Raw genomic sequence first — 57671 nt, 5'->3', positions numbered from 1 at the left:
CGTGACTGACGCAATCTCAGGATGCTTACTGATCTCTAGCTCGCCGCACTCCTTTATCAGCTTCCGGAGTCGGTCGGGCATGCGGGTGCACCGTACGCCATTGTAGAGGTGGGTCTCGCTCTTGCGGGGCTTGGGATGGCGGGATCGGGAGTCGTTTTTCGGGTGAGGATCCGGATCCTCGCCCGGATCCCTTTTCGCAGCATCATTATCTGGAGTGGAAGAGTCTGGTGTCGGCGCGGCATCTGCCGTGTCCCCCGAAGGTTTGGCTGTATCAATGTCTATTGCGGGAGTGACGTCGGCCTCTCCAACGGTTTCCGTCCACACCTTCTCAATTATCTCCTTGGCGACATCTCTGCTGTTGAGAGTGCGGGAGGAAATGACGAGAATGTCGGCAGCGCCGGGCGCTTTGGGATCCTTAGGTTGAGGTGTAAGCATCCCGGTGATGAGTTCATGGATGAACGGCTTGATCTTCTCGGTGTCGACGTTGACGTTGATCTGGCCGGGCTGGGTGAAGCTGGCGCCGAGGAGCTCTTTGACCTTCCAGGTGTAGACGCGGTCCATGAGGGTGTACTGCTCGCGTCGGGCCTGGTCGATGAGGTCGACCAGTGGGCGGTCGTGCTGGTAGGTCTCCTCCAGCCAGTACCAGAACTCCTTCCACTCCACAGGAGCGCTGCCGCTGTTGACCTGGTCGAGGTAGACCATCTCTGGGCCCCAAGCGGCGGTGCCTTCACCGCTGCCTGCGCCATGGTGCTTGAGGTGGATCCAGTAGCGGGCGTCGGCGCGGTGCTCGAACTCTACGCAGCTGGGGTTCAGATAGGAGCTAGTGGTGCGGACTCCTCGTTTGATGCGCTCGAAGGTTGCAACTGTCTGCGGGTCGGGGGCCTTGCTGGGGTTGTCGAGGAGACGGCAGGCGACGAGGCGTCGGTTGCCTTCGAGGACAACGTACTTGCCCTCTTCTTGGACGATTGCCCAAGACTCGGTGGGATTAAGACCGTGTTCGGCGATACTTTTCGCCAAGGCAACGATCTTTGGCCCGAATTCCCTCAGTAGCCGACTCGTGGCCTCTGCCTCGTTCTTTACTGCGGGACGGCCCAGGCGAGGATTTCGCAGGTCGAGATGGAGGCGTTTGATGGAGCGATTCTTGTGCCCTTTAGGAACCATGTCTCAAGCCCTCTCAAACTCAAACGTTATTAATCTTAGGGTTGCGGCCTTCGGCCGGATGGTGAGCGTCAAGGTCCGCATCCTGCTTGAGGAAGCCGCCACTGTAGCACTATAATGCATGGTTGTTCGTCGAGGCGCGACAAACTTCGCGTGGCTCATACTTCTGGCACACCGCTCATTTGTTCATTCTGAGGTGAACTTGCAGCGTGACAGCGTCCGCGTCACGGCGACGCTACCACCCACAAGAGGAGGGTGCCGACCGAGGCACTAGGCCTCTTCGTTCCCAGGACGTATGGCACTGCACATAGAATACTCGGACGCCACTACCATGAATCAGCAGCTGATGACCGACCGTGTGGATCGCTCACCCCAAATCAAAACCATTATTGGACCAATGCGCGCCTCATCGATACATCAGATCATCGGGCCGCAAAAAAGTCGGCTCTCCTGGCGCATCAGCGGCGAGGCAACCACCACCGCATCGATTCCTGCGCTCATTGGACTACTCACTGCGATAATCGCGAGAACACCCGATGATGCCCTATAGCAAGAGGCAGCAAGCTTAACTGGCATAACACAGTCTTTCCTTTCGTATAGGTCGTTGTCACCATCGACAGCCCCTGGCTGTCAAGCAGAGAGTAAGGCGGCCCATCTACATCTGCGTACGCGCGTCACACCAAATTCCTTGTACCCGCTGCTCAGCGACAAGGCAGCCGCGATCGGGGTGAGGACCTCCACCTCGACGCACATACGCGCAGACGTGTTGCGAATAGTTGCATGACGGTTACAGTGTATTCTTATTGTTTCGTGTCGGTTCTTGGCGTATGGTGGTGTGTAAGGGCGCGGTCCCGGTGGTGGGGGAGCGTTGGAGGAGACCTCAGTGTGGAGGGCACACGCCATGGAGATACCACCCCTGTCCGAGCGACCCGTGAGCCAGGAGGAGGAAGAGGCCTTCCTGCGCTCCATTCAACCCCGACGAGGCCTCTTCGGTCGGCGTTTCATCGGCCCGAGGAGATGGCGGCCGGACTGGGCCTGGGTCCCGCGTGTGCGCGGCGGTGGGCGCAGCAGCGGGACAAGCCAGTCCGGCGAGGGGGACGCCACCTTCGACAGCGGCAGTCAGAGTGGGGGTGCCGCCTTCGGCGGTGGGGGCCCGGGTGGGGGCGTGGCCTGGCTGCGTGCTGATCCGGTGGACTGGGGTATCCGCATCGCCGTCGTCTTGTTGATCGTCGCGGGCTGCTACGCCGTCTACATCAACGGTGTCGCCGAGGGCTGGTGGCGCGCCTGGGGCGAGAACCCCACCGCTATTCCCACGCGGTCCGCCATGTCGGGCCGGGCCCCCACGCCCACGCCGACGCCGAGCGCGTCGGGTGAGGCGGCGATGCCGGGCGGCTACCAGATCGGCCCCGACGGCGTCCTGGTACGCCCCGCCGAACACGCCGCCTCCACCTACACCCTGCCCGAACTCCCCCAGGCCGCCACAGAAAACACCGAACGAGGAGCAGAAGCCGCAGCCGAACACTACCTCGCCCTCCTGGTCTACGCATGGAACACAGGAAACACCACACCGTTCATGGATATGTCAGATAGCGGAGACGATTTCCACCAGAAGCTGGCTTCCAAGATACGAGACACATACTCAAGTGGATGGACATACGATAACCGTTCAACGATTGATCGTATTCTCCGCGTCGACCCTGTCGACGCCACTGATACTGACGTGCCGCCCAATACGATTTCTGTCACTTTCCTTACCACTTCATCTGACGGCACGACCTGCCGGGGGCAGAAGATCACGACCAGTGGTTCGGACTATCAAACGGTTGTCGCATTACTTATGACGTGGCGGGACAACAGGTGGATCGTAACTGAAGGAACCGCGGTGAAGCCCGATGCCTAGAATAAAGCCCTCAATCGCAGTTGTTTCGACGTTGCAGGTTGTTAGCCTTCTCGTGGGGCTTGCTACGCCAGGCGCCGTCGCCGATGATGGGATTCCTTTGGATTCTCCGCACTTTCAAGTCGACGGTGACGGCTCCACGGTTAAGTCGGTAGCCTCTGCGGCGGCACAGGAAGCAGCTAACCAGGAGTCCTCTAGCGGCTAGACGGCGTCAGACGATAGAAGTCGGACGACGGCGGATGCCAGCGCTTCGCCTGAGGCGCAGGTGTATGCGGCGGATGACAAGTGTGATGGGAAGACGATGCACACGGTCACGTTGCCCGATGGGACAGAGTCGGCGCCTTTCGCGTGCGCGCACATCACTCGGAGTGGGACGCCCGAGTCTGCAGGAGCAGTGCCTACGACACGGGAGATCCTCTACTATGCGGCTGCCACGATCCACGCTGATGGGGCGGGTTTGCGTAAGCGTCCCGATGGGGTGTCCTACACGAACCGGCGTATCCCCACCCTCGTCACCCTACCCAAACCCACACAGTCACCCTGCTGGGCCGCGATGTCACCGTGACCCTCACCGCTCAGGAGTACACGTGGGACTGGGGAGACGACACACCCAACACGGTGACGTCTTCGCCGGGGGCGGCGTGGGTGAGGGGCATGGACCCCAATACCGACCCGACCCTGATACGCCACTACTACACCGCACCGGGCGGGTGGAAGTCCTTCCTCGACGGCCCCTACCCTCGGGCCACACGCACCATCACCCTGACCACAACATGGAGCGGCACGGCCACCAACCCCTTCACCGGAGAAACCCAAACCATCAACGGCCTCGTCACCACCACCGAAACAACCGACCCCTTCCGCCTCGACCACCTCATCATCAACAACACCGACACCTCAGAAGAAAAACAAGGCCACTGAGAGAGGGATAGCCGATGACCACCCAACAAACACGCCTCACCAGCCTCACTCCGTGGATCGTTGGCACCGTCGCAACGGCCATCGTCGCGGTCGGCTCTGTCCTCGGATTCCGCCTGTTCACAGGACACACGCCAGCAAACGCCGAAGCCGCCGCATCCTCGCAGTCGGCCCAGTCCGATGCCTATACCCAATCCGACAACGCTCCCCAGTCCGCCACCCCCACACCCGTCAGCATCCCCAAGCCCACTCCCCCACCCAACCTCTACGCGGGCGGAAAGGAAGGCGTAGAAGCAACCGCGCAGCGATTCCTCGACCTGTGGGCATACGCATTCAACACCGGCGACACGGAAGAACTCATGCAGCTATGCCAAGACGGCGATTTCTGCGACCGTTTCGCGGAAGACATGCAAGTATTTCACGAACACGAAGTAGTCATCAAACCACTTGAATACACATACCTCGCGACCGATGAGGTATACCCCTGCTACAAACGCTCCGACAACACCGTCGGCATCTGCATCTTTCTGTCAATGTCAGAGAAGCATGCGATAAGCCTACCAGCACGTTCAGGTGAGAGCCCACACGAATACTCGACTGTACGTTCCAAAGAGAGTGACGGAACACAAGAGGAAGAAAACTTGACACTTGGCCTCTTCTTGTCGGAACAAGACGACCATTCCTTCATCATTGTGGGAATCGTGTTGAGAAAGCCAGACAACGCCTAAAGCCAACGAGCCACGCCACCCACAACCGCCAGCGGCCGCCAGGCTCTCCGAAAAGACGGACTACCCCGCGCAACAGCTATTCCCCAGCAAGCTCGTAGCGCACCCAGCGACGCTGACCCGTGGAGATTGCCAGGCCTCGCGACACGAGATCACGCAAATCTGAGCGCGCTTCCTCAGCAGTCACACCAAAGTGCTCCCTATATTCTCCATTGCTCCACGTGCGCCCGTGGCGCATCTCGACCAGCGCCTCCTTCTGGCGCCGATTCAGCTCAACCGCCACGTCCCGTCCAAGCCCGCCGAGCCACGCCAGGTCACCGTCAGGAATCAGCGCCGAATTCGGGAAACGGACCGTAAACGACACCCCATTATCGTAGAAACGTGGCTCCGCCATCCCAGCCTCGCGCAACGACCGGCGAACCTCCCTGATCCCGGTACCCATCGCCTCGATCACCCGCCCGCTGCGACCATGCACATTCCTGCAGATCCCGTAGAGTCGTTCATTCACCGCGGGGTGGTCACCACAACCCAGTCGGTCAACCGTGATTCCCCACAGGCCACCGGGATTCGTCAAACGAAACCCATCTCGGGTGATCCTCAGATCAATACCTTTTCCCCGCGACGCCTCGGAAAGATCACGGTGAACCAGCGCGTTCGCGCTGACCTCGCGGGCGGCCAGCAGCGGCACCGCATACTCCGTCAGACCATCTCCGTCACGAGTGACAAGCTGCCTCGACTCCACGTTCCCTCTGACCCACTCCAAGACATCGTCCAGTATGACCGGCAACGCGCCCGTAAAATCACGCCGATTCACCGCCCTCACATCCCCACTCCCCTCAACCGCTGCCGTGAGTGTCAGGTGCGGGAGAAGACGCTGCGGATACTCGCCCAGCGCATACAGACCGGCAACCGACAACTCTCCGCTCTGGCGATCCGCAACAACGCCCGTGTTGTAAAGAACCTCCTCGTCGCTATAGTCGGCGAGACGCGACGTAGTTTCACGAGCGGATGCCAAGTACTGGGACACCAGGGTCTGGTCGAGATCGCGGGGCGAACTGCCACGCACCGGGTCCGCGTCTGCAGTTGGTCGACGATGGCGCAGCAGGAGCATCTGCTCCTCCGATACCGCCATCTGATAGTCCCCGTCGTACTGGCGTAGATACGCTTTCTTATCCTTCAACCAGCGCACGGGCTTCTCGTTCACATTAGCGCCCTCAACGTTAACGACCCCGATCGCTTTGCCGTCCAGATCAAAGGCACGCACATCTACCCTGATCGGCGCGCTGAAACCATTCCTCGCCTGGTTAGCCGCTCTCTTCAACAGGCCATCAACGTCATCGACGCCGACGACGTTGATCCCATCCCGCTCCGACACGCCCAGCAGGATCACGCCTCCGCCCGGCTTGTTCGCGAACGAGCCCAACGTCGGCCCCAGCTGCTCCGGCGTGTATTCCGAAAAGGTCTTCGCTTCGATCGACGTGGTATCGCCACCGCGCAGCTCAAGCACAGCCAGGGCGCCCAGCAGGTCATCAAGATCGTTGATAATAGAACTCGGTTTCTATCTCATAGACCCCGGTTTCTATCTCATAGACCCCGGTTTCTATCTCATAGACCCCGGTTTCTATCTCATAGAACCCCACTTGTATCTCATAGAACTCTTCATCAACCCCATAGAAGCTCATAGAAGAGGCAGACAACATCATGGGAAGACGCCGGGAAGCGCAGGGCCGGAGCCGACGCGCACGCCACGGGACACCGCCACCCCCACGTCCACCGCACGAGTGTTTCACGTGAAACACTCGCCGACGATCGGCGATACCGGCAGGGAAACAGGGCTTCACGAGCCGCAAGCGCACACACGCTTACAAGCACGCACACGCGCCCGGACCCAGACACCCGGCGAGCGCAAGCGCAGTGGCCGGCCGGGGATCGCGTCGGGGTTCCCCGGAAGACACCCCCGCGAGCGAGACACCCCCGCGAGCGAGACACCCCCGCGAGCGAGACACCCCCACGGGCGAGACGCCTCCGCGAGCGCAAGCGCAGCCGGAAGCCCTCACAAGGGCGTCATCCCCGCCTCTCGCGAAGGGTCCGCGCGAGGAGGCCGTGCCTCGGCGCGAAGAGCCAGGCGAGCACGAAGCACGCCGTGAGCACCAGGACGATCGTGGCGCCCGTGGGCACGTCCAGCGCCCACGACAGGTACAGGCCCACCAGGCCCCCGCCGGCCCCCAAAACGGGCGACAGAACCATCATGGTGCCCAGCCGATCGCACAGCAGTCGCGCGGTGGCCGCGGGAGTGACGAGCAGCGCGAGGACCAGCACGTTTCCGATCGTCTGCACGGAGATCACGACGGCGAGCGCCACGGCGACGTACAGGGACAGGTCCGCGGCGAGCACGCGCACGCCCGCCGCCCGGGCGCTCTCGCGGTCCAGCGTCACCGCGACGATGGGCCGGTGAGCGAGGAACAGCATGAGCAATACGAGCGCAGCCCCAGCCAGCACGACGGGCACGTCGGAGGCGGGGATGCCCGTGATCGACCCGAAAAGGAAGTCCTGCAGGCTGCCCGCGTACCCCGGCGCGCGCGCGATGATCGCGATGCCGAGGGCGAACGCGCCGACGAAGAGCACGCCGATGACGGAGTCCTCCTTGAGCCTCCGGTTCTGCGCGAGCAGCGCCACGAGCACGGCGGTCACGACGCCCGCGAGAGCCCCGCCGAGCACCAGGGACCCGCCGCACACGAACGCGATCGCCAGGCCGGGGAACACGGAGTGCGCGACGGCGTCGCCGATGAAGGCCATGCCGCGCAGGACGACGTGCACGCCGACGCTGCCGCACACGAGGGCGGCGACGACGGCGATCAGCAGCGCGCGCGGCAGGAACGCGAGCGCCGGGTTCATCAGGTCGCGGAAGAAGTCCAGGGGGCTGAGGAAGTCGGTGGTCGCGACCAGGCCGTGGCCGGCGGCGTGGATGACGGTGTTCATGCGCGCACTCCCAGGGCGTCGAGGATGGGGTTGTCGGAGCGCACGTCGAAGGCGCGGATCCACGGGTCTGCGTCGGTGAGAGAGCCGGGCGTGCCCGAGGCGATGATTGTGCGCCGCAGCAGGTACAGGCGGTCGCATCCGGCGCGGGCGCCAATCAGGTCGTGGGTGGTCATGAGCAGGGCGCGGCCCCCGTTAGCGAGGGAGCGGAACAGGTCCATGAGCATCTCCTGGGTGGGCATGTCGAGGCCCGTAAAGGGTTCGTCGAGCAGCAGCACAGCGGGCCGGATGGCGAGCGCCCGGGCGACGAGCACACGCTGGCGTTGTCCGCCAGAGAGCTCCCCGATGGGCCGACCCGCGAGGTCGCGCATGCCGACGAGGCCCAGGGCCTCCTCGACGGCCCGAAAGTGCGGGGTGCGGGGCCTTCGCATCAGTCCCTGCCTGACCGTGACGGCCTGCAGGACGGCGCCACGCACGCTGATCGGGAAGTCCCACGCGAATTCGTGGCGCTGCGGCACGTACCCGATCGCACCGTCGGTTTCGACGCGCCCGGTCGACGGGATCAGGCCCAGGATCGCGCGGATCAGTGTGGTTTTCCCAGCGCCGTTGGGTCCGATGAGGCCGACGAGTTCCCCCGCCTCGACCTCCAGGTCGACGCCCTCAAGGACGCTGCGCCCGCCCAGGGATGCGCCCACAGAGGTGACGCGAAGCTGGCTCACCTCTCCCCTCCCCCGCTGGCCGGGCCGTCCGAAGCTGAGCCCTCGTCCGAGCCATCGCCCGCGGTCGAGGCAGCACTCTTGCCCGCGCCTGAGCTCTCATCCGCAGTCGAGGCAGCGCCCGGGTCGGCGGCCGACGAAGCGGAGTCGGCCTCGGCGATGGCGGCGGCCTGTTCGGCACGGCTGCTGCGTGCGCGAGCCACGACAAGGGCGGCGATGAACGCAACGGAGACGATCACCGCGCCGATAAGGGCGAGGAACGCCCAGTCGGGCAGGCCGCCTTCGGAGGCGGAGCCGTCGGCGGCAGCCTCGCCGGAGGAGCGCTGGGCTGAAGGCTTGCCGGAGGCGCCCCCCTTGGACGGGGACGCGGCGGCCTTATCGGTGGGCGGGGCCATCGCGAAGGCCTCGGAAGCGGAAGCGGAGTCGCCGACGGCGAAGCGCAGGGTGGTGGAGGCGCTCACGGCCTCGCCGGAGGTGGTGGTGCCCGAGAACGTGACGGTGGCCGTGTAGGTGCCGGGGGCGGAGAACGCCCAGTTGGCGTGCACGTGGGTGCCGGAGTCGATCCACACGTCGCCGGGAGCCGCGCCGGAGTCGGCCAGCAGCAGGGGCTTGCCGAAGGTGCCGGACTGCAGGAACAGCCAGGCGCGGCCGGGACCACTGACGGGGCCGACGCGCATGGTGAGGCCGCGGTCGATGGTGGCGGTGACGGCCGGGTCCTGGGTGTTCCAGCCGAGCCAGACCACGTTCGGGTTCTGCGTCTGGGGGATCACGTGCACGGGCTTGCCGGCCACGTCGGCCAGGAACGGGTAGTCGGCCGAGTCGGGCGCGGTCATGATGGCCGAGTCGGATACTCGCAGCACCGTCTGGTTCGGGTCGTGCCAGACGCCGCGTCCGGCGTCGTCGTGGCGCAGGCCGGCCCGCCATTGCCCGTCGATCAGGCGAGGCCCGAGGTCGAGGTGCCCGACGCCGATCTCGGCGGGCTCGGCCGACCATTCTTCGTGGGCGGCGACGCTCTGGGCCAGGTCGGGGTCGGTGGGGTCGGCGAGGGCCACGGGCGCGCCGATCACACAGGCAAGCGCGCACAGCAGGGCAGCGATGGGCCAGCGCACCACGCGCATGGCACGAACGCGGGGCCCCGACGCTGACGGCAGGACCCGGCTGAGCTCGGCAGCAAAGCCTGAGGCCAACGCGGCACGAGGCAGCCGCAGGGCCCGACCGGAGACAGCAATCGGACGCCGTTTAGCCCTGGGGGTGGCGGCAGGGCCCGGCCGGGCTTCGAGACGCGGCGCAGAGCGCAGCTCGGTCGCCGAGTCTCGCGGGCGGGCCGCCGCCCCCAGGGCACCGAGACGGCGGACGAAAGAGGAAACAATGTCAGCGTTCATGGCATCTCCTTGCCGCCCAGGCAGCGTGCCAGTGAGCGGGCGTTGTGTTGCATCATGTCGATGTAGGTGGGTGCTTGGTCGTCCAGGGTGTCACCGTAGAGCGGACAGATGTCGACCCCGGCATCGGTGGCGGCCGTGCGCAGGGTGGATCGGGTGCGCGCCAGGTTGGGTTCCAGGAACACGGCGGGGATGTTCGCATCTGCCAGGGTCGCCTGGAGTTTGATCCGGTCGGCGACGGATGGTTCGACGCTGGGATTGGGTGCGACGAAGCCTGCGACGGTGAGCCCGTAGGCGTTCGCCAGATACCCGTACGCGTCGTTTGTGGTGACGAGCTTGCGCGCTTCCTTGGGGATGGAGCTGATGGTGTCGCTGACGTAGGCATCGAGTGCGTCGAGGCGCGCGAGGTACGTGGCGGCGTTGGTACGGTAGGTGGCCTCACCGCCCGGGTCGACGCGGGTGAGGGTGTCGCGGATGACCCTCACGTAGGCCTGCGCGTTATGGACGTCGTGCCACAGGTGGGGGTCGATGTCGCCGTGCACGTGTTTGCCGAGGACCGCCTGGGGCAGCATGTAAACGTTGGCGCCTGCCCCTCCGATGAATCGGAACGTGGCCTGGCCGGGAATCGTGGTGAGCGCCCGGGTGGGTACTTCGATGACGGCGTGATCAAGGTCGGTGCATTCCATGGTGGAGGCCCCGGCGCCTGCCGCGTTCGCCTGCGGAGAGCAGGGGGCCGAGTGTTCTTGGTCCCCGGAGGAGCCAACGGAAAGCGCGCCGACGTCGGATGCGAGTTCGACGCGTTTGGTGGCGAGGTTGACGGTGATGTCGGCGTGTCCGCCGCGCAGGATGCGGCGTCCTTCGGCGGCGGCGATCTCTTCGGGTGGGGTGCCGACGGCGAAGACCGCTGTGCCTTCCCCGACGGGGGTGGGTGTGGCTCCGGGGGTGGTTCGTAGGCTTGCGCGGAAGTGGACGCGGTAGACGCCTGGGGCGGTGAACGCCCAGCTCATGTGCTGGTGCGCGTCGGCGGGCAGGTGCGCGGTGTCGGCGTCGTATCCGGTGGCGGCGTCGAAGCCGTCAGAGGATGCGAAGGCGATTTCGGGCTGGCCGAAGGACGTGGTGAGGTAGGCGGAGGCCTCGCCGGGTCCGTCAACGCCGGTGGCGGTGAGGTCGATCTGGGAGGCGCGGGTAGCGCCCAGGTCGGCTCCGTCTCCCCAGACGCGCATGCCCAGCCAGGGGGTGTCGAGGGCCCGGTCTTCGACGAGGGGCAGGATGGTCGCCCCGTTCTTTGCTGCTTCCTCGGCGACGGACACGGACTGGGAGCCGGTGGGCAGGTTGGAGTCCAGGGCCCGGATGAGGGCGTGTTCTTCGAGCATGAGGTAGTTGGAGAAGGCGACGTCCGCGTAGGCAACGTCACGGATGGTGCGCAGGGAGGGTTCCCACGAGTGTGGGTCGGCTCCGTCTGGCACCATCTGGGTGACGTGGGCGCGCTCGCCCGCGACGCTTCGCACGAGGTCGGCGAGGATGCCGGTCGTGGTGACGACGCGTAGCTCCCCATCGCTGGCGGGGTCGGGTGCGGGCGCGCACCCCGCCAGCGTCGCTGTCAGGGCTAACGTCGTAGCCGCGAGCGTACACCCACTCCCCCGCCACCCACGGGTGGGGCGGCGGGGGACGGTGGTGCGTGGGCCTCGTTGATTGGAGGTCACGACTTGGCACGCTCGAGGCGTCGGCGGCCGATGGCGCCCACCCACACGCAGGCCGCGCCTGTGAGGGCCCACGTGAGGGACACGACGGCCAGGGGGATGGTGTCGGCGCCGGTGGTGGCCAGGGACAGATCGCAGTCTTTACCGGATGCGGTGCGGCCGACGACCTGGGAGACCATGGGACGTCCGTTCGGACCCAGGGCACCGGTGGCGGTGAGCTCCCCGCCGCTGCCGAAGCCGCTGCCGGACAGGGCGGCGCCGTTGGGGGTGACGCGCATGGAGATGGTGAGCGTGTAGGTTCCAGGCGCGGTAAACACCCAGTTCTGGTGGGCGTGCGTGTTGGCGCCGAGCGTGTAGGTGGAGCCGGGGCCGTCGAAGACGTGCTCGCCGACGCCGGATCCCAGTGCTCCCGCGTTGAAGACGGCGACGCGTCCGGGTCCTTCGACGGCGTCGAGGCTGAATTGGACGCCCCCGGTGGTGCCGGTGACGATTTCTTCGCGCTGGGAGTTCAGGCCCAGCCACGGGACGCCCGCGATCTGGGTGGAGGGGATGAGCCAGACGTTGGATCCGGCGGAGGCGACGAAGCTAAGGTCTGCGGGCGCGCTGATGCGTGCGGCGTCTCCGAGGGCGAAGGTCAGGGACGAGGGATCGACCCACTGGGCGGGCTGCGAGCGGTCGTCCTTGATGCGGGCGACGAGGGTTCCGTTCTCGATCGCGGGCCCCAGGTCGAAGTGTCCGTCTGTCGCGTTTCCGGAGGCGCCCTCGCCGACGCTGAAGGTCAGCTTGGTGCGGGCGGTGTTCGCGGGTGCTTTCGACGAGGCCAGGGTGGCGGCCTCTGCTTCCGTGGCCTCGCGGGTGATGCGGGTGGCGACGCAGCGTTCGGCGCCGCCGCCGCTCGAGCCTCGGGGTGTCTGAGTGGTGGGGGTTTTGCCACCGGTCGTGGCACCGCCCGATGTGTTCGGGGGGTTGTCGGTGGCGCCGCCACCGCTTGCGCCGGAATCGGTGTTTTGAGCCTGTCCCTGGTCGGCGGTCGAGTTCGACCCGCCCTGGTTAGCGCCGGGGGTGGAGGGGTTGGTGCCGGGCCGGTTGGCGTTGGGCCCCTGGGCGGCGTCGGAGACGCACGAGGCCTCGTCGGCCACGTCGATCGTGTAGGTGTGCGCGACGCTCTGGGCGGTTGGTGCCCCGGTGGCCCCCTTGGCCCAGGCGCCCGCCTGGACGGTGAGAACGTAGCGGCCGGCACGCGTGAAGAGCCAGTTGACGTGCTTGTGCGCGGGGTAGGGCTGGTCGATGTCGTCGCCTTCCGGGGCCAGGTCGAAGCTGTGGTCGGCGGTGACCGCCTGCGCATTCCCGCTCAAGCCGGAGGTGAAGGCGTAGATGCGACCGTCGCGCGGGCCGGAGTAGGTGACGTGGAAGCGTGCCGCGTCGTAGCCGCCAGCTGTGATGCCCAGCGTGTCCCATCCGGGCCACAGGACCGTCGCCTGGTTGTCGCCCGACTGGCCGAGCAGGTAGGCGGAGCTGGGTGCTCCGGTGGCCTTGCTGATTTCGGTCGGGATCTGGGTGAGGGTTGATTTCGAGACTGCCAGCAGGGTCTGTTCAGGTTCGCGCAGAACGCCGCTGCCGGTCGCGTCCTCTTTGATGCGCAGTGTGAGCGCTCCGCTTGCGTCGGAGGTCAGGTCGAAGATGTCCGCGTGTCCACGGTCGAGGGTCGCGGTGGTGCCCTGGGGGGCGGCGCGCATAGCCTCGCAGGATGTGATGGCGGTCGGCTCGGCCGCGGGTGTTTCGGGGTTTGCCGCGGCGTTGTCTTCCGTCGTGTTGGCCGTCGCGGCATCTAAGGTGGTGCCCTCTGTTTGAGTGGCCGTATCGGGGCCTGCGGTTGCCTCGCCCTCAGCCTGGGCCACTCCGGGGACCAGGAAAGACGTGGCCGCGAGGGCCATCGCGGCAAAGGCCCGGGCGGCTTGGCGGCCCGGGCTCCGGTGCATCGTGGGGTTCATTGAACTCGTCCTCTAGGTGCGTCGCACGTGAGTATTGAATGAGAATCGTTATCATTCTATGCCTGCTCACCCCGGGCTGCAAAGTTCTAGCACCCGAAACCTTGCTCGAAGTGGAGATACCACGCGATCGACCCCTCACCACACGCCACATCCATGACCGACACCACCCGACCGCCCCGCATGATGAACTGTTACGTACAATAAAGAAACGGTGCGAAATAACTTATTTATCGCCCGAATACTCCGCACCGCAACGACGCAGCGTGGCCGCTCCCGCACGCACCGCTCACCTTAGTGTAGACGGCCACTTTTCTTTGCAATCACTTGGTTTTTCGTGCGATGCATCTTACTGTCCGCACGGTTGATTGTCCGGACTGAAAGGGATAGGCTATAACCATCAAGCGCCTGACACAGCTGCCAAGCTCGTCGGGCGCTTTTCTTGTTTGAAACACGCAGGGTCGCGCCGACGCAACCCGCGTTGGCACACTCCGCGTACGAGGCCCGCCGGTTGATCCCCGGCCTCGTCAAACAGGGATACAACCCACGATACAATCCCAGGAGGAGCAAAACATGTTCTCTACCATCGACATCATGGTCGCCCAGGCCCACATTGATCAGATCAACGAGCTCGCCGAGACGAAGCGTTTCCGTAAGACCGACCGTCACTGAGATTTTTCCGGCGCCGCCAACGTAGCACGCAAGTCCGCAGACCCCACGGGGCTGCGGACTTCTTGTATATAGATGCTGATCGCCACTTCTCCTTTCACACGCATCCCCGCCCAAGCAACTGGCACTCACCCCCAACGAGCGCCGGCCACACCCAAGCACGACAGCCAGCTCACCGCCCACGCCTCCGCGCCCACTCCCCAGCCCTGGCACGATCCGCAGTCAGCTATCTGCATCCTCGAGACAGAAAAGACGCTGTTGCCACCTGCTCCCATTCCTCCACAGCCTCGCGGTACAGGCACCACCCCCAACACGGCACCGCCGCCCCACGCATGACACCCACGCCACCCCCGCGAGCGCAAACCAGCAAACGTATGAAACTGGCACCACCCCAGCACGCCCCAAAGTCCCCAGTTTGAGTCTTCTCACCCGCGCAGGGGCGACGCCGGTTTCAACGCGCCATGCGCGCACCCGGACCAGCCCGAACACGGGTGGCGTATCGGCGAGATCGCTGCTCGTGAACTGGGAGTCGTCGTCATGGTCAGTTGGTGACTGGGCAGGAACCGTGCTCGTGGATACCAACCTATCCAGGAGCGCATGGTCCATTCACGAGGCGCGACCCACAAGCACACCTCCCCTACCCTGCTATCCCACCGTGGCACCGCAGGCGGAGCTTGTGGATAGAAGGAGTGTTCCGAGGAGATTTCGGTGAGTCATCCGGCGTTTTCCCCTTGTCGAGATGACGCAAACAATAGGCGAAGAGCTCGTCTGCTCGTTCTTCAGGGCTCTTGTCACCGAATAGATTCCGCGCACGAATGCGGTAGAAGCCACCATCAACAAGGATTGCCGTTCGTTCAGTAAAAATAGCCACGTTGCTACTCCTCGACATATAAAAAGCCAGTCATCGGCATCTCCATATCGGCGGAGGGTCAACGGCTGGCTTTGCTGCCTCTGATGGTAGCACGATCGAAGCACTCGTCACCTGTTTTCACCCACAACACAGCACGTCCCGATACAGGCTGCCACAGGCCTGGCCGGGCTTCGAAATCGATCCCTCCCAGCTCGGACACGGGTGGCGATCTCGCGGCCTGCCCGCCCGCGGGCACACAACGAAGCCATACCACAGCAACACAGGCCAGGCGACGGCCGGGCATCAGGCGGGGCGCGGGCGCGATTGTTTCACGTGAAACATCTGCCCATCCCCACCCCAACACCACGCGTGACCCAGAAAGTGGCACACTTGACCTATACGGATAACGCGACTTCACACAAAGGATGGCACGCCCTTGACTCAGCCCTCATCGCACGGAGCGACCCCGGCCTCATCCGGGAAGGCGCCCTCGCACGGTAACCGACTCGATCCCTGGTATGACGTCTACGCGGACCGCGCCCACAACCTGCGTGCCTCCGAGATCCGCGCGCTCTTTTCCGTGGTTTCTCGGCCCGAGGTCGTCTCACTGGCGGGAGGAATGCCGAACCTGAAGGACCTGCCGCTGGACAGCTTGGCCGCCTCCGCGGAGAAGCTCATCCGCAACCACGGGGCAAAGGCCATGCAATACGGCAGCGGGCAGGGCTGGGAGGTGCTGCGCGAACGCATCACCGAGGTCATGGGCTACGACGGCATCGTTGGCGCCGACCCTGACGATGTGGTCGTCACGACGGGCAGCCAGCAGGCCCTCGACATTGTCACCGAGCTATTCGTCAACCCCGGCGACGTCGTTCTCGCGGAGGCGCCCTCCTACGTGGGCGCCCTCGGCGTCTTCCGTGCGCGCCAGGCCGACGTCGTCCACGTGCCCATGGACGAGGACGGGATCATCCCCGAGGCCCTCGTCGATACCATTCGCGACGTGCGCGCCAGCGGCCGGACGATCAAGTTCATCTACATCATCCCGAACTACCACAATCCCGCCGGCGTCACCCTTTCCGCGCAGCGCCGCCCGATCATCGCGGACATCTGCCTGCGCGAACACATCCTCATCGTCGAGGACAACCCCTACGGCCTGCTGGGCTTTCACAGCGACCCGCTGCCGGCCATCGCCTCGTACAGCCCCGAGGGCGTTGTCTATCTGGGTTCCTTCTCCAAGATGTTTGCGCCGGGCTTCCGCATCGGCTGGGCGTACGCGCCGCACGCGATCCGCGCCAAGCTGGTCCTGGCGTTGGAGTCCGCGATCCTGTGCCCATCGATGGTCGGCCAGATGACGATCGCCGACTACTTGAGCAGCTACGACTGGTACGGCCAGGTGAAGTCCTTCCGCTCAATGTACGCCGAGCGCTGCCGTGCCATGCTCGCCTCGCTGGAAGAGTTCATGCCCTCGTGCACGTGGACGGTCCCCGACGGGGGCTTCTACACGTGGGTGACCCTGCCCGACGGCCTCAACGCAAAGGCCATGCTGCCGCGCGCCGTCCGTGCTCAGGTGGCCTACGTGTCGGGCACGGCCTTTTTCTACGACGGCCAAGGATCGAACCACATGCGCCTGTCGTTCTGCTACCCGACGCCCGAGGAGATCCGCGAGGGCGTGCGCCGCCTGTCAACTGTCGTCAATACCGAAAAGGACATCGTCGACATGTTTGGAACCGCCTCAATCGACGAGGCCGGGGCCGCCTCGACCCGCTAGGTAACGTTAGGAGAAACCACCCATGGCCACGAAAGTTCTCATCATCGCCGGCGGACTTACTCACGAGCGTGACGTGTCGGTCCGTTCGGGTCGCCGCGTCGCCAATATCCTTACTCAATTCGGCTACGAGGTCATGCGCTCCGACGTCAACGCCTCGCTGAGCGAGGCAATTAGATCTTTCGCACCCGACGTCGTGTGGCCCCTGGTGCACGGTTCGATCGGCGAGGACGGCTCCCTGCAGTCGTTCTTGGAGTCCGTCGGCATCCCCTTCGTGGGTTCTTCGTCCGTTCAGGCCATGCTTGCCTCGAACAAGCCCACCGCGAAGGCACTGCTGGGTTCTGCCGGCATGGCGACGCCGGGGTGGGTGACGCTTCCGCAGGCAATTTTCCGCCAGCTGGGGGCATCCAACGTGCTCAGCGCCCTGGAGGATTCCGTGTCCTTCCCCGTCGTCATTAAGCCCACGGATGGTGGCTCGGCGCTGGGCATTTCGACGGCGCACGACGCAAACCAGCTGCGTCGCTCGATGGTGGATGCCTTCGCTTATGGGCAGCGGCTCATGGTCGAGCAGCGCATCGACGGGCGCGATGTCGCCGTCTCCGTGATCGATCTGAGTGACGGGCCCATCGCCCTGCCCCCCGTCGAGATTTCTACGGACGGTGGCCGTTACGACTACGACGCCCGTTACACGACCGACGAAACCGAGTACTTTGTCCCCGCCCGTTTATCCGAGGAAACGCTCGCAGACCTGCAGGCCGCAGCGGTCGAGGCCCACACAACCCTGGGTCTGCGCGACCTGTCGCGCATGGACTTCGTGGTTGACCGTGAGGGAACCTGCTGGTTCATCGACGCGAACGTTGCCCCCGGCATGACGGACACCTCGCTCCTGCCTCAGGCAGCTAACGCGCTCAACGATTCCTCCTTCGCCCATCTGTGCGCCGACATCGTTGATTTCGTCGCCGCCGGCCGCGTGGTCTCCTCAGATCCCCAGGATGCCGACCGGGCCGTGGCTGACTCCCAGGAGGACGCACAGTAAGAACGGCGGAGAGGGTAGTTTGACGCCCGACAGACTTGGGGCCCGCCGGGGGATACATCCTCCCGGCGGGCTCATTGTTTCACGTGAAACAATGGGATTGATTAGAGTCCGAGGAACCCACCGGGCGCTGCCCGAGTCACGTGAAGCTGGGCTTTCGAGCAGCAGAGTCGCAGCGAGGCACAGAATGTGCGCCACGCGAGAGACAGTGCGGAGCGAAACGCTGGTGCGAATCCGATGCGTGATTGGGCCGACTGATGCACGGGACAAACGACGTCGCCCGACTGGATGCCATGAACGCTGATATATCCTCAAACGCGGCAAAACAGCTGTAGTGCCCGCGACGCGTGGCTGCAGCTGCCCTTCCGGGCGTTAGGCCAGGAATCCCAGCTGCTCCAAGCGCTCGCGTGCATGCTCCACGCCCTTCCAGACGATGCCCTGAACCCCCATCAGTTCGGCGGCGCGCACGTTTTCGCGCCGATCGTCGATGAACGCCACCTGTTCGTAAGGCGTGTTGATGCGATGCAGGACGTCCCGATAGATGCCGCGCGCGGGCTTGCAGATTCCGTAGTCGCAGGAGAAGGAGAAGAAATCGAAGAGCCTGCCCCACTCCGATCGCCGAATCGCCTTCGCAATCGGATAGGGCGCGTTCGACAAGATACCCACGCGAACGCCCTGCTGACGCAACTGACGAACCAGACCCAGGGTCTGTCCGTTTGCGGTCGCCATGCGCGACGCGTCCAGCGCCACCAGAGCGCTCAAAAGTTCCTTGGTCGGCTCCGGCTTTCCGCAGTCACCCGCAATCCGATCCCAAAACTCACGATCCGGCAAGCCCGCGTCATAGTCGCCTCGATGCGTCCATATCGCCTGATCGACCAGCGACGTCAAGGCACGCGAGCCGTCGCCAAGCATCTCGGCGATGATGTGCGGATCGGGGTGAGAGTCCACCAGGACCCCTCCGACATCGAAAAGCACGGTGCGCGAACTGCCTTGGGCGTTCATGCCTTTCGCTCCTTCTGGTACTGCGCGGGCCCACCGGCGGACCCTGTAGAAGTAGTCTAAGCGTTGAAAGAATCGCAGAATAGTGCGGAAAATGTATGATTGGAAACATACCCCGCCTGACCTGCGAAAAGACGTATAAAGTTCAGTCAGCGCAGAATGAGATCCGCAATCCGCTGGAGGTCATCTGCGCCGGCGAATTCGATGACGATTCGCCCCTTCTTGCGCCCCTCGGTGATGGACACGCGCGTATCGTAGGCGTCGGATAGGGCAGACACGACGCTCTCCCCCAGCGGCGACAGCGGGCGCTGCTGGCGGGGGCGCGGGCGCGAGGCAGCCTTCACCTTACCCAGGCGGGCGATCTCCTCGGTGGTACGCACCGAGAGCCCCTCCGCTACGATACGCTCCGCCAACCGTTCCATCTCCTGGGGGCTGGGCAGGGCCAGCAGGGCGCGGGCATGTCCCGCGGTGATCACCTGCGCGGCCACCTTCTTTTGGACGGACGGCGGCAGTTTCAGAAGGCGCAGAGTATTGGCAATCTGCGGGCGTGAGCGTGCGATCCTTTTTGCCAGCTCCTCCTGAGTCGCACCGAAATCCGCCATGAGCTGCTGATACGCGCTGGCCTCCTCCAACGGATTGAGCTGAGCCCGATGCAGGTTTTCCAGGAGCGCGTCACGGAGCAGATCCCCGTCCTCGGTCTCCCTGATGATCGCCGGAATCGTTGTTTCGCCCGCGAGCTCCGAGGCGCGCAGACGACGCTCACCCATGATCAGCTCGTAGCGCGCTTCGGGCTTGTCAGCGAGGAACTTCTTGAGTTTTGCGGAACGACCCGTGGCAGGGATGCTGCGGACGACGACGGGTTGAAGAACGCCGACCTCCCTGATTGAGGCCGCCAGTTCTTTCAGATCCTCCTCGTTGAACACCTCGCGAGGCTGCTTCGTGTTGGGAACGATCTGATTGATAGGAATCTCGGCGAAGGAGGCGCCGGGAACCGGCAGCAGCTGTCGTTCGTCAGATGTTTCACGTGAAACATCCTCGCGCTCGTGAACGCGGTCTGAGACGGAGCGTGACGGATCACCGGCGGACGTGGCGATGTCGCCGCGCCTCCGATGCGAGGTACCGTTTCCATCACTGAAACCCCCGTCCCCCTTGGCCTTTCGACCGGCCGCGCCAGCATCAACGGGTGGCATCGCCGGGCGTTTCTTCTGTGACGAGGCACCGGCACGCTTGGGCTGGAGAAGATCCTTCGCGGAGCCTCCCCTGCCGCGCGCGGACGATCCCTCAGGAAAGAAGACGTCGAGCGGGCGCGAAGGCGTCGAACGCGTTGATTGCGACGTCTGCTCGGGAGCCTGAGGGATCAGCGCTCCGAGACCGCGACCCAGTCCACTGTGCTTGCGAGCGGCCTTCCGACCCTCAGACTTCGATGATGCATCCGCCATTGCAATACTCCTTCAATTACGTCGATCCATTGTTTCACGTGAAACAATGCCGCGCGCTCAGCTCGGGAGCGCCGTTGATCACTATCTTGCAGCTATATCCACAGGTGTTGTCAGTAGGTGCCAGGCCGGATAGACGACGGTGACGGTCGCAATGTTTCACGTGAAACAATCACTCGCCACTATCCGCCAGCCGTCGACACAGCTCGAGCGCCGCCTTGCGGTAGGCTATCGCGCCATTATTCCGCGCGTCGTAGGTGATGACCGTCTGACCGTAACTGGGGGCCTCGGAGATGCGAACGGAACGGGGAATGACGGTCTGAAAAGTCTGATCTGGAAAGTGCGTGCGAACCTCATCCTCGACCTCCTCCGACAGGCGGGTGCGCTTATCGGCCATGGTCAGCAGCATTCCAGACACCCGCAAGCCGGGATTCAGATCAACGCCGATGCGTTCAACCGTGTTCCACAGCTGACTCAACCCTTCAAGCGCGTAGTACTCAGCCTGAATGGGAATCAGAACGTCGTTAGCGGCAACCATGACGTTGAGGGTCACCAGACCAAGTGACGGAGGACAGTCGATTAGCACGATGTCGACGTCGCGATGCGTCGCCACGTACTCACGCAGCGCCACGTTCAGCCGATACTCGCGATGAGGCACATCCACAAGCTCGATCTCGGCGCCGGACAGGTCGATGGTCGCGGGGCTAACGAGGATGCCGTCAATGTCGGGGCACTGCTGAACAACGTCTTCGACACGCGCGCCGCCGATGATCACATCGTAGGTCGATGGCGTGCCGGCCGAATGCGGAACCCCCAGCGCACTGGATGCGTTACCCTGCGCGTCCGCATCAACAACGAGGACCGTCAAACCACCCAGCGCCAAACCGGCGGCAAGGTTCACCGTTGAGGTCGTCTTGCCAACTCCGCCCTTTTGATTTGCCACCGCGATGATGCGCGTCGCCTCGGGCTTAGGAAACTCGGCACCCTCAAGGATCTCCAAATCGCGCAGATTACGTTCGATCTGAGTAGACAGAGGGGTGTTGTTATTGCTCATGACACCTTCCTAAGTTCTGCCTCTAGTCTACGGGGAGACGGACGCACTTCCATCATCGAAAGCCCGTGATGCATGAAGGTGCACATAATCGCGTGCCCGCACACCAAAATGCCAGAAAAAACGTTCTGTAGGATCAATTCTCCTGGCCGAACGAACAAAGGCTTCGAAGCAGTCGAGCAACGAAACGATCTGAGAGAACAGTATATTGTGTTTCAGATCACAACAAACGAAGGCTATCGCGCTCCGTGATACTTCTCCCTCGCGCGGAAGCTCCCTACTTGATGCGCGTGCACACCACCACGTAGGTGGACTCATCCTCCATGATGGATGGAACCTCGTGTATCTGAGCACGCAGGTGATGTCGGCGCAGCTCGCCGGATGCCTCCTCGACCTCGATCGGCGCACGCCTGCCCTTGAGGGCCACGAGCGATCCACCCGGAGCGATGAGCTTCGAGGTCATGCGAACGAGCTTGCTCATGTTGGCCACGGCCCGAGCAGTCACCACGTCCGCCTTACCTTTGCCGCGCAACTCCTCAGCGCGAGCCTGATGAATCGTGACGTTATCCAGGCCCAGATCCTCCACCACGTCCATCAGCCATTCGACGCGTCGCGCCATGGGCTCGGCCAGGTGCACGTCAAGGTCGGGACGGCACGCGGCAATCACGATGCCGGGTAGGCCCGACCCCGAACCGATGTCCAGCACCTGGCGCTCCTGCCTGCGCGGCATAAAATCCAGCACCGCCGCCGAATTAACGATGTGCCGGGACCAGATACGTTCCATGTCGCGCGGGCTAAGAAGGCCCCGGATCTCGCCTTCCTCCTCAAGCATCCGCGCGTACTCGCAAATATCAGAGAAAGCCGATCCGAAAAAGCCCCGGACGGCCCTGGTGGGTTCTTCTGGAACGAAGGGGTCGCCTGCTTGACGACCCCTGACCGTTCCCTTCGATTCCTCACTCACCGTCTAAATCCGGGGCCAGGATAACGACGCGCCGGTGTGGCTCAACACCCTCTGACTCGGAGGTGAGCCCATCGGCGGCGACCACGTCATGGCAGACTTTACGCTCAAAGGGGTTCATGGCCTCCAGCTTGACGGCCTCCCCGCTGGCGCGCACCTGGGCGATGGCCTCGCGCGTGATGTCCTGAAGCTCTTCCTTACGCTCGGCCCTAAATCCGGCGATGTCGAGCATCAGACGCGAACGCTCGCCGGTCTCGGTCTGAACGGCCAGGCGGGTCAGCTCCTGGAGCGCATCCAAGACCTCTCCGTCCTCACCGACCAGGCGGTCGAGCGCCTCGGGGTCGTCGGCGACGATCTCGACCGATGCACGACCGTTCTCGACGTCGATCTCGATGTCGCCGTCCAGGTCGGCGATGTCGAGCAGCTCTTCCAGGTAGTCGGCGGCGAGATCACCCTCTTCTTCGAGGCGGGTGAGCTTACCTGCGTTGTCGTCACTCATGACGTCTCCTCCGTGGTGGGGAATGGGGTCGTATTGGTCTCAAGGTTACCCTCGAGTGCCCGGACCGGAAAACTGTGGTGGTCAGCGCTTGTTTCCGGAGCGGCGGCGCGCCTTACGTCGCGCGACACGGCGGCGCTCGATCTCTTCGGCGCTGAGCGAGCCGTGTCCGCTATCCGTGGTGCCATCGGACGCATCGGCCGAGGCCTTGGCGGCGTCGCGCTCGAGGGAGCGGCGGTTGCGGACCTTCTTTTGCATTTCGGCACGCTGGGCGGACGCTTCCTGTTTTGCGATGCGCTTGTCGACGGCCGCACGCAGCCCGCGCATCCACTGTTCGTCGGGCAGGGTGGTCCACTTCTGGCTGGCCAGGTTGCGGTAGACCGTGATGATCTCGCCGACCGACATGGAGGCGGGGAAGTCGGATGCGACGTGTTGCTTCTTGGCCTTGGAGCGAACCTCGGCGAGCGTGCGCTCGTTGAGTTCGTCGACGCGCGGGTCGGTGGCGGGGTTACCGAGGCCCGCTCGCTCGCGGTCGTAGTCCTGGAAGAAGGGTTTGGCCCATTCCTGGTAGGCGGCCTCGCGCGAGGAAAGCAGGTCGACATAGGCGCGAGAACCCGGCGTGGGCATAACCTTGATGGTCCAGTAGGCCTGGGCGAGTGCCCAGAACGATGCGGTCACGGTGTAGATAACGACACCCATCTGGAAGAAGACACCGGAGAAGATAAACATCAACGGCATCACATACATCATGGACCGCTGTGACTGGGCCATAGGATTGTCGCCCATGTCGGGCATGTTGCGCGAGAAGGACAGGCGCATCGACACGAACTGAAGAACGACCATCAAGACGATCGCGACGACGAAGACGGCAATGCTCACGGGCTCGCCGGAGGAATCGCGAATGGTGTGCGACAGGGGCACGCCAAAGACGGTCGAGTTCACGATCTCTGAGGAGACGGCTAAGTTGAGGGGACCCAGGTGATCCGTGGGCTCTCCGCGGTAGGTGTACGTGCCGGAGGCGATCGAGGAAACCGCGATGATGGCGCGGTACATGCCGAAGAGGACGGGCATCTGCACCAGCATCGGCAGGCACGACGCGAAGGGTGAGACCTTGTGCTTGCGCTGCAGGGCCTGCGTCTCCTCCATCATCTTTTGGCGGCTGGCCTGATCCTTCTTGCCCTTGTACTTATCCTGAATCTTGCGCATTTCAGGCTGGATGGCCTGCATGGCGCGCGAGGACCGGATCTGCTTGAGGAACAGCGGAATGATGGCGATGCGCACCAGGATGGTGAGCAGCACAATGGACAGGACCCACGCCACGCCGGAGCCGGAGGAGAATCCCAGCATCACCAGGAGGTTATGGATCCACACCCACAGGTAGGAGATGGCCCACGCGAATGGGTGGAGAATTGCATCGAACATGAACTATTCGCTTTCGCCGTGGCGCTTTTGCGCCGCTGTTTCATTATTCCTCAGTGGTCCGAGGCCCTGGTCGGTTCCTCGGTCATCGTCTATGGGGTCGAGTCCCATCGGGGCTGGACGAACCCAGTTGTCGTGCCCGGCCCAGTCCTCGGGCGGGACCCAGGGGTCCGGCTTCCACCTCCCACGCCGGGGCACGTGGTCTACCCCTCCCAGGCTCCAGGGGTTGCACCGCAGGAGCCGCCAGGATGAAAGTATCAGTCCCTTGATCGGTCCGTGGGTGCGGATGGCCTGGAGCGCGTAGGTGGAGCAGCTGGGGGCGTAACGACACCTGGGGCCAAAAGCCGGTGAGATGAAGCGTTGGTAGACGAGGATAGGCGCTGAGACTATCGCGCCAAAGGCGCGGCTCACGGCGCTCATCGCGCATCCCATTTGCGCCACGCTCGCCTCATCACGCGGTCCAGGTGGGAACCGAGTTCCTTCGAGGGGACTCCCAGGGCCTGGGAGGAAGCCCTCACGACGACCCTGCATCCTTCGGGCAGGTCCTCGATCCGACCCCGCATGAGGTTCCGCAGCTGCCGCTTGACGCGGTTGCGTCCGCTGGCGCGCTTAATCTCCCGCTTAGGTACGACGAAACCGACGAGGCGGCTGTTGCGCTCCTCGTCGGCTCGGACGTGGACGACAACCAGCGGATCCCCTGCGCGCGCTCCGTGCCGGATCGCGGCGATAAAGTCCGCTGGGTCAACCATGCGGTGCGCGCGCGGCAGCACCGGGGTGTCTCAGGCGGACAGCTTGGCGCGGCCCTTGCGACGGCGGGCAGCCAGAATGGCGCGGCCGGCGCGGGTCGACATGCGCAGGCGGAAACCGTGCGTCTTGGAACGACGACGGTTGTTGGGCTGGTAGGTCCGCTTGGTGGTCACGGCGATTCTCCTCGGCTCAGTGGTCTCCCACTCGTTTTCGGTTCGGCTGCCCGCCCACGAGGGGCGGCAGCTGGGGACGCACGCCCAAAATGGGCGCAAACAAAAACCAAGATTAAGCGGATCCGGGCAGCTAGTCAACGCGGCAACGTTACGCACCGCGTCACACACAGCATCCACAGCTGTGCAAATCGCTGTGGATCACCATCGTCCACAGTTCGTGGATGAGGGGGTTTATCCACAGGCCATATTCACTTTTCGTTTCCGCACGCTGACGCGGACCCAAAGATGTAACTACAAAACTGTGATTCCATGAAGGTTCTCCACAGCTTCATCCCCAGTCTGTGCATAACACTGTACGCGGGCTACACTGCGGAGGTACGCATCGGTCACGTACGGAACAGAAACGTCGTGACCTAACTCACCGATTAGTTGTCCGGAGGTCGCCGTGGAGTCGGATTCCCTCACACGCGCGTGGGCTGCCGCCCTCGCCGCAGTCCCCACCGACGAGCTGGGTCCCGTCGCCGCTTCCATGCTGCGTTCCGCACGGCCCCTCGGTGACATCGAGGGCACCATCCTCCTGGCTGTTCCCAACGGATTCACGAAACAGTGGATCGAAGACAAGGCACAGTCCAAGCTCACGACCGCGCTCTCTGTAAACCTGGGCCGAACGGTACGAATCGCCATCACCGTCGACCCCTCGCTGGAGGTCGTCACCGACGAGGAGGAGCCGCCCCCAGCCAAGGCCTCGCCCAAGCCGCAAAGGGAAGCGATGCAACCGCCGACGCCAAAGCGGGAGGATCACTCCCCCGCCCTGGTCACCTCGCCCACGGACTCGGGACCAACCCACCTGAACCCAAAGTTCACCTTCGATACTTTCGTGATCGGCCCGTCCAACCGTTTCGCGCACGCCGCCGCCCTGGCAGCCTCGGAAACGCCCGGCATCGCGTTCAACCCCCTGTTCATCTACGGCGACTCGGGGCTGGGCAAGACTCACCTGCTGCAGGCCATCGGCCACAACGCGCTGTCGATGATGCCCCACCTGAAGGTCCGCTACGTCAACTCCGAAGAGTTCACGAACGAGTTCATCAACGCGATCCGCCTCAACAAGACCGACAACTCACAGGTTGAGGCCTTTCACCGACGCTATCGCGAGCTCGACATCCTGCTCATCGACGACATCCAATTCATCGGCGACAAGGAACAGACGGTCGAGGGTTTCTTTCACACATTCAACGCGCTGCACAGCGCCAACAAGCAGATCGTCCTGACCTCCGACCTGCCGCCCGCCCAGCTCAGGGGCTTCGAGGACCGCATGCGGTCACGGTTCTCCTCCGGTCTGCTCGTGGACGTGCAGCCGCCGGACCTGGAGACGCGCATCGCGATCCTGCACAAGAAGGCGGACGCGGAAGGCCTGGAGGTGACGCCCGAAGTCTTTGAATACGTGGCCTCGCGCATCTCCTCCAACATCCGCGAACTGGAGGGCGCACTCGTGCGCATCGGGGCGTGGGCTTCCCTGTATCAGGAGCGCATCGACCTGAACCTGGCGCAGATGATGCTCAAAGACTTCGTATCCAACCCCGACGACAACGAGATCACGGTCAGCCTCATCATGAGCCAGTGCGCCGTCTACTTCGGCGTAACGATCGATCAGATGGGTTCCTCGGAACGCAGCCACAACGTGGTCGAGGCCCGCCAAATCGCCATGTACCTGTGCCGCGAACTCACTGACCTGTCGCTGCCGAAAATCGGACAGGCCTTCGGCCGAGACCACACGACGGTCATGCACGCGAACAAGAAAATCTCGAAGCTGATGAAGGAGAAGCGCGAGACCTTCAACCATGTGTCGGAGCTTACAAACCGCATTAAGCAAAAGGCCCGGGAATCGTGAAATCCCAGGGGGCACACACGAAAGTCGACGCCCGCGCCACATTCACAGGAGCTGTGAAAATCTGGTGGACGAGGGCCGGGTGCCTGTGGAGAAGCGGACACTCGGTGTGGATCTCAAAAAATTGTCGTTTCGTCTATCCACATGAGTACGTGAGAGATCCACATCCGCATCCCGGGATTACAACACAGTAATTTCCGCGATTTTTCGCCGAAAAGGACAGTTTTCCACAGAACTAACAGCCCTTATGATGGAGGGCTAGTTCAAAGACATTGAATTTTCACAGGCCACCGTACAGTAGCCTCGGGCTCAGGTGTGGCCCGCCAGGCCGTGATCGCGCCCCGCATCGGTGCACATATGGGTAAAGTAGTCCTCGATCCGTTTTGTGTTTTGGAGGCAGCTATGAAGTTCACCGTCGCCCGCGATGTTCTGGCCGAAGCCGTTTCGTGGACCGCCCGCGCACTCCCCGTGCGCCCGGCGTCGCCGATCTTGGCAGGCGTGCGCATCAAGGCCGAAGGTGACGAGTTAACGCTGTCCTCGTTCGACTACGAGGTGTCCGCGAACTCCCACATTCCCGCGACTGTCGACCAGGCCGGCGAGGTGCTGGTGTCCGGTCGCCTCTTGGCCGACATCTCAAAGTCCCTGCCCGCTAAGCCTGTATCCGTCGAGTTGGACGGTCAGAAGGTCACCCTCGTGTGCGGGTCCTCCCACTTCACATTGGCCGTCATGCCCCTCGACGAATACCCGCTGCTTCCCGCACAGCCGCAGGTAATCGGCGCCATCGACTCCGCCACGCTCTCTCAGGCCGTTTCGCAGGTTTCGATCGCCGCCTCGCGCGACGATACGCTGCCTTTGCTGACGGGGGTTCGCATCGAGATCAACGGCCCCGCTATCACCCTGTTGGCCACCGATCGCTACCGTCTGGCCATGCGCGAGCTCGACTGGGAGCCCACCGACACCTCGATCGAGGAAGTCGCGCTGGTTAAAGCGCGCATCCTCCAGGACGTCGCCAAGTCCATGACCTCCGGCGCGAAGGTCGAGGTCGGCCTGTCTGGCGAAACCCAGCCCGGATCATCATCGCTGATCGGATTTGCCGCCGCGGGACGCCGCACCACCTCGACCCTGATGGACGGCGACTACCCCGCGGTGCGTCGCCTCTTTCCCGAATCGACGCCGATCCAGGCCGTCGTCGACCGCCACGCCCTGCTGGAGGCCGTCAAGCGCATGTCCCTGGTTGCCGAGCGCAAAACTTCTGTTCGGCTGGCCTTCACCGCCGGCCAGCTGGTTCTCGAGGCCGGACAGGGCGACAACGCCCAGGCCTCCGAGGCCATCGAGGCAACCCTGCACGGCGACGATATTTCGACCGCGTTCAACCCGCAGTTCCTCATCGACGGCCTGCAGGTCTTGGACACCGACTTCGTTCGCTTCGGCTTCACCCATTCCACGAAGCCGGCCGTCATCACCGGCCAGAGGAAAGCCGACGAGGGCGAGGTCACGCAGTTCCGCTATCTGCTGATGCCCATCCGCTTCGGCGTCTGACGTGCGCGTCTCCCACCTGGCTCTCGACGACTTCCGCTCGTGGAAGCACGGAGTTGTTGAGCTGCCCGCCGGAACCACGGTCCTGGTGGGCGCGAACGGGCAGGGTAAGACGAACGTCGTCGAGGCGCTGGCCTACCTGTCCACGTTCTCGTCGCACAGGGTGGGCGCGGAGACCGCGCTCGTGCGCGTCCCCACCGACGAGGCCGATGCAGTCCCGGGCGGGGCCGTCATCCGCGCGCGTGTCGTGGCCTCGGGCCGCGAGCAGGTGGTCGAGCTCGAAATCGTGCGCGGAAAAGCGAACAGGGCACGCATCAACAGGGCCCAGGTGAAACCCCGCGACATCCTGGGAATCGTGCGCACGGTCGTCTTTGCCCCTGAGGACCTGTCGCTCGTGCGCTCCGATCCCTCCGTGAGGCGCGCTTTCCTGGACGATCTGGCCACCCAGCTGCGCCCCATGCACGCCTCCGTGCGCTCGGATTTTGATCGCGTCGCCCGCCAACGGGCAGCTCTCATGAAGAGCGCGCAGGGAGCGGTGCGCAGGGGGAAAGTCCCCGACCTGTCGACTCTTCACGTGTGGGACTGCCAGTTTGCCGCGCTATCCGCCCGGATCACAGCGACCAGGGCCGCCATCGTGAGCGACCTTAAGGCGTTGGCCGCTCGCTCCTACGACGACGTGGCCGACTCTCCCCGACACCTGCAACTGGTCTTCGATGCCTCCGTCGACCGTGTGATCGGCACGGATCCGGGCAATCTTGCCAGCGCAGACCTGAGTGACGTGGATGCGCAGACCGATCGGATGCTCGCAGCCCTGGCCCACGTGCGCGAAAAGGAAACAGAACGCGGCGTCAACCTGGTGGGGGCGCACCGCGACGACCTCGTCCTCAGTCTGGGATCTATGCCCGTCAAGGGCTACGCCTCCCACGGCGAATCCTGGTCCGTCGCACTCGCCCTGCGTTTGGGCGCCTTCGAGTTGCTCACCGACGGCGAAGAAACCCCCATTCTCATCCTCGACGACGTTTTCGCCGAACTCGATTCTTCGCGGCGCGCCGGCCTGGCCGCCCTGGCCTCGAAAGCGGAGCAGATCATCGTCACCTGCGCCGTCGCTGCGGACCTGCCCCCCACGCTGGACCACCACACCCTGCATGTGCGTCTCGATCCTGATCGGGGAACGATCATCGAAGGGGCTGAACATGGCTGACAGCGCACATCTTTCCGACGCCTCGGCGCGCGCGAACGATCCCGGCATCGTGACACAGGCCGATGACGCCGACGAATTCGTCGTCCGCGCCCTCGAACGAGCTCAACGAGTCGCGCGAGGTCACGGCTATACGCGATCCACCCTGCCATCCTGGGGGCTTAACGAAACGCGGCCTCGCCGTACCCTCGACGGATCCAGCGAATACGCCGCCATCGAAACCGACGGACTGGGCCGTCTGGGCGACGAAGATGGAGCGGCGGCGCGCGCGACCGCCCGAGCCGCCGCGTACGGGCACGCGGGCCGCCTCGGATCAACGCCCCCATCCCCCGACGAGGATCCCGAAGGCGACCTTGATGCGCTGCGCCGAGCGCTGGCCACCACCGGCGCGTCGTGGAGCCGTTCACCCGGCCTGGCCGCCATGCGCCCGCGCTACAGGCGGGCGAACTCCCTGGGCGCCATCCTGGCCAAAACCATCAGCTCGCGTGCCTGGGATACCCCCACCAAAATGGGGTCCATCATGGCTCAGTGGAGGACCATCGTTGGACCCCAAGTTGCTGACCACGCCCGCATAGAAACTTTCGAAGGACACCGACTGATCGTGCGCACCGACTCCACCGCTTGGGCGAAGCAGCTCCAGCTTCTGCTGCCCACGATCGAGAGGCGCATCGTCGAGGAAGTCGGCCCCGGCGTGGTCGAACAGGTCATCATCCGCGGTCCCGTCGCCCCCTCCTGGAGGAAAGGCCCGTACGTGGTGCGCGGACGCGGACCACGGGCCGACTACGGATAGGACGCTCGGGTAAGAGTACCCCCGATGAGCCCCCTGCGGTGCGACGGAGTTTGCTACGCTGATGCCTGTTGGCCCGCTCTTTTTGGGGCCTGTTGAGGAGAAAAAATGAGCAATCCATACGCGCCGCAAGATGGTAAAGGCTGGGGTGGTTATCCGCAGGGGCAGCAAGGTTATGGGCCTGATCCCTACGGCGGGCAGGGCCAGCAGGCCGGATACGGAGGCTACCAGCCAGGTTACGGTCAGCCGGGTGGCTACGCCCCCGGGCAGTACCAGGGGGAGCCTCAGGCGGGTTATCCGCAGGGCCAGCAGGGTTATGGGCCTGATCCCTACGGCGGACAGGCGCCGGGCGGTTTTCCGCAGGGCTACGGTCAGCCAGGTGGTTTTCCCCAGGGCGCTCCCCCGCAGAAAGGTAAGTCGAAAGCCCCTTTGATCATCGGCATCGTTGCCGGTCTCGTCGTCTTTGCCATTGTCGTTGGCGGGGTCGTGTGGGCCATGTCGGGTTCCGGATCGTCGGATCCGAATGCCGGTTCCTCACCGAATGCCGGTTCCTCACCGAGTGCCGACTCCTCGCCGGGTGCCGATTCCTCCGCACCCGCGAACGGAAACGGAGGCTCCTCGGGGGCGCTCCACAGCCAGCAGGTTTATGGCTCAAACGTCACCTTTGACATCGTCAGCATCGAGAGTGGCCCGCAGGACGATAACAAAGATGAGACTATCCGGGTCGTCTATCGCGTGCACAATAACGAGAAAGAGACGATACCGACCCTTGAGTACGTGAAGCCCTACCAGAACGGGGAGAGCCTCGAGCATGCCAGCTACCTGTTCGTGTCCGCGCCCAAAGACTACGAGCTGGTTCCGGGCTTGGAGGATGTACAACCGGGGAAGTCCGGCGAACTCGTTGCCTATTACAAAGCCCCTAAGAAGAACACTCCGGTTGAGTTCCGTGACATGAGCTGGATGGTTCTCGAAGCGAAGGGACAGAAGATGGAGTATTGGACGTGGCAGCCGAAGTGATTCGGTGAAGGGTTCGCCGGGGCGTCCGCGCAGGCGATCCGCAAAATGGTGCCGATGGGCACGCGTGGCGCCTTTTGCCTGAGCACGATGGGTCGCCCTCCTCATGGAGGGCGACCCTGTTCGTTCCCACCGTCACAATTGAAATGTGACTGGTCACAGTGGGTTTTTCGTTGAAATCACACAGTTTGTAAAGTAACCCTCCGCGCCTGTCAATCCGGGGTAGAACCGCCATTTTTGATAGAATCTGCAAGGTTAAACATGATTTTCGCGCAATGCGAGGGGAGCCACGTGGCTGACAACGAGAAGAACGCCGAAGGCAAACAGACCTACGGCGCATCGGACATCACTGTCCTCGAGGGCCTGGAAGCCGTGCGTAAACGCCCGGGCATGTACATCGGATCCACCGGCGAGCGCGGCCTGCACCACCTGGTGTACGAGGTCGTCGACAACTCCGTTGACGAGGCCCTGGCAGGCTACGCGGACCATATCGAGGTCACGATCCAGGCCGACGGCGGCATCAAGGTCGTCGACAACGGCCGAGGCATCCCCGTCGATGAACACCCCACGGAACACAAACCCACGGTCGAAGTCGTCATGACGATCCTGCACGCCGGCGGCAAGTTCGGCGGCGGCGGATACGCCGTCTCCGGCGGCCTGCACGGCGTCGGCATCTCCGTCGTCAATGCGCTCTCCACCCGCGTGAACACGGAAATCCGCCGCCAGGGTTACGTGTGGCGCATGTCGTTCGCAAACGGCGGCACCCCTATCACCGAGCTCGTTCGCGGCGAAAAAACCGACGAGACGGGCACCACCCAGGTGTTCTACCCGGATCCCACGATCTTTGAAACCGTCGAATTCGACTTCGAGACCCTGCGCCAGCGTTTCCAGCAGATGGCCTTCCTCAACAAGGGCCTGCGCATCACCCTGACCGACGAACGCGAGTTCGCGACCGACGAGGGCGACGAGATCGCCGGCAAAGAGGCGGCCTCGGACAGGGAAACGAAGGGGCATCGCACGGTCTCCTACCGCTACGAACACGGCCTGCGCGACTACGTGGAATACCTGGATTCGGCCAAGAAGACCGACACGATCAATAAAGAGGTCATCGACTTTGAGGCCGAGAACGACGAGGACACCATGAGCGTCGAGATCGCCATGCAGTGGACCAGCGCCTACTCCTCCTCGGTCCACACCTTCGCCAACACGATCAACACGACCGAGGGCGGCATGCACGAGGAGGGCTTCCGCACGGCGCTGACCTCCCTGGTCAACCGCTACGGCCGCGACAAGGGGATCATCCGCGACAAGGACGATAACCTCACGGGCGACGACGTGCGCGAAGGCCTGACCGCCGTCATCTCGATCAAGCTCACCGAACCCCAGTTCGAAGGACAAACCAAGACCAAGCTCGGCAACACTGAGGCGCGCACCTTCGTGGCACAGCAGGTCTACTCCAAGCTCACCGATTGGTTTGACGCGCACCCCGCCGACGCGAAGGCCATCATCGCCAAGGGACAGGCTGCCCAGGCCGCGCGCGTCGCCGCACGCAAGGCACGTGAGGCCACGAGGCGTAAGGGTGTCCTCGAATCCGCCTCCATGCCCGGCAAGCTGCGCGATTGCTCGTCCCGCACCCCCTCTGAGTGCGAGATCTTCATCGTCGAGGGTGACTCCGCGGGCGGCTCCGCGGTCGGTGGCCGCGACCCCGAACACCAGGCGATCCTGCCGATCCGAGGCAAGATCCTCAACGTTGAAAAGGCGCGCCTGGATCGAGCCCTGTCCTCCGACACGATCCGCTCCCTCATCACTGCCTTCGGCACGGGCATCGGTGAGGATTTCGACATCTCCAAACTGCGCTACGGCAAGATTGTCATCATGGCGGACGCCGATGTCGACGGCCAGCACATCGCGACCCTGTTGCTGACCCTGCTGTTCCGCTACATGCGGCCCCTCATCGAAGGCGGCCACACCTTCATCGCGATGCCCCCGCTGTACCGCATCAAGTGGACCAACGCCGAGCACCAGTTCGCTTACTCCGATCGGGAACGCGACGAATTGCTCGCGGCAGGCGCGGCGGCAAACCACCGCCTGCCCAAGGAGGGCGCCATCCAGCGCTACAAAGGCCTCGGCGAAATGAACGATCATGAACTATGGGAAACCACCATGGATCCCGACCATCGGATCCTCAAGCAGGTCACCCTGGACGAGGCCGCGGACGCCGACGAAACCTTCACCATCCTCATGGGCGACGACGTTGACAGGCGCCGCACGTTTATCCAGCGCAACGCCACCGACGTGCGCTTCCTCGACATCTGAGAGAACCACCACCGGCCCGCGGCTGCAAGCCCCCGCCGCGGGCCGTGATCAAGCAGGAACAACGTAAGGAAAAAAGTGAGCGACGAGCAGATTACGGACGCGCGACACATCTCGGAGACCGAGCGCATCCGACAGGTCGACCTGCAAAAAGAAATGCAGCGCTCCTATCTCGACTACGCCATGAGCGTCATCGTCGGACGCGCCCTGCCGGACGTGCGCGATGGCCTCAAGCCCGTCCACCGCCGCGTCCTGTACGCCATGTATGACGGCGGATACCGGCCCACCTCCTCCTTCTCCAAGTCCTCCCGCGTCGTCGGTGAGGTCATGGGCAACTACCATCCGCACGGCGACGCGGCGATCTACGACGCCCTGGCGCGCCTGGTGCAGCCCTGGTCGATGCGCTACCCGCTGGTGGCCGGGCAGGGTAACTTCGGAACCCCGGGCAACCTGGGTCCCGCCGCCCCCCGTTACACGGAATGCAAGATGGCGCCCCTGGCCATGGAAATGGTTCGCGATATCGACGAAGAATGCGTCGACTTCCAGGACAACTACGACGGACGTAACAAGGAACCCACCATCCTGCCCGCCCGCTTCCCGAACCTTTTGGCCAACGGCTCCGAAGGTATCGCCGTCGGCATGGCCACGCGCATCCCGCCGCACAACCTGCGCGAGGTCGCGCGCGGCGTCGAATGGGCGCTCGCCCATCCCGAGGCCACCCGCGAAGAGCTGCTCGAAGCGCTTTTGACCATCATCCCCGGACCCGACTTCCCCACCGGCGCCACCATCCTGGGCCGTAAGGGCATCGAGGACGCCTACCGCACGGGCCGCGGCTCCATCACGCAGCGCGCGGTCGTGAACGTAGAGGAGATCCAGGGACGCCAGTGCCTGGTCGTCACCGAACTGCCCTACCAGGTCAACCCCGACAACCTGGCCGACAAGATCGCCCAGCTGGTGCGCGACGGACAGATCAGCGGCATCGCCGACATCCGCGACGAAACCTCGGGCCGCACCGGCCAGCGCCTGGTCATCGTCCTCAAGCGTGACGCCGTCGCAAAGGTCGTTCTCAACAACCTGTACAAGCGCACTCCCCTGCAGGAAAATTTCTCCGCGAACATGCTGGCCCTGGTCGACGGCGTGCCCCGCACCCTCTCGATCGACGGATTCATCCGCCACTGGATCACCCACCAGATCGACGTCATCGTGCGCCGCACGCGATTCCGCCTGCGCAAGGCCCTTGAGCGCCTGCACATCCTGGAGGGCTACCTGAAAGCACTCGACGCCCTGGACGATGTCATCGCCCTCATCCGTCGCTCCCCCACCGTCGACGAGGCCCGCGCCGGGCTGATCGACCTGCTCGACGTCGACACTGTCCAGGCCGACGCGATCCTGGCCCTCCAGCTGCGCCGCCTGGCCGCCCTGGAGCGCCAAAAGATCATGGACGAGCACGCCGAGCTCAAAGCCCGCGTGGACGACCTCAATGACATCCTGGGCACCCCCGAGCGCCAGCGGGCGATCATCTCGGAGGAGCTCACCGAGATCGTCGACAAGTTCGGCGACGAGCGCCGTACCCGCATCCTGCCCTTCGATGGGGACATGTCGATGGAGGACCTGATTCCCGAAGAGGACGTCGTGGTCACCATCACACGCGACGGGTTTGCCAAGCGGACACGCACGGACAACTACCGCTCGCAAAAGCGCGGCGGCAAGGGCGTGCGCGGCACCCAGCTGCGGGGCGACGACGTGGTGGAACATTTCTTCGTCACCACCACGCATCACTGGCTGCTGTTCTTTACCAACCTGGGGCGCGTCTACCGCGCGAAGGCCTACGAGATACCCGAGGGCGGCCGCGACGCCAAGGGGCAGCACGTCGCGAACCTGCTGGCCTTCCAGCCCGACGAACACATCGCACAGGTCCTGGCAATCCGCACCTATGAGGACGCCGACTACCTGGTCCTGGCCACCAAGCGGGGCCTCGTGAAGAAGACCCCCCTCAGCCTGTACAACTCGCCCCGATCCGGCGGTATCATCGCCATCAACCTGCGCGAAGACGAGGAAGGAAAATCCGACGAGCTGGTGTCCGCGCAGGTCGTCATGGCCGACGAGGACCTGATCCTGGTGTCGCGCGACGGCCAGGCTGTGCGCTTCACGGCCACCGATGACCAACTCCGCGCGATGGGACGGTCCACCTCCGGCGTGCGCGGCATGAAGTTCCGCGGCGACGACGAGCTGCTGTCCATGGAGGTGCCCCACGAGGACACGGATCTGTTGATCGTCACGGAAACCGGCTACGCCAAGCGCACCCCCGTCGAGGAATACCCGACCAAGTCGCGCGGCACGCTCGGCGTGCGAGTCGGCAAGCTCGTCGACGAGCGCGGCGGGCTGGTCGGAGCCCTCGTCGTGCGGCCCGACGAGGACGTCATGGTCATCACGGAGTCCGGCAAGCTCGTCCAGGTCAACGCCTCCGACGTGAGGCCCACCGCCCGTAACACCATGGGCGTCATCTTCGCCCGACCGGACGACGGGGACCGCATCATCGCGATCACCCGCAGCTCCGATTCTGCGGGTGATGAAGATGACGAGGACGCGACCGCCGAGGAGGCCGGTCTGGCCGACGCCGCTAAAGACGAGGCGGCGGATGCCGACGGCGGCAACGCCCCCGAAGAGTCCCGCGAGTGACGCGAAATCGCGGGGCAAGGGGCCGCCTCATCCCGTGATCAAGCTACCAAAGCGGCGCGGATCCAGCACCGGGGCCGGGCGATGCGGTAGCCTGGCAAGTAGAAAGTGTGACCTGGAAGGAAACCCATGAGCGACCACGTCTCGAGTGCCCGCAGCGACGCTCCCCGTCGAGTTGACCTGGCGATCGCGCGTATTGACGCGTGGACCGTCATGAAAGTGTCGTTCCTGCTGTCCGTCGCCCTGGGCATCGCCACGGTCGTCGCCACGGTCGTCCTGTGGCTCATGGTGGACGCCATGCACGTGTTCAGTCAGCTCGAGGAGTTCTTACAGACCGTGGGCGCCGGCCGCTACGTGGAGCTGCTGGACTACGCGCGCCTGCCGCGCGTCACCTCCTATGCGACGATCGTCGCGGTCATCAATGTCGTGCTGCTGACCGCCCTGTCGACGCTGGGAGCCATGTTGTACAACGTCGTCGCCTCACTGGTGGGTGGCATCAAGGTGTCCCTCATGGACGAATGAGGAAACGCGCCTGGGGGTCGGCTTGCAGCCGGCCCCTTTTGCTGTGCCCGGAATCGCGCCGGTCGCACCGGTTGTGCGGGACGTCAGCGTGGCTCGTTGATGCGCGTTGGACGCACCCTGAGCGCCAGGTGGAGAACCCGGGCGAGCAACGCGCCCGAGCGCGACCGGTCACGGGAGTCGCGCCGCAGCTGCGGGCCCTGCGTCAGCCACGCATAGGGGTTGTGGCTGAGCGGACCGGGCCAGGAGGAATCCACGACCGTCGTGGGCACCGGCAGGGGCAGGAGCGGACTGACCCAGGAGCCCGCGGTGACGTAGGCGCTCGTTAACGCCGCGATCCCCGAGAACAATCCGGAGTCGACGACCTGCGCGGGAAATCCCACCGGGTCACAGGCGTACACGTGCTCAAGAGAGCCGGGGGTGGCGGCAGCGGCAGCATAGAGCGCCAAGTTACCGCCCTTTGAGTGTCCCAACACCGAGACCGGTCCGCTGGCGTGCTCGGCCGCAAATCTCAGGTATCGCGCCGCCCACCGCTGAGAATCCGTCGGGAAGTCCAGGCCGAAACGCGCGTCCTCCGCGAATCCGACCGAGCTCGCGTCCGTCCCGCGGAAGACCACGTAGGCGGCGCCGGAACCGTCGACGAAGGTCGCGGCACCGAACTGAGCGAGCGGGCGGGAAACCAGGCGGGTGACCGCGTGGCGCACCAGCAGGTCGCGAAAGCGCGGGCTGGCACCGACGGCCTCCAGGAGGGGGCGGTCGCGGTGCGTGACCATGGCGTGGCGGTACAGGGCCCGTATGGACGAGGCCCGGGCAACCTCGCGCAGTGCGCACCCTCGGGCAGACCGGGGGCCTGGCAGCGCGTGGAAATCCACGTTGACCAGCGCGCAGAGCGCCAGGGCGTCGGCAGGCGTCAGGTCGGCGCGAAGCGGCGCCACCGCGCCTTGAACGTAGTCGATGATTGTGGTCACGACGCTTCCTTCTCTCACCGCGCCATCGCGACATCGTCGTGTTGGACGTCACCAACGCTCAGTTTTGCTGGATGCCTCTGTGCTGTGTACTATATCCGAGTGTCCGAAAGGGCGCCGGTTGGGCCTATAGCTCAGTAGGTTAGAGCGCAGTCCTGATAAGACTGAGGTCGGTGGTTCGAGCCCACCTAGGCCCACCATCCGCAGGAGAGTGAAAGCGGAGGATCACCGTGAAAAAGTGGGTCACATGCTGTGTGGTAGTCGGATCTGCCGTGGCCGTTGGCGTCGTCGTCCGACAGATTCTGGTCGATCTATCCGATAACGCCAACCTGTGGAAGTCCGTAACGGACACCGTGGAGGAATGAAATCCCCGATGGGGCTATGGCGCAATTGGTAGCGCACCTGCTTTGCAAGCAGGGGGTTACGGGTTCGAGTCCCGTTAGCTCCACCCGCGACCCGCAACCGACAGGTTGCGGGTCTTTTGTGCACCCGCTTTTCTGTTAGGTGGTTGCTGAACCCGCGGTCTTAACCCGCGGGGGTGCGCGTAAGCGGGTTGACGGGCGTGACATTTATGGACCCCGCTGACCTGCCGGATGAGGCCGGCCCCGGGCGTCCCGGACTCGATAGGACGCGCCCCCCAACACTCACCACATAATCCCGCCCGAAGGAACCAGGCAACCACTGCACCGCAACCCCTGGGACCAAACCCCAGCCGCACATCCTGCCCGATAACCCAATCCCGGGCGGTAACGCCGAGGCCATCGCCCGATGTGCCAAACCGGGCGTCGTCAACCGGGCGGTCATTCCCGTGGGGTCAGTGCCCACATTGAGCGCATGTGTAAGACCGGGAACACTGCCGAGTTTCCCCCACTATTCGTTCACAACGTTGTCCACAGTTGTGGATAAACCGTGTGGAGCAAGTCTGACACAACTGGTCAGTGATGCAAAATCTGACCCGATATCGAAGGTCTGTCAGGCATTGACCGCGATAGACACTTCTCGGTGATGCCTGGCAGAGGCGGTAATCGCCTATACACAGGCGCCCGGGGCAAAGAGCCCCGGGCGCCCCAGTAAGCAATGTCCGCGGCCCTAGCGGGCCTTTTTCAGCGCGGAGGATCCCAGCATGAAGGGGGACAGAATCATCGACGAACCCAGGCCCACGCCGAAGCCTCCGAGAACGTCCGTCACCCAGTGCACGCCCAGATACAGGCGCGTCACGCAGATGAATGCGATGAACACCAGGGCCGCAACCCACAGCAGATGGCGGATGCGGCGGCCGAGGCGCGTCATCGTCAGGACCAGAACGAGCGAAATCACCAGCGCCGTCACCGAGGTCGCGTGTCCCGAGGGGAAGGAATAGGAGTCCTCGGTGATCACACGGAAGGCCTCGTCAGGCCGGGGACGCGCGTCGATGTGCTTAATGAGGTAGCCATTGACCCCGGATAGGGCGACGGAGCACAGGATGTACAGGGCGTGCATGACCTTCTTGATCAGCCACCACACCGCCGCCGCCACTGCGAACGCCAGGGCGACCGCGCGCTTTGGGTCGAACAGCCAGGATGCCCCCGCCATGAACGAGTTCATCGCGGGGGTGCGAGAGGCGATGAAATCGGACCATACCGCGGTGTCGACGGGCAGCGGATTCTTTATGAATCCGCCGACGACGGCGACTGCCAGGACAATGATGGCCCCGGCGATGACAGGGGGCGACAGAAGGCGACGAACAATCATAGGGAAAATCCTACCGTAGTGTCAGTCGTTTGCGCCGCAGTCGTACACCCACCTGCCCGCGCGACGGCTAAACCGCGATCGCTCCCGCATGCTCCCGGTTTCGCCCGTACGCTGGTCCCTCCAGGAGGCCACGAACGTGACGGTTCCCTCCTCGTCGTCGATCCCTCCGGCCTCGGCCCCGAGGATGCGCAATCCCGTCCACCGCGTGCCCTCCACCCAGTACGGCGGGGCAGGGCGAGTGCGCGGATGCCACGTGCGAAACAGGTAGTCCTCGTCCCGCAGGGCATAGGCCGTGTAGCGCGACCGCATGAGGGCCTCGGCTGTGGGGGTCGCGTCGCCGTCCAGATAGCGCCCGCAGCACTGCGACAGGCGCAGCCCGGACCCGCACGGGCAGGTGCCAGGCCGTGAGGCGTTCGCGCCCAGACTCCCCGCGGGAACGGTGGGGGAGCGGCTCACGCCTGGTCGCCCAGGGACGCGAGCCAGCGCTCCGCGTCCAGCGCCGCGCGGCAACCGGAACCGGCAGCCGTGATGGCCTGACGGTACGTGCGATCCACGGCGTCACCGCACGCGAACACGCCCTCGACCGACGTGCGAGTCGACGGCTCTTCGACCGTGATATACCCGGCCGCGTCCAGGGCGACCTGGCCGCCCAGGAATCCCGTGCGGGGCAGGTGGCCGATCGCCACGAATACGCCGTCCACGTCGATGTCTCGGATCGATCCATCGACGGTGGAGGCCAGGCGCAACCCGGTGACGGCCTGGTCGCCCAGGACCTCGCTGACGGTCGCGTTCCACTCGAAGGAGATCTTTGGGTTGTTCAGCGCGCGCTCGGCCATCGTGCGGGATGCGCGCAGTGCGTCGCGACGGTGTACCACGACGACCTCGGAAGCAAAGTTCGTCAGGAACGTGGCCTCCTCCATGGCGGAGTCGCCGCCACCGATGACGGCCAGGCGGCGATCCTTGAAGAAAAAGCCGTCGCAGGTGGCGCAGTAAGACACGCCGCGTCCGGAGAACTCCTGTTCGCCCGGAACGTCCATGTGGCGATACTCCGAGCCGGTAGCCAAGATGACGGCGCGCGCGTAAAAGACCTGGTCCTCGGTCGCGACCGCCTTGACGGGGCCCTCCAGGTTGACGGCGAGAACGTCCTCGTAACGCACGTGAGCGCCGAACTTTTCGGCCTGCGCACGCATATTGTCCATCAGCTCGGGACCCAAAATGCCCTCGGGGAATCCCGGGAAGTTCTCGACCTCGGTGGTGTTCATGAGAGCGCCGCCCGCCGCCAGCTGACCCGCCAGGACGAGCGGAGAAAGGCCCGCGCGCGCGGTGTAGACGGCCGCCGTGTAGCCGGCGGGACCCGACCCGACGATGATCACATCGTGGACGGTCGCCCCGTCGGGAACGTCGGTGGACGGGATCGACACCTGGGCGGCATCGGGGGTGGACTCAGTGGTTTCGGCCGACACCAGGCCGGGAATCGTCACGAAAGACATGCGTACCCTCCTTCAGGGTTATTGAACTGAAAGCTCGGAGATCCAGGCCCAGTTACGTCCGTCCTGACTTTTCGGCATCGATCGGAACTGCAGCGCAATCGAATCGGTCTCGACGGGCGTGGGCAACTGAATCTTCGTCGTCGGAGACAACGTCGAGGTGGCCAGTTCTGTTCCGCCTCGGGGGTTGCCGGGGTCCGTGACGTTGCGCACCACGATCTTGCCACCAGACGTGGCCGCGTCCATGTTGAGAGTCACCGAAGACACGGTAGCCTTCTGCTGCAGCTTGACGACGATCGTGACCGCAGTCTCATCGCGGAACTGATTCGTGTCGAACCAGCGCGAGCTCCACGACGTTGACGGGTTCGAGTCGATCATGTTGATCGCGCGGTCCGGGTGATCGCCGTCATCGTTGTTCCACGACAGGACCTGCACGGAGGAGATCACGGGGGTCACGGAATCCTCCGGCGGTGGCGTTGTCGTCAGGTTGGGCGCCGGCTCGTCCGATTGCCGCGTGGACGTACCCGCGCGCAGCGACTGTCCCAGATCCAGATCGGTGACCGGGCGCGTCGCCATCCACGGACCCCAGATGGCTCCGATGAGGAACAAGACGACGCCGAAAGTCAGCGCGGGACGCGTCGGGTCAATCAGTTTGCCGGAGCGTTCGGGGCTGCTCGCCTCAGCCTCCGACTCGGCCGTGATCGGCTCCGCGGGAACGGCGGGGATGGCTTCCATGACCTCGGTCGGATCCTCGACGGGCGGCGTGGGCACGGGAGCGGGTTCCACCGCCCGCACGCGGGGAATCTGGTGGGTCGACGGAGCGTTTTCCAAGGGTGCCGGGTGCGGGTAGTCCTCGGGTTTGACCTCGCCGGTACGCGCGTAACCGCCGCTGGCGCGCACGGCTGACGGGGGTGCCAACGGGAACGCGGTCGCCGGAACCTGGGCTGCATCTACCGGCGGAACACCAGCGGCATCTGCCGTCGAATCCACGGCTTCGACGCCGTATTCGGCCAGCGATTCGGGAATCTGTTGGGCGTAGCCGCCATCGTCCGGGGCAGCGCCGAGGGCCGCCTCGTCGGGCGCCGGGATCGGGGGGATGCCGGCCGCCTCAACGCCGGATGACGGGGGTGCGGGGACCGGCGGGGCTGGGCGCACCTGGTCGAACGACGGCAGGTTCGTTTCGTTACCGGTTCCTTCGGGCGCGGGAGCCATTGGTTCCTCCGTCTCGTCGGGTGCGCTTTCCGTCATTATCGCAGCTGGATCAAGGGTCGGCGATGAAGACGCCGCCAGGATGCTCACAACGGATGCAGGCACGCGCAGGCGCGTGAGCAGCGGCCGCATCATCGTGGCGGACTCGCGGGGGGCGGCGAAACGCAGGACCAGCAGGTATACCAGGGCGGTGATGGTCGAGATCACGGTGAGCTTGACGCCGGCCAGCAGCATGCGGGCCAGGGTCGATTCCACGTTCGTGTGAATCCCCATCAGCCACAGGGCGCCAAACCCGACGATTCCCGAGGCCACGGCGGCCGCCAGGTAGGAGACGTAGGAGCGCAGCAGGCCCGCGCGGTCGACGAAGCGGTTTTCGCGCGACACCCACACGACCGCGATGACGCCCTGCGTGAGGCGGCAAGCGGTTTCGCCCAGCGCGGCGGCGACGACCCACCAGCGCTCCCCGGTGAGGGCGTAGAGAGACCAGCCGACGATGACCTGGATGACGGTCGGGCCGATGCCCATGAGGAACACGGGCTTGACGTTTTCGTAGGCGAAAAAGACTCGCTGACTCATGAGGACCATGCCGGTCGAGGCGACGCCCGGCATGAGGGATGCGAGGACCAGGGCATAGGCGGTGACGGCCTGCGGGTCGCCGGCCTTTGCGGCCATCGCGATCTCCATCATGGGCACGGCACCGGCCATGAGGATCGCCGCGGCGATCAGGGTCAGCGACGTGATCGTGCGGACGCCCAGGTGGTAGCTGTCGGCCACGGCCCGGTCGTCCCCGTCGGCGACGGCACCGGCCATGCGGGTAAAGATCGCGGTCGTCAGCGACACGGTGATGAGGGACTGGGGGACCATGAAGATCATGAAGGCCGTCGAGTAGGCGAGGATGCCGACGACGCCGCTCTGGGCACCGTTGCGGCCGATAAAACCGTCCGCCATGGCCGCCAGGTTGTTCGTGGACAAGACGCCGACCTGGGAGACGCCCAGCGTCGCGAAGGTCCACCCCGCCACGCGCGGCATCGACCCAAAGGAGGTGCCCCGGAAATGGAAGTCCGGTTTGAAGGAGATTCCTGCGCGCCTCATGGGCCACAGGAGGCACACGGCCTGGCAGATGACGCCCAGCGTGGCCGAGCCCGCCAGGACCCAGAACTGTGCGCTCGTCACGTCGCCCGCGGGGATCCCGCCGAGGGGGGCACCGCCCCAGATCGCCAGGAAAACGCCGAGGCCGCCGATGCCCACGACGTTATTGATCACGGGAGCCCACATGTAGGGGCCAAAGATCTCGCGTGCGTTGAGCAGCTCGCCCAGCAGGTTATACAGCCCGTAAAAGAACAGCTGCGGCAAGCACAGGAGGGCGAAGAGGATTGCCAGGTTGCGGATGTCTTCGGTGTATCCCGCCGCCGTAATCATGACCAGCAGGGGTGCGAGCACCATCGTCACGAAGGTCACCAGGAACAGGACCGTTCCCGCCAGCGTCAGCAGGCGGTTGACGTAGGTGTCGCCGTCGCTGCGGCGTTTGATGGCGCCGACGATCTGCGGGACCAGCACAGCGTCGAAGATGCCCGAGGCCAGGAGGTTAAAGACGGTGTTGGGCAGCGTGTTGGCCGTCTGGAAGGCCGCGCCCACGCCGCCCGCGGTCGCGCCGACGGCGGCGATCAGCATTGCGTTGCGCACGAAGCCGAGGATGCGCGACACCATGGTTCCCGATGCCATGAGCGCCGACGCCCTCAGGATCGATCGGCGAGGCGATTGCGAGCTCATGGGGACTCCTTGTCGGTGGCGGTCTCTGATTCGGTGGGTTTGTTCTTGGCGGCGGGCGTTTCCTGCCTCGCCCGTACTCGTCGGGAGGCCCGATTGCGCAGCGAGCGCGTGATGCCGACCAGGAAGAGGAGCCCGAAGAGGGAGGCGATGACGGCGGTGATCGTGTCTTCCCACCCCGCTCGCATGCGCACGGTGACGGTCCGGGAGTCGTCGAGGACGACATGGTCGGGGGTGGTGACCTTGTAGGTGACCTTGATGTTGCCGCTGCCGATCGCCCCGACGGGAACCTCGACGGTGGTGGCGGCTTTCGCCGCGAGCACCTGGGACAGCGCCGGGGTCGCGCGCAGGCGCGGGTCGTCGGGCACGAGGGTGACGTCGACTCGGATCGGCCACGCGAGGTTGTTGCGCACCAGGACGGGGAAATTCGCGGACTTGTTGATGAGGTTGACGGCCGAGGAGGGTTCGACGCTCACGGAGGACAGGAGCTTCGTGACCTGGGATGTGAAACGCGTTGCCGCATCCAGTTGCCCACTGGGCGAGAGCTGGGCGGACAGGGAGGGCAGGATCTGGGGCGTGACGGACGCGTAGACGGCCTCGGGGTCGTTCGTTGCGTTGGCGAGCGGCGCGAGCTGGGTGAGGGAGGAGGCCATGGACGTGATGGCGGTTGACGTGTCGGTCTCGAGAGTTCCCCCTCCGACCGTCTGGCGTTCGACGTCCGTAGGTTCGCTGGCAGTGATGTCGGTGAAGGACACGGGGCTCACCCAGCGAGGCGATAAGAGCGCGTTCATGCGGCTGGTGAGCGGTTCGTTGATGGCGGTTCCGCGGCCGGCGGCGGCGAAGAGGGTGCGCGACGAGGACGGCCGCTCGCGCGCGATGATCGCCGTGATCGCGGTGAGGGCCTGCTCGGCGTCCAGCTGGTCGCCGCCGCTGGCGTTCCAGGACAGGATCGCCGCGATGTCGGCCTGCTGAGCGAGCGCGTGTGCCCCGGAGCCATCCGTCGTCGTTTCCCCGGTCTCGGTGTTGACGTTGACGCGCGCGAAGGACGTGAAAGGAACCTCGTCTGCGGGGGCGAGGGCCGATGCCGGGGCAATCGTGATCTGGTCTAAGGACGCGAAGTTCGTCAGTAAGGACGTGCCGAAGGTCGCGTCAGCCGACCATGCGACGTTGCGCAGGACCGTCGGACCCGAATCGGGCTTGCTCGTCACGGTGGCGCTCTGCCCGGCCCCGCTGGTCGTCGTGCCCGCTGCCGCGCTGGGCGAGGCGGAACTGGACGGTGAGGGGCTGGGCGTGGGAACTGGGGCCACCCAACCGGCTTCGCGCAAGGTGGATGGGAAGCGGTCAATGGAGCGCAATGCGCGGTCCCAGAAGTCGGAGTTGCTCGACAGGGCTATCGCGCCGAAGTCGGCGTCGCCCTCGGGGAGTGCGATGACCTCCGTCGCGGTGGACATGAAGGACGACACGAAGGCCTCGGCCTGCAAGTCGCGGGAGCGCTGGGCGGGGTCGGTCGACGTGGGCGCGGGCGTCGGGGTGGAGGACGGGCTGGGCGAGGCTGTGGGTGGGCCCGATTGCCCGGACTGGCCCTCAGATTGCCCGGACTGGCCCGACTGTTTCGCATCGGGGGAGGGGGACGGGCTGGGCGATGCCGTGGGCTGGGGACCGTGGGGGATCATCAGGGGATCGACAGCCAGCGTCACGCCGGACGTGCCGGCCAGATTCAGGACGGCGGAGCGTTCGGCCTGGTCCTGCTTGGCGCCCGTCGAGGTCCAGGGGACCACGGTGCTCACGCGGGAAGCGGACACCTGCGCGCCCGAGTCCCACACGATGATCGAGCGATCCTTACCGGAGTACTCGCCGGAAGAGGCAGTGACGGTGGCAACGCGCGGCCCCCACTCGTGCGCGTCGGACAGCGGCAGCGACGACGTAGGGATGCGGATCTCGAAGGAAACGGTGGCGCCCCTGGCGACGTTGGACAGCGAGGCCGACGCGACGTGCGTGGCATCCGGCTCGTCCTCGGTGAGCGCGTTTGTGAGCGCCGCGACCGAGATGGGCGTCTCGTTGGCCACGAAAGTTTCGAGAGACACGGACGCGAGCGTCGTCGGCGAAGTGTTTCGTACCGTGCCGGATATGACTACTTCACTCTCGTTTGTAATGATCCGTGGGGACAGGGAGTTAATCGAGACCGACAGCCCCGACTCGGTTGGAGCTGTTCCCATGACCGCCGGCCGGGAATCACCGGATTTCGGCTCTTGCGCGGGCAGCGGATCAGCCCCGGTCTGGTGGAATCCGAGACCGAAGGGAAGCATAATCGCCGCTAACAGGGCGGCCACCCAAGCCGCGCGCCTATTCACGGCCATCCCGATACAGCAGGTCCAGGGCGATGCGGACGATGCGGCGCTCGTTGGGGTAGGCCAGCTGCCGGGACACGTCCCGCAGGGGAACCCAGGCTGCCTCCTCGGCCTCGTGATCCGGGTCCCCGTCGACGCTGATGGTTCCGCACTCGTAGCCCATCAGGTAGTGGTGCACGACCTTATGAACACGGCGGTCGCTGCCCGAAAACCAGTAGTCGATCGAGGCCAGGTGACGAATAATGCGGCCGTGAATGCCGGTTTCCTCCGCGACCTCGCGCAGCGCGGCCTGCTGGGGGGTTTCGGACCCTTCCAGGTGACCCTTCGGCAGGCACCACTCGACCCGGCCAGCCCGATTGCGCCTGGCGATCAACGCGGCATAGGGAATTCCGTCACGTACATCAACGACGATGCCGCCCGCGCTGGTTTCCGCACAAATCGGCAGGTGAGAGCGGCCCACGCGCACAGAAGCGGACCGACGCGGGGGTCTGGGCACCCCGGATCGGCGGTTAACTGAACGTGCAGGCATGACTCCACTTTAACCGTTGGGCGGCCCCCGGTAGTCGACCAGGGCGCTTTCCTGGCATGCTTAGGGGCGATGAGTACTCAGTCAGCCTCCCCCCGCGTTGTTCCCGTGAGCGCACAAAACGGCGAAACGACGGACATTCCCGCCCTCATGGCAAACGCCACGAGGACATTCGCCGCGCTGCCGCCCGCAATTATGGAACTCGGCACGATTTTTGACCGGGCAGGGGAGGAGCTGGCGCTCGTCGGCGGACCGGTGCGCGACGCGTTCCTGGGAGTGACGCCAAACGACTTCGATATGGCGACCTCCGCGCGCCCGGAGCGCACCGAGGAGCTGCTGGCGAAGTGGGGCAACTCCACCTGGGACATCGGCAAGGAGTTCGGCACGATCGGCGGCCGCCGCGGGGACCTGGTCGTCGAGGTGACGACCTACCGCACCGACGAATACGAGATCGGTTCGCGCAAGCCCGAGGTCACTTTCGGCGACACGCTTGAGGGCGACCTGACGCGTCGTGACTTCACGGTCAATGCGATGGCGATGCGATTGCCGCAGATGGCGCTCGTTGACCCCTGCGGCGGCCTGGCCGACCTGGCCGCAGGCAACCTGCGCACCCCCGTCTCCGCCGAACAGTCCTTCGACGATGACCCGCTGCGCATCATGCGCGCCGCGCGTTTCTCTGCGCAGCTGGGCCTCGACGTTGACGAAGGCGTCATGAAGGCCATGGAAACCATGGCCTCGCGCCTCAAGATCGTCTCCGCCGAACGCATCCGCGCGGAACTTGAACGGCTCATCGTCTCGCCCCACCCGCGCCGCGGCATTGAGCTGATGGTCCACACGGGCGTCGCCGACATCGTCCTGCCCGAGGTCACGGCGCTGGTGTCCACGGTCGATGAGCACAAGCGCCACAAGGACGTCTACGAGCACACCCTCACCGTCGTCGAGCAGGCCATGGACCTGGAGACCAGCCCGGACGGGCCCGTCCCCGCCCCCGATTTCATCCTGCGCTTCGCGGCCCTCATGCACGACGTGGGCAAACCGGCAACGCGCCGCTTCGAGCCGAATGGTTCCGTGTCCTTCCACCACCACGAGATCGTCGGCGCGAAGATGACGCGCAAGCGCATGAAGGCCCTCCACTTCGACAAGGCCACGATCGAGGCCGTCACGAGGCTGGTCGCCCTGCACCTGCGCTTCCACGGCTACGGGGAGACCGCCTGGTCCGACTCCGCGGTGCGCCGCTACGTCGCAGACGCGGGCGACCTGCTGGAGCGGCTGCATCGCCTCACGCGCGCCGACTGCACGACCCGTAACCGCCGCAAGGCCAACTACCTGTCGGCTGCCTACGACGATCTTGAGGCGCGGATCGCCGCCCTGCGCGAGCAGGAGGAGCTGGACGCGATCCGTCCCGACCTCGACGGCGACCAGATCATGGAGATCTTGGGCCTGCGCCCGTCCCGTGCCGTCAAGATCGCCCGCGACTACCTGCTGGAGCTGCGCATGGAGCGCGGCCCCCTCGGCGAGGATGCGGCTCGCGAGGCGCTCCTGGACTGGTGGGCTTCGGATGAGGTGCGCGCCCTGGCTGAGGAGTACCAGGCTCAGCAGGCCCGCTGGGAGGCGAAGGTCGCGGAAAAAAAGGCGCGCAAGGCCGCCGCGAAGGCCGCGCGAAACGAGCAGTAGCACGACCGCGGTCGCGCCGCGACCATCGTCACGCCCGCGCGCGGTGCACCCCCGGTGGCACCGCCGTACGCTGGTGACAATCGAACGATTCCTAAGGAGAGTCACCCAATGAGCACGTTTACCCCCGAGAAGGCGTCGGCCGACATCGGCGTGTACGGACTGGGTGTGATGGGCGCGAACCTGGCCCGCAACCTGGCCCGCAACGGCTACGCGACCGCCGTTTTTAACCGCACGCAGGCGCGCACCGACAGGCTCATCAGGGAGCACGGCGACCAGGGAACCTTCGTTCCCTCCTCCACCCTGGAGGGTTTCGTCGCCTCCCTGCGCGCCCCGCGCGTGGCCATCATCATGGTCCAGGCGGGCCCGGCAACGGACGCCGTCATGGAGCAGTTGGCCGCCCTCATGGAGGACGGCGATATCATAGTCGACTGCGGAAACTCGCTGTTCACCGACACGATTCGCCGCGAGAAATGGGTGGCCGAGCGCGGCCTGCACTTCGTGGGCGCGGGCGTTTCCGGCGGCGAGGAGGGGGCCCTGTGGGGGCCGTCCATTATGCCGGGAGGAACACCGGCCTCGTACGACCGCCTGGGCCCCATGTTCGAGACGATCTCCGCCACCTACGACGGCGTGCCCTGCTGCACGTACATCGGCGCGAACGGTGCGGGCCACTTCGTGAAGATGGTTCACAACGGCATCGAGTACGCCGACATGCAGGTCATCGCCGAGGCATACGCCCTGCTGCGCGAGGGCCTGGGCGCCGAGCCCGGTGAGATCGCGGACATCTTCGCGACCTGGAACCGGGGCGAGCTCAACTCTTACCTGATCGAGATCACCGCCGAGGTGCTGCGCCAGGTGGACGCATCCACGGGCGCGCCGCTCGTTGACCTCATCGTCGATGCTGCCTCGCAAAAGGGCACCGGCAAGTGGACGGTGCAGACCGCCCTGGACCTGGCCGTCCCCGTGACCGCCATCGGCGAAGCGACGTTCGCGCGCGGGGCCTCCTCGGGCTCGGCTCAGCGCTCGGCCGGACAGGGGATGGCCGGAAACGCCTCCCCCCTCGTCATCGACACGGACGAGGCCCGGGCCGCCTTCGTGGAGGATGTGCGGCGCGCCCTCTTTGCCTCCAAGATCGTCGCCTATTCGCAGGGTTTCGACGAAATCGAGGCCGGAGCCGCCGAATACGGCTGGGACATCGACAAGGGGGCGCTGGCCCGCATCTGGCGCGACGGCTGCATCATCCGCGCGGCGTTCCTCGATGACATCACGCGCGCCTACGAGGCCGACCCCTCCCTGCCGCTCCTGCTGGCCGCGCAGCCCTTCGCGACCCGATTCGAAGAGTGCACGCCCGCGCTGCGTCGCATCGTCTCTCAGGCGGCCCTGGCCGGGGTCCCGATCCCCGTGTTCGCGTCCTCGCTGGCCTACTTCGACCAGATCCGCGCGACCCGCCTGCCCGCCGCCCTCATCCAGGCTCAGCGCGACTTCTTCGGCTCCCACACCTACCGTCGCACGGATAAGGAAGGCGTCTTTCACACCCTGTGGGCGGCCCCGGGCAGGCCCGAGGAACAGTGGTCGTGAACTGACCCGGCATTGTGGCCTCGAACAGGCGATCGCGCGACTGCGCATCCTCTGTGTCGCACCCCATACTTTGGGGATCTTCGGGGAAACACGGTTACGCTAGAGATACAACAATCCGCGAAAGGGCGAACACGTGGCGACTCACAACGGACAAATGGACTGGAACGACATCATCGGGTCGGGCGGAACGAACGCGGCCGGGCCCGATCAGGCGCCCTCGCGGCGTTCGGTGACCTCAGCGCCCGCCACGCGCTCATCCAGGAAGGCCGCCACGGCCTCGTCGGAGGGACGAAAGGGCCCCGCGAAGAAAAAGAGGCGCTGGGCCAAGCGCATCGGCTTTGGGTTCCTGACCCTCATCCTCGGTGCCTTTATCGCCGGCATGGGCGTGTTCCTGTACCTCTATAACACGCTGGCCGTGCCCGCCCCGGACGATCTGGCGCTCGCACAGAAAACAGCGGTCTACTACGCGGATGGCACCACCGAGATCGGGACGCTCGGCGACATCAACCGGCAGATCATCGACACGACGACGCTGCCCGATTACGTCTCCAAGGCGATCGTCGCCTCCGAGGACCGCACGTTCTACACGAACTCCGGCGTCGACCTGAAGGGCATCGCCCGAGCCCTGGTGAACAACCTGCTTGGCGGCGCGCGCCAGGGCGGCTCAACGCTCACCCAGCAATACGTCGAACGCTACTACGTCGGTGAAACCACGTCGTATGGCGGCAAGCTCAAGGAAGCTGTGCTGGCGATCAAGATCAACCGGGAAAAGTCCAAGGACGAGGTGATCGGCGCCTACATGAACACCATCTACTTCGGCCGCGGCGCGTATGGCATCGACGCGGCCGCGCAGGCGTACTTTGGCCACGGAGCGAGCGAGTTGACCCTCTCCGAGGCCTCGCTGCTGGCATCGGTCATCCCCGCGCCCTCCGCGTGGGATCCCGCCGTCAACCCCGAGAAGGCAAAGGAGCGCTGGAACCGCGATCTGAACCTGATGGTCGTGGACGGCTGGATCACGCAGGATCAGGCGGACGCCGCGGTCTTCCCCCAGACCATCGACCCGGAAACGCTCAACAGGGAGTCCATGACCGGCACGAACGGTTACCTCATGGCGCAGGTGAAGTCAGAGCTGATCAAGTCCGGCCAGTTCGACGAGGACAAGATCAGCCAGGGCGGCCTGCGCATCACCTCCACGATCGTCAAGGAACACCAGGATCAGGCGATCGCCGCCGCCGAGGGGATGAACAAGGTGAGCGGCTGGGATCCCACGCACCAGCACGTCGCGCTGTCGTCCATGGATCCCGAGACCGGCGAGATCCTCGCGGAGTATGCGGGCGCCGACTATCTGACGCGCCAGCAAAACGCGGTCACCCAGGACATCGCGATGGCGGGCTCCTCCTTTAAACCCTTTGCGCTCCTGGCCAACGCGCGCCAGGAAGGCTCTGTCTACGACACGTATTCGGGCAAGTCCCCGCAGTACTTTCCGGGCATGAATGTGCCCGTCTCGAACGACGGCGGATACTCTTTCGGCAACGTCACCCTGGTGCGCGCCACCGAATACTCGATGAACACGGCGTACGTCGCTTTGAACCAGGACGTGGGCCCCGAGAACACCCTCAAGGCGGCCGTTGACGCCGGGATCCCAGAAGACACGCTGGGTCTTAATGGCCAGCTCTTGAATGTTCTGGGCTTTGCGTCCCCGCACAACATTGACCTGACGACCGCGTATTCGACGATTGCGAACGGCGGCCAGCGCGTGAATGCGCACATCGTCAAGAAGGTGGAGGATTCCAGGAGCAAGCTCCTCTACAGCGGTGACGTCACCCCGAAGCGCGTGTTCCAGGCCGAGGAGATCTCGTCGATCATGCCCGCCCTCGAGGCCGTGACCGGTGGGGATGGAACAGCCAGTAACGTCGACCGTTCCATCCCGCGCCTGACGACAGCGGGCAAGACCGGGACCGCGTCGGATCAGCTCTCCGCACAGTTCGTCGGATTCGTTCCCGGAATGGTGACGGCCGTGTCGATGTACCAGTCCGATGACGAAGGAAACTCCGTGCCGCTGGATAACATTGGCAGGGTCAACCAGTTCCACGGCGGCGACTGGCCCGTCGACGTGTGGATCGACTACATGAAGCCTGCGACGGCGAACATGACGACAACAGACTTCACGTGGAAGGTCAGTTCCAAGCGCCGGGCGCGCAAGAACACGCCGACGCCCGCCCCGAGCGCCACCTCGGAATCCCCGCAGTCCCCCAGCGAACCCACGGACGAGCCGACGCCCTCCGCGCCGCCCACCACCGTGCCCTCGGACGGAAACAAGGGGGGCAACAAGGGTAATGGAGAAGGAGACGGCAATGGAAACGGCGGCGGTAACGGCAACCCGCCGGGCAACGGTAACCCGCCGGGCAATGGGAATCCGCCGGGCAACGGCAACCCACCCGGAAACGGCGGGGGTCAGAACAACAATAACCGAGGAGGCTAGCGCCGCCGCGTAGCCGTGGGCGCGGCCCCGGCGTGGCGCGCGGTGCATCCTCGTGGGGTTTTTCGCCCGCCCGCCCGTGCCCGCTCGTGAGCGCGTCGGCGCCCACTTTGTTGGCCCTCACACAAAAACAGGGGTGGCCACCGCCAGAGCGGTGGCCACCCCTGTTCGGTGGTTCCGGAGCTAAGCCGTCACTTCGCGGCGGACACGCGAACCTTCAGGTTCGCGGACACCTCGGGGTGCAGCCCGACGGTCACGGTGTGGTCGCCAACAGCTTTGATGGGCGAGGCGATGATGACGCGGCGACGGTCGATGGTCTGTCCCAGCTGCTCCTTGACCGCCTCGGCGATCTGGGCGGCGGAAACGGCGCCGAAGAGGCGCCCGGCGTTGCCGACCTTACCGGTGATCTCGACGATGGCGCCACCCTGCAGGGCGTCGCGCACCGCGCGCGCGTCGTCGATCGTGGCGATCTCGTGGCGGCGACGGGCCGCGGCGATCTGGTCGATCTGCTTCTGCGCGCCAGCCGTCCACTTGGTGGCGAAACCGCGGGGGACCAGGTAGTTGCGGGCGTAGCCAGCCTTGACTTCGACGACCTCGCCTGCATGGCCGAGGCGCGGGACGTCGTGGGTGAGGATCAGTTTCGTGGTAGCCATATCAGCTGTGTCCTTCCCTATCAGCGGCCGGTCGAGGAGTAGGGCAGCAGGGCCATCTCGCGCGCGTTCTTGACGGCGCGAGCGATCTTGCGCTGCTCCTGCGTGGAAACACCGGTCACGCGGCGCGCGCGGATCTTGCCGCGGTCCGAGATGAACTTGCGCAGCAGAGCGGTGTCCTTGTAGTCGATCTTTTCGATCTTGGCCGACTTCAGTGGGTTGGCCTTCTTCTTAATGGGCTTGTTGCGAAGTTGAGGCTTCGCCATGATGGTCTCCTAGTGAATCCGGGCGGACATGTCCGCCCCAAGCGTGTTGTCTTCGACGTGGCGCCACCGGGGGATACCCGGGGATACCGACGTTAGAACGGAGGCTCGTCGCCAAAGGAGGTGGCGCCGCCGGAAGGGGCGGAACGCCACGGGTCCTCGGGGGAGCCGCCGGTCGGTGCGCCGTAGTTGGCACTGCCCTGGCCGTATCCACCCTGTCCGCCGCCGTATCCGCCGCCCTGGGGGGCTGCCTGCGAGCCGCGGTTATCGGACTGGTAGCCGCCACCGCCGGCGGGCGTGGTGCGGGTGACCTGCGCGCGCGCGCGACGCAGGGAGGGGCCGACCTCGTCGACCTGCATCTCAACGACCGTGCGGCGTTCTCCCTGCTGGGTTTCGTACGAGCGCTGGGTAAGGCGACCCGATGCGATGACGCGCATGCCCTTGCGCAGCGACTCGGCGACGTTCTCAGCCGCCTCGCGCCACACGGAGCAGCGCATGAACAGGGTGTCGCCGTCGCGCCATTCGCCGGCGTTTCGGTCATAGGTTCGGGGGGTGGAGGCCACCGTGAAATCGGCGACCGCTGCTCCGGACTGCGTCCACCGCAGTTCGGGATCGGCGGTCAGGTTGCCGATGATTGTGATGACGGTATCTCCGGCCATGTCGGCTCCTCGGGCTTAGAGGGTGTGGTATCGGCTCAGTGAGCGTCGGGGCGCAGAAGCTTCGTACGGAGAATGGTCTCGTCGATGCCCATGCGGCGGTTGATCTCGAGAGCGACCTCGGGGGTCGTGGTCATGTCGATGACGACGTAGATGCCCTCGGAACGCTTCAGGATGTCGTAGGCAAGGCGGCGCTTGCCCCAGACGTCAACGTTTTCGACGGATCCGCCGCCCGCAGCCACGGGTGCCAGGTACTTTTCCATCGTGGGGGCGACGGTGCGCTCGTCGATCGAAGGATCGAGGATCACCATCAGTTCGTATTTACGCACGTTGGTTCCCACCTCCTATGGTCTTTGCGGTCACGGACGGTCCGTGACAGGAGGGCGTTGCGTATGGCCCGTGAGGACCTGTTGGACTTTCCGCGGATACGGATAGTCCAACCACACATTTTACACGCTTGAGGGCGATGCTGCCAGGGCGTTTCCGGTCACGATTCGTTCGATGCCGGACGAGGCGCGGGGTGCCTCGCGTGCATGACCTCAGAGGGTACGCGCGCCAAGGGCGTTGGTCAGCGCCCGCATGCCCGTATAGACGGCGGCGTAGGCGAGCCACACGAGCGCGAGCGCCAGGCAGGGGCGAGCAGCCAGGGCGGTCGAGTGGGCGATGCCCCACAAGGCGGGCGCGTAGGCAACGAGGGTGACGACGGACGCTGCGGCCAGGTAGCGGCCGCGTCCCGCGCCGATCAGGATTCCGTCCAGCAGGAACACGTACCCGGCGATGGGCTGGAAGAGAGCGCCGACGATGAGGGCGACGGTCGCGTAGTCGATGACGGTGTGGTCGGTCGTGAAAATGCGAGTGATCCACGGGGAGGTCACCGCCAGGGCGAGGCCGACGACCGCGCCGAAACCGACCCCCCAGCGGGCGAGGGTGCGCACCAGGGGGCGCATGGCCCCCCGCTGGCCGCTGCCCTGGGTGAATCCAGCGAGCGCCTGCGCGGCGATCGCGAGGGCGTCGAGGACGTAGGCGGCGAAGCTCCACAGCGTCCACACGATCTGGTGGGCGGCGAGCGCCTGCGTGGAGATGGCGGTGACGGCGGCCAGGGTGGCCAGCAGGGCGACGCGCAGGGCCAGGGTGCGCACCAGGAGAGGGACGCCAGCGACGGCTGCTGACAAGAGCCCGGATGTGGAGGGGCGCAGGCTGACGCCCTCCCGGCGCGCGCCGCGCGCGACCACCCACGCCAGGAAGGCCGCCATGAGGCTTTGCGTGATGGTCGTCCCCAGGCCGGACCCGGCGACCCCCAGGCCGAGGGGGTACATGAGCGTCCAGTTCGCGGCCGCGTTGAAGGCCGCTCCCACGGACGCCGCGACCAGCGGGGTGCGCGTGTCCTGCAGGCCCCTCAGCGTGCCGGTGGTGGCCAGGACCACGAACATGCCGATCAGGCCGGGCGCGGAGGACCGCAGATAGGCGCGCGCGTGGGGCATGGTCGCCGCGTCGGCCCCCAGCCAGGACAGCAGCGGGGAGGAGAAGAGAGTCAGGAGGATCGCGGCGAGCGCCCCCAGGCACACGGCCAACCACATGGCTTCAACTCCGGAGCGCATTGCCAGGTCGCGCCTCCCCGCCCCCAGGTGCCGACCCGCCAGGGAGGTCGTCGAATACGCCAGGAAAATGAACAGGCCGACGACGGTGTTCAGGACCGTCGACGCGATGCCCAGGCCAGCCAGCTCGGGGGTTCCCAGGTGGCCGACCATCGTGGAGTCGATGACGGTGAAGAGAGGTTCGGCGATGAGCGCGCCCAGGGACGGCAGCGCCAGGGAGAGGATCGCGCCCGTGGTGATCGTTGGCACCGACGGTCCCGGGTTCTCCTCCCGCGGCGACGAGGAGGTCGGGCCGCCGGCTCCGTGGGTGCTTGTCATGACACGCTCCATTTCTTTTCCACAATATGTGCACAGGCCTGTGGAAAGCCGCGCACTCGGAAATTGTAGACGGCTCAATGAATGACAACGATGTGACTGTGATGAGCATATCTGCGCTGACAGATCGGTCATTTGGTGCTGTGCACAGGCTCCTTCGGCGTGGTGCACAGGCTATCCACAATGTATGCACATGCCGGTGCACATCGGCGCTCGCGCACCCGCCGCCGACGCGTTAGTCTTCCCTGGAGGATCTCTATCCGCAGCCGCGCTCGCGCTCGCGGCCCCAGCGACCACGCCTCGCTCGATAGCCGCCGATTCACCCGAGAGGATCACCATGTCCGACGACCAATTCGACCGCGTCCCCCCGCAGGACATCGACGCGGAGATGAGCGTCCTCGGATCGATGATGCTGACGACCGAGGCCGCCAACGTGGTGTCCGAGATGCTGCGTGGGCAAGACTTCTACCAGCCCAGCCACGAGACGATCTTTGACACGATCATCGAACTGAACGGACGCGCCGAACCCGCGGACGCGATCACCGTCGCCGGCGAGCTCAAGCGCGCCGGAATGCTCTCCAAGGTGGGTGGCGCCGCCTACCTGCACAGTCTCATCGCGTCGGTTCCGACGGCCGCGAACGCCGCGTACTACGCCCGGATCGTGCGCGAGCGCGCCATTATGCGCCGCCTGGTCACTGCAGGCACGCGCGTCGTCCAGCTCGGTTACGCGGACGCCGGCGGCGACGTTGACGAGATCGTCGACCAGGCACAGGCCGAGGTGTACGCGGTCTCGGACGGCCGCGAAACCAGCGATTACGTGTCCATGACGCAGATGAGTTCGGACATCCTCAACGCACTGGAGGACATCGAAAAGAACCGAGGCAAGCTCAACGGTGTCCCCACGGGATTCACCGACCTGGACGAACTCACACAGGGCCTGCACGGCGGGCAGATGATCATCGTCGCCGCGCGCCCCGCTATGGGTAAGTCGACGCTGGCCCTGGACTTTTGCCGCTCCGCTTCCATGAAGCACGGCATCACCTCCCTGATCTTTTCCCTGGAAATGAGCGCGCAGGAGATCGCGATGCGCATGCTCTCCGCAGAGTCCGGCGTGCGCCTGTCCAAGATGCAGGCCGGACAGATGAGCGACGTGGACTGGCGCAAGGTCGCGGAAACCACGTCCCGCATGAGCGAGGCACCCCTGTACGTGGACGACTCGGCGAACATCACGATCTCGGAGATCCGCTCGAAATGCAGGCGTTTGAAGCAGCAGGAAAACCTGGGCCTGGTCGTCGTTGACTATCTGCAGCTCATGACGAGCGGTCGACAGGTGGAATCGCGCCAGCAGGAGGTCTCCGCGATGTCGCGAAACCTCAAGCTGTTGGCGAAGGACCTGGATATTCCGGTGATCGCCGTCGCCCAGCTGAACCGTAACTCCGAGGGGCGCACCGAC

General features: G+C 65.0%; 46 protein-coding genes, 2 tRNA genes and 1 pseudogene (2 of these 49 only partly in view). 21 read left to right on the top strand and 28 right to left on the bottom strand.

Going from position 1 to position 57671, the window contains the following annotated elements; all coding sequences use genetic code 11:
- Positions 1–1017, bottom strand: partial view of a ParB N-terminal domain-containing protein gene (locus BLT68_RS08880; protein ID WP_131800104.1) — the 5' portion only. The gene continues 366 nt to the left of window position 1, outside the view; the window shows 1017 of its 1383 coding nt (coding positions 1–1017); the start codon lies at positions 1015–1017; its stop codon lies off the left edge, out of view.
- 472 nt (positions 1018–1489) lie between these two features.
- Between BLT68_RS08880 and BLT68_RS09280 the strand changes: the two genes are divergently transcribed.
- The 4 genes and pseudogenes from BLT68_RS09280 (at position 1490) to BLT68_RS08865 (ending at position 4701) form a co-directional block, all read left to right on the top strand.
- Positions 1490–1708 carry a hypothetical protein gene (locus tag BLT68_RS09280; RefSeq protein WP_165603255.1) on the top strand — a complete coding sequence of 73 codons (219 nt, stop codon included), beginning with the start codon at positions 1490–1492 and terminating at the stop codon, positions 1706–1708.
- Between the two features lie 351 nt (positions 1709–2059).
- Positions 2060–3058, top strand: coding sequence for a DUF6318 family protein (locus tag BLT68_RS08875; RefSeq protein WP_074633733.1), 999 nt, complete (start codon positions 2060–2062; stop codon positions 3056–3058).
- A 262-nt stretch (positions 3059–3320) separates the two neighbouring features.
- Positions 3321–3976 (top strand): annotated as a pseudogene (locus tag BLT68_RS09555) (hypothetical protein).
- Positions 3977–3990: 14 nt separating this feature from the next.
- Entirely contained in the window at positions 3991–4701 is a 711-nt protein-coding gene (locus tag BLT68_RS08865; protein WP_074633732.1) for a DUF6318 family protein, read from the top strand.
- Between the two features lie 76 nt (positions 4702–4777).
- On the opposite strand, the gene BLT68_RS08860 is transcribed toward BLT68_RS08865, so the two are convergent.
- The 6 genes from BLT68_RS08860 to BLT68_RS08835 form a co-directional block, all read right to left on the bottom strand.
- Complete coding sequence (locus tag BLT68_RS08860; RefSeq protein WP_232618732.1) at positions 4778–6205, bottom strand: ATP-binding protein; 1428 nt, start codon at positions 6203–6205, stop codon at positions 4778–4780.
- Positions 6206–6762: 557 nt separating this feature from the next.
- On the bottom strand, positions 6763–7677 hold the full coding sequence (locus tag BLT68_RS08855) for an anchored repeat-type ABC transporter permease subunit (RefSeq protein ID WP_074633730.1): 915 nt from the start codon (positions 7675–7677) through the stop codon (positions 6763–6765).
- Positions 7674–8393, bottom strand: coding sequence for an anchored repeat-type ABC transporter ATP-binding subunit (locus BLT68_RS08850; RefSeq protein ID WP_074633728.1), 720 nt, complete (start codon positions 8391–8393; stop codon positions 7674–7676). Before BLT68_RS08850 ends, BLT68_RS08855 begins: the two co-directional genes overlap by 4 nt.
- Complete coding sequence (locus BLT68_RS08845; protein ID WP_232618733.1) at positions 8390–9772, bottom strand: choice-of-anchor M domain-containing protein; 1383 nt, start codon at positions 9770–9772, stop codon at positions 8390–8392. Before BLT68_RS08845 ends, BLT68_RS08850 begins: the two co-directional genes overlap by 4 nt.
- Positions 9769–11373: an anchored repeat ABC transporter, substrate-binding protein gene (locus BLT68_RS08840; RefSeq protein WP_074633760.1), complete on the bottom strand. Its 1605-nt coding sequence runs from the start codon at positions 11371–11373 to the stop codon at positions 9769–9771. The genes BLT68_RS08845 and BLT68_RS08840 overlap by 4 nt, the downstream gene beginning before the upstream one ends.
- A 95-nt stretch (positions 11374–11468) precedes the next feature.
- On the bottom strand, positions 11469–13460 hold the full coding sequence (locus BLT68_RS08835; RefSeq protein ID WP_074633727.1) for a TIGR03773 family transporter-associated surface protein: 1992 nt from the start codon (positions 13458–13460) through the stop codon (positions 11469–11471).
- 1952 nt (positions 13461–15412) lie between these two features.
- On the opposite strand from BLT68_RS08835, the gene BLT68_RS08820 reads away from it, so the two are divergent.
- Positions 15413–16741 (top strand): aminotransferase-like domain-containing protein, encoded by a 1329-nt coding sequence (locus BLT68_RS08820; RefSeq protein ID WP_074633725.1) that lies wholly within the window; start codon positions 15413–15415, stop codon positions 16739–16741.
- A gap of 22 nt (positions 16742–16763) precedes the next feature.
- Positions 16764–17774: a D-alanine--D-alanine ligase family protein gene (locus BLT68_RS08815; RefSeq protein ID WP_074633724.1), complete on the top strand. Its 1011-nt coding sequence runs from the start codon at positions 16764–16766 to the stop codon at positions 17772–17774.
- Positions 17775–18143: 369 nt separating this feature from the next.
- Here BLT68_RS08815 and BLT68_RS08810 read toward each other — a convergent pair whose 3' ends face one another.
- From BLT68_RS08810 to rpmH, 9 genes are all read right to left on the bottom strand, one after another.
- Positions 18144–18773, bottom strand: a complete 630-nt coding sequence (locus BLT68_RS08810) for an HAD family hydrolase (protein WP_070778437.1) — start codon at positions 18771–18773, stop codon at positions 18144–18146.
- A 146-nt stretch (positions 18774–18919) separates the two neighbouring features.
- On the bottom strand, positions 18920–20209 hold the full coding sequence (locus tag BLT68_RS08805) for a ParB/RepB/Spo0J family partition protein (RefSeq protein WP_074633722.1): 1290 nt from the start codon (positions 20207–20209) through the stop codon (positions 18920–18922).
- A 169-nt stretch (positions 20210–20378) separates the two neighbouring features.
- On the bottom strand, positions 20379–21260 hold the full coding sequence (locus tag BLT68_RS08800) for a ParA family protein (RefSeq protein ID WP_050695509.1): 882 nt from the start codon (positions 21258–21260) through the stop codon (positions 20379–20381).
- A gap of 274 nt (positions 21261–21534) precedes the next feature.
- Positions 21535–22218, bottom strand: a complete 684-nt coding sequence (gene rsmG, locus BLT68_RS08795) for a 16S rRNA (guanine(527)-N(7))-methyltransferase RsmG (protein ID WP_070778435.1) — start codon at positions 22216–22218, stop codon at positions 21535–21537.
- Positions 22211–22714 (bottom strand): Jag family protein, encoded by a 504-nt coding sequence (locus BLT68_RS08790; RefSeq protein ID WP_050695507.1) that lies wholly within the window; start codon positions 22712–22714, stop codon positions 22211–22213. The genes rsmG and BLT68_RS08790 overlap by 8 nt, the downstream gene beginning before the upstream one ends.
- An 81-nt stretch (positions 22715–22795) precedes the next feature.
- A complete protein-coding gene (yidC, locus tag BLT68_RS08785; RefSeq protein ID WP_074633720.1) occupies positions 22796–24133 on the bottom strand; it encodes a membrane protein insertase YidC in 1338 nt (445 codons plus the stop codon).
- Positions 24134–24136: 3 nt separating this feature from the next.
- The gene (gene yidD / locus BLT68_RS08780; protein ID WP_083332408.1) at positions 24137–24550 is read right to left on the bottom strand and encodes a membrane protein insertion efficiency factor YidD; all 414 of its coding nucleotides are present in this window, start codon (positions 24548–24550) and stop codon (positions 24137–24139) included.
- Positions 24547–24900 (bottom strand): ribonuclease P protein component, encoded by a 354-nt coding sequence (gene rnpA, locus BLT68_RS08775; protein ID WP_050695505.1) that lies wholly within the window; start codon positions 24898–24900, stop codon positions 24547–24549. Before rnpA ends, yidD begins: the two co-directional genes overlap by 4 nt.
- A 9-nt stretch (positions 24901–24909) precedes the next feature.
- Entirely contained in the window at positions 24910–25050 is a 141-nt protein-coding gene (gene rpmH / locus BLT68_RS08770; protein ID WP_009212821.1) for a 50S ribosomal protein L34, read from the bottom strand.
- Positions 25051–25495: 445 nt separating this feature from the next.
- Here rpmH and dnaA point away from each other — a divergent pair, with 445 nt between their 5' ends.
- The 8 genes from dnaA (at position 25496) to BLT68_RS08725 (ending at position 36981) form a co-directional block, all read left to right on the top strand.
- Positions 25496–26938: a chromosomal replication initiator protein DnaA gene (dnaA, locus tag BLT68_RS08765; RefSeq protein WP_074633719.1), complete on the top strand. Its 1443-nt coding sequence runs from the start codon at positions 25496–25498 to the stop codon at positions 26936–26938.
- A 399-nt stretch (positions 26939–27337) separates the two neighbouring features.
- Positions 27338–28474: a DNA polymerase III subunit beta gene (gene dnaN / locus BLT68_RS08760; protein WP_050695503.1), complete on the top strand. Its 1137-nt coding sequence runs from the start codon at positions 27338–27340 to the stop codon at positions 28472–28474.
- A gap of 1 nt (position 28475) precedes the next feature.
- Positions 28476–29672: a DNA replication/repair protein RecF gene (gene recF / locus BLT68_RS08755; protein WP_074633717.1), complete on the top strand. Its 1197-nt coding sequence runs from the start codon at positions 28476–28478 to the stop codon at positions 29670–29672.
- Entirely contained in the window at positions 29665–30459 is a 795-nt protein-coding gene (locus tag BLT68_RS08750) for a DciA family protein (protein WP_074633715.1), read from the top strand. Before recF ends, BLT68_RS08750 begins: the two co-directional genes overlap by 8 nt.
- A gap of 105 nt (positions 30460–30564) precedes the next feature.
- Complete coding sequence (locus BLT68_RS09040; RefSeq protein WP_082175934.1) at positions 30565–31473, top strand: DUF5067 domain-containing protein; 909 nt, start codon at positions 30565–30567, stop codon at positions 31471–31473.
- A 288-nt stretch (positions 31474–31761) separates the two neighbouring features.
- Positions 31762–33786, top strand: a complete 2025-nt coding sequence (gene gyrB, locus BLT68_RS08735; protein ID WP_070778466.1) for a DNA topoisomerase (ATP-hydrolyzing) subunit B — start codon at positions 31762–31764, stop codon at positions 33784–33786.
- A 75-nt stretch (positions 33787–33861) separates the two neighbouring features.
- The gene (gene gyrA, locus BLT68_RS08730) at positions 33862–36462 is read left to right on the top strand and encodes a DNA gyrase subunit A (protein ID WP_050695498.1); all 2601 of its coding nucleotides are present in this window, start codon (positions 33862–33864) and stop codon (positions 36460–36462) included.
- A 126-nt stretch (positions 36463–36588) separates the two neighbouring features.
- Complete coding sequence (locus BLT68_RS08725; protein ID WP_050695497.1) at positions 36589–36981, top strand: DUF3566 domain-containing protein; 393 nt, start codon at positions 36589–36591, stop codon at positions 36979–36981.
- An 83-nt stretch (positions 36982–37064) separates the two neighbouring features.
- On the opposite strand, the gene BLT68_RS08720 is transcribed toward BLT68_RS08725, so the two are convergent.
- A complete protein-coding gene (locus tag BLT68_RS08720) occupies positions 37065–37946 on the bottom strand; it encodes an Mbeg1-like protein (RefSeq protein WP_074633714.1) in 882 nt (293 codons plus the stop codon).
- A 120-nt stretch (positions 37947–38066) separates the two neighbouring features.
- On the opposite strand from BLT68_RS08720, the gene BLT68_RS08715 reads away from it, so the two are divergent.
- The 3 genes from BLT68_RS08715 (at position 38067) to BLT68_RS08710 (ending at position 38391) form a co-directional block, all read left to right on the top strand.
- Positions 38067–38143: transfer RNA gene (locus tag BLT68_RS08715), tRNA-Ile, on the top strand.
- Between the two features lie 30 nt (positions 38144–38173).
- On the top strand, positions 38174–38308 hold the full coding sequence (locus BLT68_RS09460; protein WP_216745995.1) for a DLW-39 family protein: 135 nt from the start codon (positions 38174–38176) through the stop codon (positions 38306–38308).
- A gap of 10 nt (positions 38309–38318) precedes the next feature.
- Positions 38319–38391, top strand: a tRNA-Ala gene (locus tag BLT68_RS08710).
- Between the two features lie 641 nt (positions 38392–39032).
- Here BLT68_RS08710 and BLT68_RS08705 read toward each other — a convergent pair.
- Genes BLT68_RS08705 through BLT68_RS08680 form a run of 6 tightly spaced genes read right to left on the bottom strand, consistent with a single transcriptional unit; the run spans position 39033 to position 46951 of the window.
- A complete protein-coding gene (locus BLT68_RS08705; protein WP_050695495.1) occupies positions 39033–39674 on the bottom strand; it encodes a phosphatase PAP2 family protein in 642 nt (213 codons plus the stop codon).
- A 21-nt stretch (positions 39675–39695) separates the two neighbouring features.
- A complete protein-coding gene (locus BLT68_RS08700) occupies positions 39696–40130 on the bottom strand; it encodes a YchJ family protein (RefSeq protein ID WP_050695494.1) in 435 nt (144 codons plus the stop codon).
- A complete protein-coding gene (gene trxB, locus BLT68_RS08695) occupies positions 40127–41164 on the bottom strand; it encodes a thioredoxin-disulfide reductase (protein ID WP_074633712.1) in 1038 nt (345 codons plus the stop codon). The genes BLT68_RS08700 and trxB overlap by 4 nt, the downstream gene beginning before the upstream one ends.
- 18 nt (positions 41165–41182) lie before the next feature.
- Positions 41183–44140: a murein biosynthesis integral membrane protein MurJ gene (gene murJ / locus BLT68_RS08690; RefSeq protein ID WP_074633711.1), complete on the bottom strand. Its 2958-nt coding sequence runs from the start codon at positions 44138–44140 to the stop codon at positions 41183–41185.
- A complete protein-coding gene (locus BLT68_RS08685; protein WP_242649307.1) occupies positions 44137–46443 on the bottom strand; it encodes a DUF6049 family protein in 2307 nt (768 codons plus the stop codon). The genes murJ and BLT68_RS08685 overlap by 4 nt, the downstream gene beginning before the upstream one ends.
- Positions 46444–46480: 37 nt before the next feature.
- Positions 46481–46951, bottom strand: a complete 471-nt coding sequence (locus BLT68_RS08680; RefSeq protein WP_050695867.1) for an NUDIX hydrolase — start codon at positions 46949–46951, stop codon at positions 46481–46483.
- Between the two features lie 210 nt (positions 46952–47161).
- Between BLT68_RS08680 and BLT68_RS08675 the strand changes: the two genes are divergently transcribed.
- The 3 genes from BLT68_RS08675 to BLT68_RS08665 all read left to right on the top strand — a co-directional run bounded on the left by BLT68_RS08675 (position 47162) and on the right by BLT68_RS08665 (position 52742).
- The gene (locus BLT68_RS08675) at positions 47162–48685 is read left to right on the top strand and encodes a CCA tRNA nucleotidyltransferase (RefSeq protein WP_074633758.1); all 1524 of its coding nucleotides are present in this window, start codon (positions 47162–47164) and stop codon (positions 48683–48685) included.
- Between the two features lie 108 nt (positions 48686–48793).
- Positions 48794–50260 (top strand): NADP-dependent phosphogluconate dehydrogenase, encoded by a 1467-nt coding sequence (gndA, locus tag BLT68_RS08670; protein ID WP_074633708.1) that lies wholly within the window; start codon positions 48794–48796, stop codon positions 50258–50260.
- A 133-nt stretch (positions 50261–50393) separates the two neighbouring features.
- Positions 50394–52742, top strand: coding sequence for a transglycosylase domain-containing protein (locus tag BLT68_RS08665; protein ID WP_074633706.1), 2349 nt, complete (start codon positions 50394–50396; stop codon positions 52740–52742).
- 188 nt (positions 52743–52930) lie between these two features.
- Here the strand turns inward: BLT68_RS08665 and rplI are convergent, their stop codons facing one another.
- The 5 genes from rplI to BLT68_RS08640 all read right to left on the bottom strand — a co-directional run bounded on the left by rplI (position 52931) and on the right by BLT68_RS08640 (position 56221).
- On the bottom strand, positions 52931–53392 hold the full coding sequence (gene rplI, locus BLT68_RS08660) for a 50S ribosomal protein L9 (protein WP_074633705.1): 462 nt from the start codon (positions 53390–53392) through the stop codon (positions 52931–52933).
- 20 nt (positions 53393–53412) lie between these two features.
- On the bottom strand, positions 53413–53655 hold the full coding sequence (gene rpsR / locus BLT68_RS08655) for a 30S ribosomal protein S18 (protein WP_005869781.1): 243 nt from the start codon (positions 53653–53655) through the stop codon (positions 53413–53415).
- Between the two features lie 92 nt (positions 53656–53747).
- Positions 53748–54311 carry a single-stranded DNA-binding protein gene (locus BLT68_RS08650; protein ID WP_050695487.1) on the bottom strand — a complete coding sequence of 188 codons (564 nt, stop codon included), beginning with the start codon at positions 54309–54311 and terminating at the stop codon, positions 53748–53750.
- Positions 54312–54346: 35 nt separating this feature from the next.
- The gene (rpsF, locus tag BLT68_RS08645) at positions 54347–54637 is read right to left on the bottom strand and encodes a 30S ribosomal protein S6 (RefSeq protein WP_050695865.1); all 291 of its coding nucleotides are present in this window, start codon (positions 54635–54637) and stop codon (positions 54347–54349) included.
- 210 nt (positions 54638–54847) lie between these two features.
- Complete coding sequence (locus BLT68_RS08640) at positions 54848–56221, bottom strand: MATE family efflux transporter (RefSeq protein WP_074633757.1); 1374 nt, start codon at positions 56219–56221, stop codon at positions 54848–54850.
- 334 nt (positions 56222–56555) lie between these two features.
- Between BLT68_RS08640 and dnaB the strand changes: the two genes are divergently transcribed.
- Positions 56556–57671 carry the 5' portion of a replicative DNA helicase gene (gene dnaB / locus BLT68_RS08635; protein WP_050695486.1) on the top strand. It continues 234 nt past the right edge of the window, so the window shows 1116 of its 1350 coding nt (coding positions 1–1116); its start codon is at positions 56556–56558; its stop codon lies off the right edge, out of view.

Origin of the sequence: Schaalia meyeri (assembly GCF_900105015.1) — a bacterium.
GTDB classification, from domain to species: domain Bacteria; phylum Actinomycetota; class Actinomycetes; order Actinomycetales; family Actinomycetaceae; genus Pauljensenia; species Pauljensenia meyeri.
This window is presented reverse-complemented; position numbering and strand designations above follow the sequence as displayed.

What these genes read in the sequence shown, in the direction of transcription:
- yidD (WP_083332408.1), bottom strand. Translation starts at nt 24,550, where the DNA reads ATGAGCGCCGTGAGCCGCGCCTTTGGCGCGATAGTCTCAGCGCCTATC.
- rpsR (WP_005869781.1), bottom strand. Translation starts at nt 53,655, where the DNA reads ATGGCGAAGCCTCAACTTCGCAACAAGCCCATTAAGAAGAAGGCCAAC.
- murJ (WP_074633711.1), bottom strand. Translation starts at nt 44,140, where the DNA reads ATGAGCTCGCAATCGCCTCGCCGATCGATCCTGAGGGCGTCGGCGCTC.
- BLT68_RS08725 (WP_050695497.1), top strand. Translation starts at nt 36,589, where the DNA reads ATGAGCGACCACGTCTCGAGTGCCCGCAGCGACGCTCCCCGTCGAGTT.
- BLT68_RS08675 (WP_074633758.1), top strand. Translation starts at nt 47,162, where the DNA reads ATGGCAAACGCCACGAGGACATTCGCCGCGCTGCCGCCCGCAATTATG.
- BLT68_RS08845 (WP_232618733.1), bottom strand. Translation starts at nt 9,772, where the DNA reads ATGAACGCTGACATTGTTTCCTCTTTCGTCCGCCGTCTCGGTGCCCTG.
- BLT68_RS08835 (WP_074633727.1), bottom strand. Translation starts at nt 13,460, where the DNA reads ATGAACCCCACGATGCACCGGAGCCCGGGCCGCCAAGCCGCCCGGGCC.
- dnaN (WP_050695503.1), top strand. Translation starts at nt 27,338, where the DNA reads ATGAAGTTCACCGTCGCCCGCGATGTTCTGGCCGAAGCCGTTTCGTGG.
- rplI (WP_074633705.1), bottom strand. Translation starts at nt 53,392, where the DNA reads ATGGCTACCACGAAACTGATCCTCACCCACGACGTCCCGCGCCTCGGC.
- gndA (WP_074633708.1), top strand. Translation starts at nt 48,794, where the DNA reads ATGAGCACGTTTACCCCCGAGAAGGCGTCGGCCGACATCGGCGTGTAC.
- BLT68_RS08875 (WP_074633733.1), top strand. Translation starts at nt 2,060, where the DNA reads ATGGAGATACCACCCCTGTCCGAGCGACCCGTGAGCCAGGAGGAGGAA.
- BLT68_RS08805 (WP_074633722.1), bottom strand. Translation starts at nt 20,209, where the DNA reads ATGGCGGATGCATCATCGAAGTCTGAGGGTCGGAAGGCCGCTCGCAAG.
- trxB (WP_074633712.1), bottom strand. Translation starts at nt 41,164, where the DNA reads ATGTCTTTCGTGACGATTCCCGGCCTGGTGTCGGCCGAAACCACTGAG.
- BLT68_RS09040 (WP_082175934.1), top strand. Translation starts at nt 30,565, where the DNA reads ATGAGCAATCCATACGCGCCGCAAGATGGTAAAGGCTGGGGTGGTTAT.
- BLT68_RS08705 (WP_050695495.1), bottom strand. Translation starts at nt 39,674, where the DNA reads ATGATTGTTCGTCGCCTTCTGTCGCCCCCTGTCATCGCCGGGGCCATC.
- BLT68_RS08790 (WP_050695507.1), bottom strand. Translation starts at nt 22,714, where the DNA reads ATGAGTGACGACAACGCAGGTAAGCTCACCCGCCTCGAAGAAGAGGGT.
- BLT68_RS08865 (WP_074633732.1), top strand. Translation starts at nt 3,991, where the DNA reads ATGACCACCCAACAAACACGCCTCACCAGCCTCACTCCGTGGATCGTT.
- BLT68_RS09280 (WP_165603255.1), top strand. Translation starts at nt 1,490, where the DNA reads ATGAATCAGCAGCTGATGACCGACCGTGTGGATCGCTCACCCCAAATC.
- BLT68_RS08815 (WP_074633724.1), top strand. Translation starts at nt 16,764, where the DNA reads ATGGCCACGAAAGTTCTCATCATCGCCGGCGGACTTACTCACGAGCGT.
- BLT68_RS08640 (WP_074633757.1), bottom strand. Translation starts at nt 56,221, where the DNA reads ATGACAAGCACCCACGGAGCCGGCGGCCCGACCTCCTCGTCGCCGCGG.
- BLT68_RS08810 (WP_070778437.1), bottom strand. Translation starts at nt 18,773, where the DNA reads ATGAACGCCCAAGGCAGTTCGCGCACCGTGCTTTTCGATGTCGGAGGG.
- BLT68_RS08855 (WP_074633730.1), bottom strand. Translation starts at nt 7,677, where the DNA reads ATGAACACCGTCATCCACGCCGCCGGCCACGGCCTGGTCGCGACCACC.
- BLT68_RS08685 (WP_242649307.1), bottom strand. Translation starts at nt 46,443, where the DNA reads ATGCTTCCCTTCGGTCTCGGATTCCACCAGACCGGGGCTGATCCGCTG.
- BLT68_RS08800 (WP_050695509.1), bottom strand. Translation starts at nt 21,260, where the DNA reads ATGAGCAATAACAACACCCCTCTGTCTACTCAGATCGAACGTAATCTG.
- BLT68_RS08750 (WP_074633715.1), top strand. Translation starts at nt 29,665, where the DNA reads ATGGCTGACAGCGCACATCTTTCCGACGCCTCGGCGCGCGCGAACGAT.
- BLT68_RS08650 (WP_050695487.1), bottom strand. Translation starts at nt 54,311, where the DNA reads ATGGCCGGAGATACCGTCATCACAATCATCGGCAACCTGACCGCCGAT.
- yidC (WP_074633720.1), bottom strand. Translation starts at nt 24,133, where the DNA reads ATGTTCGATGCAATTCTCCACCCATTCGCGTGGGCCATCTCCTACCTG.